This window comes from Micromonospora sp. NPDC023644 (assembly GCF_040640115.1).
GTDB lineage: Bacteria > Actinomycetota > Actinomycetes > Mycobacteriales > Micromonosporaceae > Micromonospora.
Genome location: NZ_JBFABA010000030.1, coordinates 1 through 53,850, shown reverse-complemented (window position 1 = coordinate 53,850; position 53,850 = coordinate 1). Strand labels below are relative to the sequence as shown.

The following is a 53,850-nucleotide window of genomic DNA, read 5'->3' as shown; positions in this document are numbered from 1 at the left end:
GAGCGCAGCGGAGCCCCGCAGTCGCGAACGAAAGGCAGGCCCCGGTGAGCGCGAGGAGTGCAGCGCAGCGGAGCCCCGCAGTCGCGAACGAAAGGCAGGCCCCGGTGAGCGCGAGGAGTGCAGCGCAGCGGAGCCCCGCAGTCGCGAACGAAAGGCGGCAGAGCCAGTGATCCGCCACCTGCTCTCCGGCGCCGACCTGGACGCCGCCACCGCCACCGAGATCCTGGACACGGCCGCCGAGATGGCCACCGTCGCCGGCCGGGAGGTCAAGAAGCTGCCCGCGCTGCGCGGACGCACGGTGGTCAACCTCTTCTACGAGGACTCCACGCGGACCCGGATCTCCTTCGAGGCGGCCGCGAAGCGGCTCAGCGCCGATGTGATCAACTTTTCGGCCAAGGGCTCCAGCGTGACCAAGGGCGAGAGCCTGAAGGACACCGCGCTGACCCTGCAGGCGATGGGGGCCGACGCGGTGGTCGTCCGGCACCCGGCCTCCGGCGCCCCGCACCGGCTCGCCGACTGGGTCGACGGCTCGGTGGTCAACGCCGGTGACGGCACCCACGAGCACCCCACCCAGGCGCTGCTCGACGCGTACACGATGCGCTCCCGGCTGGGGCGGCTGGCCGGCCTGTCGGTCGCGGTGGTCGGGGACGTCCTGCACAGCCGGGTGGCCCGCTCCAACGTCCTGCTGCTGTCCACGCTCGGCGCCAAGGTGACCCTGGTCGGGCCGCCGACGCTGATCCCCGTCCACATCGCGCAGGCGCTCGCGCCCGGCACCGACGTCTCCTACGACCTCGACGCGGTGCTGCCGCAGTCGGACGTGGTGATGATGCTGCGGGTGCAGCGGGAGCGGATGAACGCCTCCTACTTCCCGTCCGCCCGCGAGTACGCCCGCCGCTACGGCCTGGACGGCCCGCGGATGCGCCGGCTGCCCGAACACGCGATCGTCATGCACCCCGGCCCGATGAACCGGGGGATGGAGATCACGCCCGAGGTCGCCGACTCGCCCCGCTCCACCATCGTCGAACAGGTCGCCAACGGGGTCTCCGTGCGGATGGCCGTCCTCTACCTGCTGCTCGGGGGGAACAACCGGTGAGCTCGTACCTGATCTCCAACGTCAGCGTCGTCGGCGCCGCGCCGACCGACGTGCTGATCCGCGACGGCGTCGTCGCGGCCGTCGGCGCCGGGCTCAGCGCGCCGGAGGCGACGGTCGTCGACGGCACCGGGCTGGTCGCCCTGCCCGGCCTGGTCGACCTGCACACCCACCTGCGCGAGCCGGGCCGGGAGGACGCCGAGACCGTCGAGTCGGGGTCCCGGGCGGCGGCGCTCGGCGGCTACACGGCGGTCTGCGCGATGGCCAACACCTCGCCGGTGGCCGACACCGCCGGCGTGGTCGAGCAGGTCTGGCGGCTGGGCCGGGAGGCCGGGCTGGTGGACGTGCAGCCGATCGGGGCGGTCACCGTCGGCCTGGCCGGCGAGCACCTCGCCGAGCTGGGCGCGATGGCCGACTCGGCGGCCCGGGTGCGGATCTTCTCCGACGACGGGCACTGCGTCGCCGACCCGAGGCTGATGCGCCGGGCGCTGGAGTACGTGAAGGCGTTCGACGGGATCATCGCCCAGCACGCCGAGGAGCCCCGGCTCACCGAGGGCGCGCAGATGCACGAGGGCGAGGTCTCGACCCGGCTCGGCCTGACCGGTTGGCCGGCGGTCGCCGAGGAGGCGATCATCGCCCGGGACGTGCTGCTCGCCGAGCACGTCGGCAGCCGCCTGCACGTGTGCCACGTCTCCACCGCCGGCAGCGTCGAGGTGCTGCGCCAGGCCAAGGCCCGGGGCGTCCGGGTCACCGCCGAGGTCACCCCGCACCACCTGCTGCTCACCGACTCCCGGGCCGAGACCTACGACCCGGTCTACAAGGTCAACCCGCCGCTGCGTACCGCGACCGACGTCGCCGCGCTGCGGGCGGCCCTGGTCGAGGGCGTGATCGACATCGTCGCCACCGACCACGCCCCGCACGCGGTGGAGGACAAGGAGTGCGAGTGGGCGTACGCCCGGCCGGGCATGCTCGGCCTGGAGACGGCGCTGTCGATCGCCCTCGACGTGCTCGGCCCGCAGTGGGACCTGATCGCCGAGCGGATGTCGCGCACCCCGGCCCGGATCGCCGGGCTGGAGGGGCACGGCCTCGACCCGGCGCCCGGCGTGCCGGCGAACCTGACCCTGGTCGACCCGGCCGCCCGCCGCACCATCGAGCCGGCGGAGCTGGCCAGCCGTAGCCGCAACACCCCGTACGCCCGCATGACGCTGCCGGGTCGCATCGTGGCGACCTTCCTGCGCGGCGAGCCGACGGTCCTGGACGGAAAGGCCCTCAAGTGATCCGAGCGAGGAGTGCAGCGGAGCGGAGCCCCGCAGTCCGGATCGAAGGAGACGCAGCATGACCCGCAGACAATCGGCGATCCTCGTCCTGGAGGACGGGCGGACGTTCCACGGCGAGGCGTACGGCAGCGTCGGGGAGACCTTCGGCGAGGCGGTCTTCAACACCGGCATGACCGGCTACCAGGAGACGCTGACCGACCCGTCCTACCACCGTCAGGTGGTGGTGCAGACCGCCCCGCACATCGGCAACACCGGCGTCAACGGCGAGGACGACGAGTCCGGCCGGATCTGGGTCGCCGGCTACGTGGTCCGCGACCCGGCCCGCATCGGCTCGAACTGGCGGGCCACCGGCGGGCTGGAGGAGCGGCTGGCCGCCGAGGGCGTCGTCGGCGTCAGCGGCGTCGACACCCGGGCGCTGACCCGGCACCTGCGCGAGCGCGGCGCGATGCGGGTCGGCATCTCCAGCGTCGAGACCGACCCCCGGGCGCTGCTGGCCCGGGTGCGGCAGGCCCCGGAGATGGCCGGCGCGGACCTGTCCGCCGAGGTCACCACGGCGAAGCCGTACGTGGTGGCGGCTTCCGGCGAGCACCGCTTCACGGTCGCCGCGCTGGACCTGGGCATCAAGCGCAACGTCCCGCGCCGGCTCGCCGCCCGCGGGGTCACCACCCACGTGCTGCCGGCCGGCTCCACCATCGACGACCTGCTCGCCACCGGCGCGGACGCGGTCTTCCTCTCGCCCGGCCCGGGCGACCCGGCCACCGCCGACGGGCCGGTGGCCCTGGCGCGGGAGGTGCTGCGCCGGCGGGTGCCGCTGTTCGGCATCTGCTTCGGCAGCCAGATCCTCGGCCGGGCGCTGGGCTTCGGCACCTACAAGCTCGGCTACGGCCACCGGGGGATCAACCAGCCGGTGCTCGACCGGGTCACCGGCAAGGTCGAGGTGACCAGCCACAACCACGGCTTCGCGGTCGAGGTCCCCGGCGCGGGCCACGGCGCGGTCGTACCCGATGCGGTGATCGAGACCGAGTTCGGTGGCGTTCAGGTCAGTCATGTCTGCCTCAATGACAACGTGGTCGAGGGGCTGCGGGCGAAGGACGTGCCCGCCTTCACCGTCCAGTACCACCCGGAGGCGGCGGCCGGTCCGCACGACGCGGACTACCTCTTCGACCGCTTCGCCGAGCTCATCGAGGGCCGGACCCAGAGCGAGGGGCGCACACATGCCTAAGCGGACCGATCTGAAGCACATCCTGGTGATCGGCTCCGGGCCGATCGTGATCGGGCAGGCCTGCGAGTTCGACTACTCCGGCACCCAGGCCTGCCGGGTGCTGCGCAGCGAGGGGATCCGGGTCAGCCTGGTCAACTCGAACCCGGCGACGATCATGACGGACCCCGAGTTCGCCGACGCCACGTACGTCGAGCCGATCACCCCGGAGTTCGTCGAGCTGGTGATCGCCAAGGAGCGTCCCGACGCGATCCTGCCCACCCTCGGCGGGCAGACCGCGCTGAACACGGCCGTCGCCCTGCACGAGGCGGGCGTGCTGGAGAAGTACGGCGTGGAGCTGATCGGCGCCAACATCGAGGCGATCAACCGCGGCGAGGACCGGCAGCTGTTCAAGGAGATCGTCGCCAAGGCCGGCGTACGCCTGGGTCTCGACGACCCGGCGGGCCTGGTGCCCCGCTCCCGGGTCTGCCACTCGATGGCGGAGGTCGAGGCCACGGTCGACGAGCTGGGCCTGCCGGTGGTGATCCGGCCGTCGTTCACCATGGGCGGCCTCGGCTCCGGCATGGCGCACACCCCGGAGGACCTGGCCCGCATCGCCGGCGACGGGCTGGCCGCCAGCCCCGTGCACGAGGTGCTCATCGAGGAGAGCGTGCTCGGCTGGAAGGAGTACGAGCTCGAACTGATGCGCGACCGGCACGACAACGTCGTGGTGGTCTGCTCGATCGAGAACGTCGACCCGATGGGCGTGCACACCGGCGACAGCGTCACCGTCGCCCCGGCCATGACGCTCACCGACCGCGAGTACCAGCAGCTGCGCGACCTGGGCATCGCGGTGCTGCGCGAGGTCGGGGTGGACACCGGCGGCTGCAACATCCAGTTCGCCGTCAACCCGGCCGACGGCCGGATCGTGGTGATCGAGATGAACCCCCGGGTGTCCCGGTCGTCGGCGCTGGCCTCCAAGGCCACCGGCTTCCCGATCGCGAAGATCGCCGCGAAGCTGGCCATCGGCTACACCCTCGACGAGATCCCCAACGACATCACCCTGAAGACCCCGGCGGCGTTCGAGCCGACCCTGGACTACGTGGTGGTGAAGATCCCCCGGTTCGCGTTCGAGAAGTTCCCGGGCGCGGACCCGGAGCTGACCACCACGATGAAGTCCGTCGGCGAGGCGATGAGCCTCGGCCGCAACTTCAGCGAGGCGCTGAACAAGGCGATGCGCTCGCTGGAGACGAAGGCGACCGGCTTCTGGACGCTGCCCGACCCGGCCGGCGCGACGAAGGAGAACACCCTCGCCGCGCTGCGGATGCCGCACGACGGCCGGCTCTACACCGTCGAGCGGGCGCTGCGCCTCGGCGCGTCCATCGCCGAGGTCGCCGCCGCGTCCGGCGGGATCGACCCCTGGTTCCTGGACCAGATCGCCGCCCTCGTCGAGCTGCGCGCGGAGATCGTGGACGCCCCGGTGCTCGACGCCGAGCTGCTGCGCCGGGCGAAGCGGGCCGGCCTGTCGGACCGGCAGCTGGCCGCGCTGCGCCCGGAGCTGGCCGCCGAGGACGGCGTACGGACGCTGCGGCACCGCCTCGACGTCCGCCCGGTCTACAAGACGGTGGACACCTGTGCCGCCGAGTTCGAGGCGACCACGCCCTACCACTACTCGACGTACGACCAGGAGACGGAGGTCGTGCCGTCGGCCCGGCCGAAGGTGATGATCCTGGGCTCCGGGCCGAACCGGATCGGCCAGGGCATCGAGTTCGACTACTCCTGCGTGCACGCGGTACAAGCGCTGCGCAGCGCGCCGCTCGGCGGGGCGGCGGGCTCCGGCTACGAGACCGTGATGGTCAACTGCAACCCGGAGACGGTCTCCACCGACTACGACACCGCCGACCGGCTCTACTTCGAGCCGCTCACCTTCGAGGACGTGCTGGAGGTCTGGCACGCCGAGGACTCCTCCGGCAGGGCGGCCGGCGGGCCGGGCGTGGTCGGGGTGATCGTGCAGCTCGGCGGGCAGACGCCGCTGGGCCTGGCGCAGCGGCTGAAGGACGCGGGCGTGCCGGTCGTCGGCACCTCCCCGGAGTCGATCCACCTGGCCGAGGAGCGGGGCGCGTTCGGGGCGGTGCTGGCCCGGGCCGGGCTGCGCGCCCCGGCGCACGGCATGGCGACCTCGTACGACGAGGCGAAGGCGATCGCCGACGAGATCGGCTACCCGGTGCTGGTCCGGCCGTCGTACGTGCTGGGCGGGCGGGGCATGGAGATCGTCTACGACGACGCCACGCTGCGTGGCTACATCGGGCGGGCCACCGAGATCTCCCCGGACCACCCGGTGCTGGTCGACCGCTTCCTCGACGACGCCATCGAGATCGACGTGGACGCGCTCTGCGACGCCGACGGCGAGGTCTACCTCGGCGGGGTGATGGAGCACATCGAGGAGGCCGGCATCCACTCCGGTGACTCGTCCTGCGCGCTGCCGCCGATCACCCTGGCGGGCTCGCACGTGGCCCAGGTGCGCCGCTACACCGAGGCGATCGCCCGGGGCGTCGGCGTGCGCGGCCTGCTCAACGTGCAGTACGCGCTGAAGGACGACATGCTCTACGTGCTGGAGGCGAACCCGCGCGCGTCCCGGACGGTGCCCTTCGTCTCCAAGGCGACGGCGGTGCCGCTGGCGAAGGCGGCGGCCCGGATCGCGCTGGGCGCCACCATCGCCGAGCTGCGCGCCGAGGGGCTGCTCCCGGCGACCGGGGACGGCGGCTCGCTGCCGGCCGGCGCCCCGATCGCGGTCAAGGAGGCGGTGCTGCCGTTCAAGCGGTTCCGCACCCCCACCGGCAAGGGCGTGGACTCGCTGCTCGGCCCTGAGATGAAGTCCACGGGCGAGGTGATGGGCATCGACGTCGCCTTCGGGCACGCCTTCGCCAAGTCGCAGTCGGCCGCGTACGGCTCGCTGCCGACCGCCGGGAAGATCTTCGTCTCGGTCGCCAACCGGGACAAGCGCGGCATGATCTTCCCGATCAAGCGCCTGGCCGATTTGGGTTTCGAGATCGTCGCCACCACCGGCACGGCGGAGGTGCTGCGCCGGCACGGCATCGCCTGCGAGCAGATCCGCAAGCACTACGAGTCCGACGGGGGCGAGGACGCGGTGTCGCTGATCCTCGGCGGCGCCGTGGCGCTGGTGATCAACACTCCGCAGGGCTCGGGCGCGAGCGCACGTTCCGACGGCTACGAGATCCGCAGCGCCGCCGTCACGGCGGACATCCCGTGCATCACCACGGTGCCGGGCGCGGCGGCGGCGGTGATGGGCATCGAGGCGCGGATCCGGGGCGACATGCAGGTCCGCCCGCTGCAGGAGCTGCACGCCGCCCTGCGGGCCGCCGAGTGACCGCCCCGGCGAGCGCGCGGTGATGTTCGAACGGGTCGTGCGGCCCGGGCTGTTCCGGATCGGGGGCGGGGACGCCGAGGCCGCGCACGAGTGGACGCTGCGCCGGCTGGCGGGGCTCTCCCGCCGGCCGGCGGCCCTGGCCGTGCTGCGGGCCCGCTACGCCGTCCGCGCGCCGCGCACCGTGTTCGGCGTCGAGTTCCCCAACCCGGTCGGGCTCGCCGCCGGCATGGACAAGGACGGCGCGGCGCTGCCCGCCTGGCCCGCGCTGGGCTTCGGCTTCGTCGAGGTCGGCACGGTCACCGCCCACCCGCAGCCGGGCAACCCCCGGCCCCGGCTGTTCCGGCTGCGCGACAGCGAGGCCGTGGTGAACCGGATGGGCTTCAACAACGCCGGCGCCGGGGCCCTCGCGGCCCGGCTCGCCGCGCTGCCCCGCCCGATCGGGGTGCCGCTGGGCATCTCGCTGGGCAAGTCCAAGGTGACCCCGCTGGACGAGGCGGTGGCGGACTACCTGGCCTCGTACCGCGCGCTGCGCGAGCACGGCGACTACTTCGCGGTCAACGTCTCCTCGCCGAACACCCCGGGCCTGCGCTCCCTGCAGGACAGGGCGCACCTGGACGCCATCCTGGCGGCGCTGGTGGGGGAGAAGCCGGTGCTGGTGAAGATCGCGCCGGACCTCACCGAGCCGGCGATCGCCGAGCTGCTGGAGGTCTGCCTGGCCCGGGGCGCCGCCGGGGTGATCGCCACCAACACCACGCTCGCCCGCGACGGCATCGCCCCCGCCGACCGGGCACGCGGCGCGGAGACCGGCGGCCTCTCGGGCCGCCCGCTCGCCGACCGCGCCCGCGAGGTGGTCGCCTTCGTGCACCGGGAGGCCGGCGGCCGGCTGCCGGTGATCGGCGTCGGGGGCATCGTGGACCCGGACGCCGCGGCCCGCATGTTCGACGCCGGCGCCGCTTTGGTCCAGCTCTACACCGGCTTCATCTACCGCGGGCCGGCCCTGGTCCGCGCCGCCGCCCGCGCCGCGAGGACGGGCGGGTGACCCCCGAGGAGATCCTGGCCGCCGACCGGGCGCACGTCTGGCACCCGTACGCGGCCCTGCCGCCCGCCAGCGCGCCCCACGTGGTGCAGAGCGCGGCGGGCGTACGGCTGCGGCTGGCCGACGGCCGGGAGCTGGTCGACGGGATGTCGTCGTGGTGGGCGGCGATCCACGGCTACCGGCACCCGGTGCTCGACGCGGCGGTGACCGACCAGCTCGGCCGGATGAGCCACGTGATGTTCGGCGGGCTCACCCACGCCCCGGCGGTCCGCCTGACCACCACCCTGGTCGAGCTGGCCCCGGACGGGCTGGAGCACGTCTTCCTGGCCGACTCCGGCTCGGTCGGCGTCGAGGTCGCGGTCAAGATGTGCCTGCAGTACCAGCGGGCCACCGGCCGGCCGCAGCGCCGCCGGCTGGGCACCTGGCGGGGCGGCTACCACGGCGACACGTTCCACCCGATGAGCGTCTGCGACCCCGAGGGCGGCATGCACCACCTCTGGGGCGACGTGCTGCCCCGGCAGGTCTTCGCCCCGGTGCCGCCCGGCGGTTTCGACACCCCGCCCGAGCCGGCCTACGAGGCGGCCCTGGTCGAGGCGGTCGAGCGGCACGCCCACGAGCTGGCCGCGGTCGTCGTGGAGCCGGTGGTCCAGGGCGCGGGCGGGATGCGCTTCCACCATCCGCACTACCTGCGGGTGCTGCGCGAGGTGACCCGGGCGCACGGGGTGCTGCTGATCTTCGACGAGATCGCCACCGGCTTCGGCCGGACGGGCGCCATGTTCGCCGCCGAGCACGCCGGGGTGGCGCCCGACGTGATGTGCGTGGGCAAGGCGCTCACCGGCGGGTACCTCACCCTGGCCGCCACGCTCTGCACGGCGGAGGTCGCCCGGGGCATCTCCGCCGGCGGGGTGCTGGCGCACGGGCCGACGTTCATGGGCAACCCGCTGGCGTGCGCGGTCGCCAACGCCTCCCTCGGCCTGCTGAAAGCCGGGAACTGGGCGGGGCAGGTGGCGAGGGTGCAGGCGGGCCTGCGGGCCGGCCTGGAGCCGTTGCGCGGCGCGCCGGGGGTGACGGACGTGCGGGTGCTCGGCGCGATCGGCGTGGTCCAGCTCGACCGCGAGGTGGACCTGCCCGCCGCCACCGCCGCCGCGGTCGCCGAGGGGGTCTGGCTGCGGCCGTTCCGCGACCTGGTCTACACCATGCCGCCGTACGTCACCGACGACGCCGACCTGGCCCGGATCGCCGCCGGGGTCGCCGCCGCCGTGCGGGCGGGCTGAGCCCGCCGGTCACGCTCCGGCGGGAGTACGCGGGCGGCGCGCGCCGCCCGCGACAGGAGCGCGCCCGGCGGTGGACGCCCCGGGGCGCCGAGGAGAGGGAGAGAACCGGATGGAGAGCTTCGGCGCCCGCCTGCACCGGGCCGTCACCGAGCGGGGGCCGCTCTGCGTCGGCATCGACCCGCACCCGGGGCTGCTGGCCCGCTGGGGGCTCGACGACGACGTCCGCGGGCTTGACCGGTTCGCCCGGACAGTCGCGGAAGCCCTCGGTGACCGGGTCGCGGTGGTCAAGCCCCAGTCGGCCTTTTTCGAGCGGTTCGGCTCGAAAGGTATGGCGATTCTAGAGTCAACTATCCGACAGTTGCGCGAAGCCGGCTCGCTCGTTCTGTTGGACGTCAAGCGTGGCGACATCGGCTCGACCGTCGCCGCGTACGCCTCGGCGTACCTCGACCCATCCAGCCCGGTCCATGTGGACGCGGTGACGGCGAGCCCGTACCTCGGCGTCGGCGCGCTCGCGCCGATGTTCGAACTGGCCGCCGAGCACGGCGGCGGGGTCTTCGTGCTGGCGCTCACCTCCAACCCCGAGGGCGCCGCCGTGCAGCGCGCCCGCACCGCCGACGGGCGCACCGTGGCGCAGGTCGTCATCGACGAGATTTCCCAGCTCAACGCGGGTGCGCAGCCGCTCGGAAGCGTCGGGCTGGTGGTCGGCGCGACCATCGGTGACACCGGCCACGACCTGTCCGCGGTGAACGGTCCGCTGCTCGCCCCGGGCCTCGGGGCGCAGGGTGGCACCGCGGCGGATCTGCGCGTCGTCTTCGGCTCCGCCCTGCCCGCGGTGCTGCCCTCGTACTCCCGCGAGGTGCTGGGCGCGGGCCCTGATCCGGACGCGCTGCGGGCCGCCGCCGACCGGGCCCTGACCGACTGCCGGGCCGCCCTCGTCGCTGGAGCCTGACTGACGGCTCGGTCACCTTTTGCGAAGATCATCGCGCGCCCACGTTGCCGAATGCGCCGTCTACCGCTAGTTTTCCCCGCGCTGGGAACCACGGACCCCTTGGTTCACAGCGACACCACGTTTCACAGATGCGGCGGTGCGTCCCGCCCGTCGCGATAGGGACCTGAGGAGAACTGGTGCCGCTCCCGTCACTGACCCCCGAACAGCGCGCTGCCGCGCTGGAGAAGGCCGCGGAGATCCGCAAGGCCCGTGCTGAGCTGAAGGAGCAGCTCAAGCAGGGCAAGACCACCCTCGGAGCCGTCCTCGAGCGTGCCGAGTCCGACGACGTCGTCGGCAAGCTCAAGGTCTCCGCCGTGCTGCAGGCGATGCCGGGTATCGGCAAGATCCGGGCCACCCAGATCATGGAGAAGCTCAAGATCGCCGACAGCCGTCGCCTGCGTGGCCTCGGCGAGCAGCAGCGCAAGGCACTGCTTGGAGAGTTCGCCGCCAACTGAGGCTGGCTGCGTGTAGAAACAAGCAGTGAGCACGGATGACGAGGCGCGCCCGGCGGCTCGGCTCACTGTCCTGACGGGGCCTTCGGGCTCCGGCACGGAGAGTGTCGTCGAGCGCGTCCGGGCGCGTTCTCCGTCCGTCTGGGTCCCGGTGCCGGCCACCACGCGCCCGCGCCGGGAGCGCGAGCTGGACGGCGTCGACCGGCTCTTCCTGACCCCCGCCGAGTTCGACCGGATGGTCGCCGCCGGGGAGCTGCTGGAGTGGAGCCGGGCCGGGCCCCACCGGCGCGGTACCCCCCTCGAACCGCTGCGGTCCCGGCTCGCCGCCGGTCAGCCGGTGCTGATCGGCCTCGACCTCGCCGGCGCGCTGCTGGTCCGGGCGGTGCTGCCCGACGCCCGGCTGGTGCTGCTGCACCCGCCGGGGACGGTCCCCCCGCAGGTCACGCCGGCCGCCTTCGCACACACCCTCGCGCACGACCTCACCGGGCGGGTCGTCGACGAGCTGGTAGGCTTGTCCGGTTCTTCTTTCCTGGCTCCGGCGCCACCGCACGTGCGTGGTGGACCGCCAGCACCGCCGCGCGCGGTGCGATAGACGCAGAGGTTAATTCGTGGGATCCATCGCAAACCCCGAAGGCATCACCAACCCGCCGATCGACGAGCTTCTCGAGAAGACGACCTCGAAGTACGCGCTGGTGATCTTCGCCGCCAAGCGCGCACGCCAGGTCAACGCCTACTACAGCCAGCTCGGTGAGGGTCTGCTGGAATACGTCGGCCCCCTGGTCGAGACCACGCCCCAGGAGAAGCCGCTCTCCATCGCCATGCGCGAGATCAACGCGGGCCTGCTCACCGCCGAGCCGACCGACCAGCCGTAACCCGCCGCGCGTCGATGTCCCCCCGGATCGTCCTCGGGGTCGGCGGTGGCATCGCCGCCTACAAGGCGTGCGAGCTGCTGCGACTCTTCACCGAGTCGGGCCACCAGGTCCGGGTCGTGCCGACCGCGTCGGCGTTGCGCTTCGTCGGGGCCCCTACCTGGGCCGCGCTCTCCGGCCAGCCCGTCGCCGACGACGTCTGGTCGGACGTGCACGAGGTGCCGCACGTCCGGCTCGGCCAGCAGGCCGACCTGGTGGTGGTCGCGCCGGCCACCGCCGACCTGCTGGCCAAGGCCGCCCACGGCCTCGCCGACGACCTGCTCACCAACACGCTGCTGACCGCCCGCTGCCCGGTGGTGCTGGCCCCGGCCATGCACACCGAGATGTGGGAGCACCCGGCCACCGTCGCCAACGTCGCGACGCTGCGCTCCCGGGGCGTGCGCGTCGTCGAGCCCGCCGTCGGCCGGCTCACCGGGGCGGACACCGGCAAGGGCCGGCTGCCCGACCCGGCGGAGATCTTCGCGGTCGCCCGCCGGGCGCTGGCCCGGGGCGTCGGGGCCCCCGCCGACCTGGCCGGGCGGCACGTGGTGGTGACCGCCGGCGGCACCCGCGAGCCCCTCGACCCGGTCCGCTTCCTGGGCAACCGCTCCTCGGGCAAGCAGGGCTACGCCTTCGCCCGCTGCGCGGTGGCCCGGGGCGCCCGGGTCACCCTGATCTCGGCCAACGTCTCGCTGCCCGATCCCGCCGGCGTCGACCTGGTCCGGGTCGGCACCACGGGCGAGCTGCGCGACGCCACGCTTGCGGCGGCCGCCGAGGCCGACGCGGTGGTGATGGCGGCGGCTCCGGCCGATTTCCGTCCCGCGACCTACGCGCCTGGCAAAATCAAGAAGTCGGACGACGGCAGCGCGCCCACCATCGAGCTCGTCACCAACCCGGACATCGCGGCCGAGCTGGGCCGGCGTCGTCGCCCGGAGCAGGTGCTGGTGGTGTTCGCCGCGGAGACGGGCGACGCCGAGGCCAACGGCCGGGCCAAGCTCGCCCGCAAGCGGGCGGACCTCGTCGTGATCAACGAGGTCGGGCCCGACAAGGTCTTCGGCGCCGAGACCAACGCGGCGACGGTCATCGGCGCGGACGGTTCGGTCAGCCGGATGCCCGAACGGTCCAAGGAGGACCTCGCCGACGGCGTCTGGGATCTCGTGGTTGCCCGGTTGCCCGGCCGTTCCTGACGGCTGGAACGGGGCACGACCGAAGGGGCCAGGCTCTGCCGCGGATGACTACACTGCCGCGGAACGACTTCCACAATTTAGGAGTGCCGTGACACGCCGCCTCTTCACTTCCGAATCGGTCACGGAAGGCCACCCGGACAAGATCGCCGACCAGATCAGCGATGGGATTCTCGACGCCCTGCTCGCCGAGGACCCACGCAGCCGCGTCGCCGTGGAGACCCTGATCACCACCGGTCAGGTGCACATCGCGGGCGAGGTGACCACCAAGGCGTACGCCGACATCCCGACCATCGTCCGCCGGACCATCCTCGACATCGGCTACGACTCGTCCAAGAAGGGCTTCGACGGCGCCTCCTGCGGCGTCAGCGTCTCCATCGGCGCCCAGTCCGAGGACATCGCGCAGGGCGTCGACAACGCCTTCGAGCTGCGTACCGGGGCGTCGGAGAGCGCGCTGGACGCGCAGGGCGCCGGCGACCAGGGCATGATGTTCGGCTTCGCCTGCTCCGAGACGCCGGAGCTGATGCCGCTGCCCATCGCCCTGGCGCACCGGCTGGCCCGGCGGCTCTCCCAGGTCCGCAAGGACGGCACGATCCCGTACCTGCGGCCCGACGGCAAGACCCAGGTCACCATCGAGTACGAGGGGCTGCGCCCCGTCCGGCTCAACACGGTGGTCGTCTCCAGCCAGCACGCCGCGGACATCTCGCTGGACTCGCTGCTCACCCCCGACGTGCGCGAGCACGTCATCGCGCCGGAGCTGGAGAGCCTCGGGCTGGACACCGACGGCTACCGGCTGCTGGTCAACCCGACCGGCCGGTTCGAGATCGGCGGGCCGATGGGCGACGCCGGCCTGACCGGACGCAAGATCATCGTCGACACGTACGGCGGCTACGCCCGCCACGGCGGCGGCGCGTTCTCCGGCAAGGACCCGTCGAAGGTGGACCGCTCGGCGGCGTACGCGACGCGCTGGGTGGCCAAGAACGTGGTCGCCGCCGGCCTGGCCGAGCGGTGCGAGGTCCAGGTCGCCTACGCGATCGGCAAGGCCCACCCGGTCAGCCTCTTCGTCGAGACGTTCGGCACCGAGACCGTGCCGGTCGCCTCGATCGAGAAGGCCGTCTCCGAGGTCTTCGACCTGCGCCCGGCCGCCATCATCCGGGACCTGAACCTGCTCCGCCCGATCTACCAGCAGACCGCCGCCTACGGCCACTTCGGCCGGGAGCTGCCGGACCTGACCTGGGAGAGCACCGACCGGGCCGCCGACCTCAAGTCGGCCGCGGGAGCCTGACCGGCACCAGGCGCAGCGACCGGCGACCCGCGGACGGGTCGCCGGTCGCTCGCGTCTGCGTCGACGTCCCCCTGGCCCACCTGGACCGGCCGTTCGACTACCTCGTCCCGGCCGAGCTGGACGCCGACGCCGTCCCCGGCGTGCGCGTGAAGGTCCGCTTCGCGGGGCAGCTCGTCGACGGCTGGCTGCTGGAGCGGGCCGACGATTCGGGGCACACCGGCCGGCTGGCGTACCTGGAGAAGGTCGTCTCGCCCGAGCCGGTGCTCGCGCCGGAGGTCGCCCGGCTGGCCCGGGCGGTCGCGGACCGCTACGCCGGCAGCCTCGCCGACGTGCTCCGCCTCGCCGTTCCGCCCCGGCACGCCCGGGTCGAGAAGGACGTCCGCGCCCGCGCCGCCGCTCCCGCCGAAGAATCCGCCGCGCCGGACGATTCCACCGCCGTGCCGGACGCGGACTCCGCCGTGCCGGACGCGGACTCCGCCGTGCCGGACGGAGACTCCGCCGGGGTGGGCGTCGCCGTACCGGCGGGGGCCCCGGGCGCCCCGCCGGCCGGGCCCGGTCCCGACGCGTGGCGGGACTACCCGGCCGGGCCGGCCATGCTCCGGGCGCTCGCCGACGGGCGGCCCCCCCGGGCGGTCTGGTCCGCGCTGCCCGGGGAGGACTGGCCCGCCCGCTACGCCGAGGCCGTCGCCGCCACCGTGGCCGGCGGCCGGGGCGCGGTGGTGGTCGTCGCCGACAACCGCGACCTGGACCGCCTCGACGCCGCCCTGCACGCCGCCCTGGGCCCGGGGCGGCACGTCTGCCTCTCCGCGGCGCTCGGCCCCGCCCGGCGCTACCGGGCGTTCCTCGCGGCCCGGCGCGGCGACGTGGCGGTGGTGGTCGGCACCAGGGCCGCGATGTTCGCCCCGGTCGCCCGCCTCGGGTTGGTGGCGATCTGGGACGACGGCGACGACCTGCACGCCGAGCCCCGGGCCCCCTATCCGCACGCTCGGGATGTGCTGCTCACCCGCGCCCAGCTCGGTGACGCCGCAGCCCTGGTGGGCGGGTACACCCGCACCGCCGAGGCGCAGCTGCTGGTGGAGACCGGGTGGGCCCGCGAGGTGGTGGCCGACCGGGCCACCGTCCGGGCCCGGATGCCGGCGATCGCGCCCACCGGCGACGACCCGCAGCTGGCCCGGGACCCCGGGGCGGCCACCGCCCGGCTGCCCAGCCTCGCCTGGACCACCGCCCGGGAGGCGCTCCGGGCCGACCTGCCGGTGCTGGTCCAGGTGCCCCGCCGCGGCTACCTGCCCTCGGTGGCCTGCGCCGAGTGCCGCACCCCGGCCCGGTGCGCGCACTGCGCCGGGCCGCTCGCGCTGCCCTCCGCCGAGGGCACCCCCGCCTGCCGCTGGTGCGGCCGGGTCGCCGCCGCGTACGCCTGCCCGGAGTGCGGCGGACGGCGGCTGCGCGCCTCCGTCACCGGCGCCCGCCGCACCGCCGAGGAGCTGGGCCGGGCCTTCCCCGGCGTGCCGGTGCGCACCTCCGGGCGGGAGGAGGTGCTGGCCGCGGTCCCGGGCGGCGCCGGCCTGGTCATCGCCACCCCCGGCGCCGAGCCGGTCGCCGAGGGCGGCTTCGGGGCCGTGCTGCTGCTCGACTCGTGGGCCCTGCTCACCCGGGCCGACCTGCGGGCGGGGGAGGAGGCGCTGCGCCGCTGGCTGGCGGCCGCCGCGCTGGCCCGGCCCGCCTCCGCCGGCGGTCGGGTGGTGGTGGTCGCCGACGGGGCCCTCGCCCCCGTGCAGGCCCTGCTGCGCTGGGACGCCGGCTGGTTCGCCGCCCGGGAGCTGGCCGAGCGGCGGGAGCTGGGCTTTCCGCCGGCGGTGCGGATGGCCAGCGTCACCGGCGCGCCGGCCGCGGTCGCCGACCTGCTGGCCGAGGCCCGGCTGCCGGCGGAGGCCGAGCTGCTCGGGCCGGTGCCGGCCGACGGGGAGCGGGAGCGGATGCTGGTCCGGGTCCCCCGGGCCCGGGCCGCCGCGCTGGCCGGCGCGCTGCACTCGGCGGCCGGGGTGCGCACCGCCCGCAAGGCCGCCGACCCGGTCCGCCTCCAGGTCGACCCGCTGGCTCTCTTCTGACCGGCGGCCCGGGTGCTCCGGGGCCGGTCCCACCGCCCGGCCCGGCCCGTCGTCACACGCCGTGTCCGCCGGTGCGTCGCCAGGCGGGTGATAGCATCGCCCGTCATGCCGGGGCGTACGACGGCTCCAGGTCACAGCGCGGCGCCAGACGCGCCGGGCTGGAGGCGCAGGATCGCGCGACGATGGCGGGAGCGCGTCGGTTCGGCGCGATGTCGATGATGTCAAACAGCCGGTGATCAGGGGTGGACCAGTCGTGACCGTTCGTCAGTCGATCGTCTTCAATGGTGACCTCGGCAGCGGCAAGAGCACCGTCTCCGTGGAGATCGCCGAGCGGCTCGGCCTGCGCCGGGTCAGCGTCGGTGACCTCTACCGCCAGATGGCGCAGGAGCGGCAGATGACCGCGCTCCAGCTCAACCTGCACGCCGAGCTGGACCAGGCCGTCGACGGCTACGTCGACCAGCTCCAGCGGGACATCGCCGCCTCGGGCGAGAGCCTGGTCATGGACTCCCGGCTGGCCTGGCACTTCTTCACCGACGCGCTCAAGGTGCACATGATCACCGAGCCGGGCGAGGCCGCCCGACGGGTGCTCGCCCGCCCCTCCGGCCCGGCCGAGAGCTATGCCTCCATGGAGGAGGCCAAGGCCAAGCTGCGGGAGCGCAGCGAGAGCGAGCGGGGCCGGTTCATCGTCCGCTACGGGGTGGACAAGGCCCGGCTGCGCAACTACGACCTGGTCTGCGACACCACCCGCGCCCCGGCCGCCGAGGTCATCGAGCACATCATCGACGCGTACGAGGGCCGGCTCTGCGCGGACGTGCTGCGCGACGCGCCCCCGCTGCTGCTGCTCGACCCGGCCCGGGTCTACCCGACCGAGGACATCGCCCACCTGCGCGACCTGTGGGACTCGGAGTTCGTCGGCGAGGTCGCCGCGACCGGCGACGAGGCGCTGGAGCCCCTGCGGATCGGCTACACCGGCGAGTACTTCTTCGTCGTCGACGGGCACCGCCGCCTCAGCGCCGCCCTGCAGAACGGCTTCCGCCTGGTGCCGGCCCGGCTCGTCGCCGAGGTGGACGAGCCGGTGGTCGGCGGGATGAGCGCGGTGGACTACTTCGCCGCCCAGGCCCGGCCCGGCCTGATCCACGACTGGGAGGCCGCGCACTCCATCGAGCTGCCGCTGCCCGAGCACGCCCTGCTCGGCGGCGACGCGGTCCTGGCCGGGGAGCCGGGCACCGGCGTCTGAGCCGCCCGCCCCGTACCGCGGCGGCGCCGCCGCCCGGCCCGGCCCCGGCCGCCCCGCCGCGGCACCGGGCCCGGCCGGTCCTGCGCGGCTACGGGAGCCTTCCGTGACCATCGACACGGAACCGCCGGCGTCGCGTCGCGGTACGCCGGCCGGGGCGGCCGGCGGCACTCCGTAGACTGGTACGGCACCAGTCCGCCCGCCGAAGGAGCCATGCCGAGTGACCGTCCAGCCCATCCGTCTGTTCGGGGATCCGGTGCTGCGCACGCCGGCCGATCCGGTGGTCGACTTCGACGTCGAGCTGCGCAAGCTCATCGCCGACCTGACCGACACGATGCGTGAGCAGAACGGCGCCGGCCTCGCCGCGCCGCAGCTCGGTGTGGGCCTGCGGGTGTTCACCTTCGACGTCGACGACGTGGTCGGCCATCTGGTCAACCCGGTGCTGGAGTTCCCCGACGAGGAGGAACAGGACGGCCCCGAGGGGTGCCTGTCGATCCCGGGCCTCTACTTCGACACCAAGCGCCGGCAGAACGTGATCGCCAAGGGCTTCAACGGCTACGGCGACCCGATGCAGATCGTCGGCACCGGGCTGATGGCGCGCTGCGTGCAGCACGAGACCGACCACCTCGACGGGGTGCTCTTCCTGGACCGGCTGGACCCGGCCGGGCGCAAGGAGGCGATGAAGGCGATCCGCCAGGCGGAGTGGTACGACCCGGCCGCCCCGCCGACGGTCAAGGTCAACCCGCACGTATCCGGCAGCCCTTTCGGTCTGGGTCGGTGAGCCCGTGCGCGTGATCTTCGCCGGCACGCCGGCCGTCGCCGTTCCCGCCCTGGCCGCCGTGGCGGCCTCCCGCCACGAGCTGGTCGCCGTGGTCACCCGGCCGGACGCCCCCGCGGGGCGCGGTCGCGGGCTGGTCCGCTCCCCGGTGGGGGCGTGGGCCGACGAGCACGGGATCGAGGTGCTCACCCCCGCCCGACCGCGTGAGCCGGAGTTCCAGGACCGGCTGCGCGAGCTGGCCCCCGACTGCGTCCCCGTGGTCGCCTACGGCGCGCTGGTGCCGCCGGCCGCCCTGGAGATCCCCCGCCACGGGTGGGTCAACCTGCACTTCTCACTGCTGCCCGCCTGGCGCGGCGCCGCGCCCGTGCAGCACGCCGTGCTGCACGGCGACGAGCTGACCGGAGCGAGCGTGTTCCAACTGGAGGAGGGGCTGGACACCGGCCCGGTCTACGGCACGCTGACCGACGAGATCCGGCCGGCCGACACGTCCGGCGACCTGTTGGAGCGGCTGGCCCACTCCGGCGCCGGCCTGCTGGTGGCCGTCCTCGACGCGATCGACGACAACACCGCCCGCGCCGAGCCGCAGCCCGCCGACGGGGTGTCGCTGGCGCCGAAGCTGACCGTGGAGGACGCCCGGGTGCGCTGGTCCGATCCCGCCTTCGCCGTGGACCGGCGGATCCGGGCGTGCACCCCGGCGCCCGGCCCCTGGACGACGTTGCGGGGGGAGCGCGTCAAGCTGGGCCCGGTCACCCCGGTGCCCGACGGCCCGGAGTTGAAGCCGGGCGAGCTGCTGGTGGAGAAGTCCCGGGTGCTGGCCGGCACGGCCACCACCCCGGTCCGGCTCGGCGAGGTCCGGGCGGCGGGCAAGCGGGCGATGCCCGCGACCGACTGGGCGCGGGGCGTCCGGGTCGCCGCAGGGGAGGAACTCGCGTGACCGGCCCTTCGGAACGACCCTCGGGCGACCGCTTCTCCACCGAACGCGACGACCGGTCCGGCGGCGACCGGTTCGGCAGCGACCGGCCCGGCGGTGACCGTTCCGGCGGCGACCGGCCCGGCGGTGACCGGTTCGGCGGGCGCGGCGAGCGTCCCTCGGGCGGTCAGCGCGGCGAGCGCCCGGCGCGGGGCGGCCAGTGGGGTGCACGGGGCGGCGGTGACCGCCGCGACGGCGGCCGGCGCCCGGCCCGTCCGGCGGTGGACCTGCCCCGCCAGGCGGCCTACGAGGCGGTCGCGGCGGTGCACCGCGACGACGCGTACGCGAACCTGGTGCTCCCGTCACTGCTGCGCGACGCGGGGCTGGTCGGCCGGGACGCCGCCTTCGCCACCGAGCTGACCTACGGCACGCTGCGCCACCTCGGCACCCTCGACGCGATCCTCAGCGACGCCGCCGGGCGGGACGTGCAGCGCATCGATCCGCCGGTGCGCGACGCGCTGCGGCTCGGGGCGTACCAGCTCCTGCACACGCGGGTGCCGGCGCACGCCGCGGTCTCCTCGACGGTCGACCTGGTCCGCGCGGTGGGCCCCGGCGCGACGGGCTTCGCCAACGCGGTGCTGCGCGAGGTCGCCGGCCGGGACGCCGACGCCTGGGTCGCCAAGCTGGCCCCGTCGGCGGAGAGCGACCCGATCGGGCACCTCGCCCTGGCGTACAGCCATCCGCAGTGGATCGTGCGGGCCTTCGCCGAGGCGCTCGGCGGCGACCTCGGCGAGACCACCCGGCTGCTCATCGAGGACAACGAGCGCCCGCCGGTGCACCTGTGCGCCCGGCCGGGGCTGGCCGACGCGGCGGAGCTGGCCGACCAGGTCGGCGGCGCGCCGGGGGCCTTCTCCCCGTACGCGGTCTATCTCTCCGGCGGGGCGCCCGGCGACCTGCCGGCGCTCGCCCAGGGGCGGGCCCACGTGCAGGACGAGGGCTCCCAGCTGGTGGCCAACGCCCTGGCGGTGGCTCCGCTCGACGGCCCGGACGGGCGCTGGCTGGACCTGTGCGCCGGCCCGGGCGGCAAGTCCGGCCTGCTCGGCGCCCTCGCCGCCCAGCGGGACGCGCGGCTGACCGCGGTCGAGGTCTCCGAGCACCGGGCGCGGCTGGTCGAGCAGGCCACCCGGGGCCTGCCGGTGACCGTGCTGAACATCGACGGCCGGACCGTCGGCGCGGACCCGAAGCTGCCGGAGGCGCACTTCGACCGGGTGCTCGTCGACGCGCCCTGCACGGGGCTGGGGTCGCTGCGCCGCCGGCCGGAGTCCCGCTGGCGGCGCCAGCCCTCGGACCTGCCGCCGCTGACCCGGTTGCAGCGCGAGCTGCTCGCCGCGGCGCTGCGCGCGACCCGTCCGGGCGGGCTGGTCGCCTACGTGACGTGCTCCCCGCACACGGTGGAGACGCACGTGACGGTCACCGAGGCGGCCCGCCGCTCCGGGGTGCCGGTCGACTTCGTCGACGCCCGGCCGCTGCTGCCGGCGGGCATGCCCGGTCTCGGTGACGGGCCGACGGTGCAGCTCTGGCCGCACCGGCACGGCACCGACGCGATGTTCCTCGCGATGCTCCGCCGCACCTGAGCGGGGCACCGGACGCACCGGCCGGCCCCGATCGGGGTCCGGTCCGGCGACGCCCGGGTCTGCCCCGGCGCACGACGCGCCGGGGCCGGCCCGGGCGCGCGTCTTTCCGCTGTCCCCACAACCCGCTCCGAGGTGGCATCATGTCGTCACCTATCGAGGAGCGTCCATGAAACGAAGAATCCTGACCGCTGGTCTCGCGCTCGCCGTCCTCGCCGGCGGCGTGGCGACGCTGACCGTCGCGCCCGCGTCGGCGGCGCCGGCCGCCGGAGTGCTCGCGCCCGCCGCGCAGTCCCTGGCCGCGCCGGACGTCGCCGTGGCCAACGTCCAGGGCCACCTCACGCAGTTCCAGACCATCGCCACCCAGAACGGCGGCAACCGGCGCGCCGGCACCGCCGGCTACACGGCCTCCCTCACGTACGTCAAGACGAGGCTCCAGGCCGCCGGGTACACGGTGACCGAGCAGGTCTGCACCGACTGCACGTACCGGTCGAACAACCTGATCGCCGAGTGGCCGGGCGGCCCTGCCGACCAGGTCGTCATGTTCGGCGCGCACCTCGACGGCGTCTCCGCCGGCCCGGGCATCAACGACAACGCCTCCGGCTCGTCGGTGCTGCTGGAGAACGCGCTGGTGCTGGCCCAGCAGAACCCGACGATGACCAAGCGGGTCCGGTTCGCCTGGTGGACCGACGAGGAGCAGGGCCTCAACGGCTCGGACTTCTACGTCCGCTCCCTCAGCGCCACCCAGCGGGGCTACATCAAGGGCTACTACAACTTCGACATGGTGGGCTCCACCAACGGCGGCTACTTCATCAACCGGATCACCTCCACCACCGCCGCGCCGCTGAAGGCGTACTGGGACTCGCTGAACATCCAGCCCGAGGAGAACGTCGAGGGCCAGGGCCGCTCCGACGACTACTCGTTCCAGCAGGCCGGCATCCAGACCTCCGGGTACGCCTCGGGCGCCAGCGCCCGCAAGACCTCGGCGCAGGCAGCGAAGTGGGGCGGCACGTCCGGCTCGGCGTACGACCCGTGCTACCACCGCTCCTGCGACACCACCTCGAACGTCAGCGCCACGGTGCTCAACCGCAGCGCCGACGGGGTCGCGTACGCCATCTGGCAGCTCGCCGTGGGCACGGCGACCAACGACTTCTCCCTCGCGGTGGCCCCGACCTCGGGTTCGGTGCAGCGCGGCGCGTCGACCACGGCGACGGTCTCCACGGCCACCACCGCCGGCACCGCCCAGACGGTCGGCCTCTCGGCGACCGGCGCCCCGGCGGGCGTCACCGTGTCGTTCAGCCCGTCGTCGGTCACCTCCGGCGGCTCCGCCACCATGACGCTCAGCGCGTCGGCCTCGGCCCCGGTGGGCACGTACACCGTCACGGTGACCGGCGCGGGATCGGGCGGCGTCTCGCGCTCCGCCAGCTACACCCTGACCGTCGGTGGGGGTGGTGGTTGTGCCGGTGGGCAGGTGGTCGGCAACGGCGGCTTCGAGAGCGGGACGGCGCCGTGGACGGCGTCGTCGGGCGTGATCACCAACGACGCCGGCCAGCCGGCGCGCTCGGGTTCGTACAAGGCGTGGCTGCTGGGGTACGGCTCGACGCGCACGGACACGCTGTCGCAGTCGGTGACGATCCCGGCGGGCTGTGCCAGCTACACGCTGTCGTTCTGGCTGCACGTCGACACGGCGGAGACGTCGTCGAGCACCGCGTACGACCGGTTGGTGGTGCAGGTGGGAACCGCGACGCTGGCGACGTACTCGAACCTGAACGCGGCGGCCGGTTACGTGCAGCGGTCGTTCAACGTGGCCGGGTACGCGGGGCAGACGGTGACGCTGAAGTTCACCGGCACGGAGGACTCCTCGTTGCAGACCAGCTTCGTCGTCGACGACGTGACGCTCCAGGCCAGCTAGGCCGCCAGGGGCGGGGCGGCCACCGCGGTGGCCGCCCCGCTCAGGTGACCGGCAGGCCCTTCGTGCCGGCGCCCTTCATCGACCTGGTGAGACTGCGGTCGCTGACCCACAGGAAGCACTGCACGCCCCGGTTGCCGTTGCGCCACTCCTGCTCGAAGGGGTGGTAGTAGATCGAGCCGGCCCGGTACTGCAGGTCGCCGTTGTCCGGCACCCTGGCGAACTTCGCGATCAGCGTCCGGCACGCCCGGTGCACCTTCAGGTTGTCCCGCCGGAAGGCGTCGTAGGTGGTGTCGGGGGCCTGCCAGACGCCGACGAACTCGGCGCGGTGCCGACTGGTGCAGGGCACCGGCACCATCTCCCGCACGTCGTCGGCCCGCACCTTCGGGTTGAAGCAGCGGTGGGCGAGCGGGGCGGCGCCGGTCAGCGCTCCCTTGAGGCTGCCCGTCCGGGCCTTCGGGCTGGCCTCGTCGAGGCTGGTCTGCTCGCTCAGGTCGCAGCGGAACCAGCGGGCCCCGCCGCCCCACGCCTGCGGCGACGGCAGCACGACGCTCAGCCCGAGCCGGCCGGAACGCCAGTCGCCGCCGACCACCTCGCCGACCTTCGTGTCGCACTCGGCGCGGGCGACACGCATGCCGGCCGAGCCGGCCGGCGGGGGCGTCGCGCGGTCGGCCGCCGCCCCGGTCAGCGTGCCGACGTGCACCGTCTCGGTGCGGTGCGACAGGGCGCAGTCGAGGGGGTGGTAGGCGGTGAGGTAGCCGACGTCCTGCACGGCGGCGTGGCACACCCCGGCGGCGGGGACGAACGCCTGCGGCGCGGCGGGCGCCGGCCAGTCGTCGGTCAGGTCACGGTCGGTGCCGGCCGGGGCGCCGCAACCGGCGAGTGCCAGGGCCGCCACCGCGCCCACCGTGGCCGCCGTCCACCACCGTCGCATCCCGACCTCCCGCCGTTCGTGGGCCGCACCCGGCGGCGGCCAGCGCGGCGGTCCCGCCGGCACGGGGGCGGGCCGGACGACGCCACGGTGCGGCAGCATACGGCACCCGCGCTCGGCTCGCGGGGGCGTGCGGCTGACGTCACCGTCCCTGATGGAGTCTCGCCGCGTCGCCGCCGTCCGGCGGGTCACAAATGGCCCTTCGTCCGGTTCCGCCGCGCCGGGAGGACCAGTTCCGCACCACTGGTCACCGCCGGGTCACCGGGTGTCCCGGTGGGTGGCGCGCTGCGGGCGGCGATCGGCCACGTTCGTACACTGGCCCGGTGACCGTACCGCCGCCGATCGTCGCGCCCAGCATCCTCGCCGCCGATTTCGCCCGCCTCGCCGAGGAGGTCCGCGCCGTCGAGAACGCCGCGGACTGGCTGCACGTGGATGTCATGGACAACCACTTCGTGCCCAACCTGACCATCGGGCTGCCCGTGGTGCAGAGCCTGCGGGCCGCCACCGAGCTGCCCTTCGACGTGCACCTGATGATCGAGGACCCGCGCCGGTGGGCGCCCGGTTACGCCGACGCCGGGGCGTACAACGTCACCTTCCACGCCGAGGCGTGCGACGACCCGGTGGCCCTGGCCAAGGACCTGCGCTCGGCGGGGGCCAAGGCCGGGCTGGCGATCGACCGGGACACCCCGATCGAGCCGTACCTCGAGCTGCTGCCGAGCTTCGACACGCTGCTGATCATGACCATCAAGGCCGGCTTCGGCGGGCAGCGGTTCATCCCGCAGCTGCTCGACAAGGTGCGCACGGCCCGCCGGCACGTCGACGCCGGGCACCTCGAACTGCGCATCGAGGTCGACGGGGGCATCGCCGCCGACACCATCGCCCAGGCGTCCGAGGCGGGGGCCGACGCGTTCGTCGCCGGCACCGCCGTCTACGGCGCCGACGACCCCGCCGAGGCCGTGCGGAAGCTGCGGGCACTCGCGGAGCGCGCCGCCCCCGGGGCCTGACGTGGAACCGGGCGGCGACCACCAGGACGTCATCCTCGTCGTCGACGACGACGAGGACATCGCACGCTTCGTCGAGTTCAACCTCCGGCTGCACGGCTTCGAGGTGATCCACGCCAGCGACGGGCAGGAGGCGCTCGAGGTCATCGAGCGCCAGCGCCCCGACCTGGCCGTGGTCGACCTGATGATGCCGCGGATCGACGGGCTGGAGCTGACCCGGCGGCTGCGCGCCGACCCGATGACCTCGGCCCTGCCGGTGATCATGCTGACCGCCAAGGGCATGACGGTGGACAAGGTGCACGGGCTCAGCGCCGGCGCCGACGACTACCTCGTCAAGCCCTTCGACACCGCCGAGCTGGTCGCCCGGGTCAGCTCCACGCTGCGCCGCAACAAGGAGTTCCGCGAGGTCTCGCCGCTGACCGGGCTGCCCGGCAACAGCCGGATCCGCCGAGAGATCTCCGACCGCGTCCGCAGCGGGGTCGACTACGCCGTCGGCTACATCGACATCGACCGGTTCAAGAGCGTCAACGACCGGTACGGCTTCGTCCGCGGCGACGACTTCATCTCCGCCCTGGCCCGCAGCCTGCACCGGGCGGTGGTCTCGGTGGGGCTGCCGCCGGCCTTCCTGGGCCACGTCGGCGGGGACGACTTCGTCATCGTCTGCGCCCCGGAGCAGGTCCGACCGCTCACCTCCCGGGTCTCCGCCGACTTCGAGAAGGCCGCCGACTCGCTCTACGACCCGGTCGACGCCGCGCGCGGCTACGTGGAGCTGAAGGACCGCCGGGGCAACATCCGGCGCGCCGCCCTGGTCACCCTCTCGATCGGCGTCTCCCTCTCCGACTCGGGCAAGCGGTTCACCGACCCGCTGGAGGCGATCGCGGTCGCCTCCGAGATGAAGACGGTGGCCAAGAGCCAGCCCGGCTCGTACGTGGCGGTGGACCGGCGGCGCGGGGTTACCTGATTCGTGCGCTGTTGCTGTGAACTACCACGCCCGGGTGGCGCGACCCCCCGTCCGGCGTGTAACACTTCCCGTGTACCCACCACGCGCTGGCGGGACTCGGTGTAATTCCGAACCGGCGGTGATCCACGGCGTGACCGTGGTAAGCCCGCGACCCGGTCGGCCTCGTGCCGCCCGGTGGACCTGGTGAGAATCCGGGGCCGACGGTTGGGAGCGGGCAGACCCCGCCCCCAGACAGTCCGGATGGGAGACAGCGCGCGGGACGGACGGGCCCTGCCCGGCCGCTGACTTCAGCGTGCCGTGCGCGCCCCCCCGGGGCGGCTCCGCCGTACCCGGACCTCCGCCGCCGCACGCTCGCGGCCCCATGCCGTTGCCTCCCGTCACCGCCCGCGCGTCGACCGGCGAGTGAGAGGGCAGGGCATGGCCGGCGTCTCCGTAGACGAGGCGATGCGTCGCGCGGTGGAACTCGCCGCGCGCGGCCTCGGCACGACCAGCCCCAACCCGGTGGTCGGCTGCGTGCTGCTCGACGCCGACGGGCAGGTGGTCGGCGAGGGGTTCCACGCCTACGCCGGAGGGCCGCACGCCGAGATCGTCGCGCTCGCCCAGGCGGGGGAGCGGGCCCGCGGCGGCACCGCCGTGGTCACCCTGGAACCCTGCGACCACACCGGCCGCACCGGCCCCTGCAGCACCGCGCTGGTGCGCGCCGGCGTCGCCCGGGTCGTCATCGCGGTGCCCGACCCCAACCCGCTCGCCACCGGGGGCGCCGCCACGCTGCGAGCCGCCGGGATCCAGGTGGACACGGGGGTACGCGCGTACGAGGCGGAGGCCGGCAACGTCGCCTGGCTGACCTCGATGCGCCGGGGCTGGCCGTACGTCATCTGGAAGTTCGCCGCGACGCTGGACGGCCGGTCGGCGGCGGCCGACGGCACCAGCATGTGGATCACCTCCGAGGCCGCCCGGATGGACGTGCACGCGCTGCGCGGCACCGTCGACGCGGTCCTCGCCGGGGTGGGCACGGTCCTCGCCGACGACCCCCGCCTCACCGCCCGCAACCTGCGCGACGGCACGCTCGCCATCCGGCAGCCGCTGCGGGTGGTCGTGGACACCGACGGGCGTACGCCGGCCGACGCCCGGGTCCGCGACGGCGCGGCCCGCACGTGGATCGCCACCGCGGCGGAGGTCGGCGCCGGTCCCGACGGCCGGGTCGACCTGCCGGCGCTGCTCGCCGCGCTGCACGGGCGCGGGGTCCGCGCCGCGCTGCTGGAGGGCGGCCCGAAGCTGGCCGGCGCCTTCCTGGCCGCCGGCCTGGTCGACAAGATCGTCGGCTACGTCGCGCCCCGGCTGCTCGGCGCCGGACCGACCGCCCTGGTCGACGCCGGTGTGAACACCATCGCCGAGGCCATCGACCTGGAGTACGTCGACGTTACGCAGATCGGACCCGACCTGCGGATCACCGCGCTGCCCCGGAAGAGGGAGGGCTGACATGTTCACCGGCATCGTCGAGGAGTTGGGTGAGGTCGTCCGGATCACCGAGACGGCGGGTGACTCGGCGCTGGTCGCGCTCCGCGGCCCGCTGGTCACCTCGGACGCCCGGCACGGCGACTCGATCGCGGTCAACGGCGTCTGCCTGACCGTGGTCGACGTCTCCGACGGGACCTTCACCGCGGACGTGATGGGGGAGACACTGCGCCGCTCCGCGCTCGGCGCGCTGCGGGCCGGCGACCCGGTCAACCTGGAGCGGGCCGCCACGCTGGGCAGCCGCCTCGGCGGGCACCTCGTGCAGGGGCACGTCGACGGCGTCGGCGAGGTGGTCGCCCGCGAGCCGGCCGCGCAGTGGGAGACCGTCCGGTTCCGGCTGCCCGCCGCCCTGACCCGGTACGTGGTGGAGAAGGGCTCGATCACGGTCGACGGCGTCTCGCTGACCGTCGCCGGGGTCGGCCCGGACTGGTTCGCGGTCGGGCTGATCCCCACCACGCTGAAGCTGACCACGCTCGGCGCCCGCCGCGTCGGCGACCCGGTCAACCTCGAGGTGGACGTGCTCGCCAAGTACGTCGAGCGGCTGCTCGACGCCCGGCTGGCCGATCCCGCCCTCCCGGACGCCGGCCCGCCGGTCGCCGGCCTGCCGGGGGTCGCCGCGCCGGGCGGAGTGGCCTGATGGGCCCGCTCGGGTGGCTGCTCGACGCGCAGGTCGACATCGCCGGCTCGCCGGTGCTGGTCCGGGAGATCGTCGGCAACGGCTTCGGGCTGGCGTCCGCGCTGTTCGGCCTGCGCCGGCTGGTCTGGGCCTGGCCCGTCGGCATGATCGGCAACGCGTTGCTCTTCACCGTCTTCCTGGGCGGGGTCTTCGCCACCCCGCAGGCGCACGACCTCTACGGGCAGGCCGGCCGGCAGGTCTTCTTCTTCTCGGTCAGCGTCTACGGCTGGTGGCGTTGGTCGCGCCACCGCCGCCGGGGCGGCGACGGCGACGGGGCCGCGGTGGCGCCCCGCTGGGCCACCGGCCGGGAGCGGCTGGGCCTGCTGCTCGCGGCCGTGATCGGCACCGCCGCGGCGTACCCGGTGCTCGCCGCCCTCGGCTCCTGGGGGCCGCTGCCGGACGCCTGGATCCTCACCGGCAGCCTGCTCGCCACCTACGGCATGGCCCGCGGCTGGGTGGACTTCTGGCTCATCTGGATCGCCGTCGACGCGGTCGGCGTGCCGCTGCTGCTACGTGGCGGGTTCTATCCCTCGGCCGCCATGTACCTCGTCTACGGCGCCTTCTGCGCCTGGGGCCTGGTGGCCTGGTGGCGCACCTCGCGGGCCGCCCGCCCGGCGCCCGCCCCGATCCCGTCGACCTACTCGGAGGCCGTGGCATGACCACTTTCGCCAGCATCGAGCAGGCGGTGGCGGACATCGCCGCCGGCCGGCCCGTCGTCGTGGTCGACGACGCCGACCGGGAGAACGAGGGCGACCTGATCTTCGCCGCCGAGTTGGCGACGCCGGAGCTGCTCGCGTTCATGGTGCGCCACACGTCCGGCTACATCTGCGCGCCGCTCACCGAGAGCGAGTGCGACCGGCTGGACCTGCCGCCGCAGCACCACACCAACCAGGACCGGCGCGGCACCGCCTACACGGTGACCGTGGACGCCCGGGAGGGCGTCAGCACCGGCATCTCCGCCGCCGACCGGGCGCACACCATCCGGCTGCTCGCCGACCCCGACACCGGCCCGGCCGACCTGGCCCGCCCCGGGCACGTGGTGCCGCTGCGGGCCCGCGAGGGCGGCGTGCTGCGCCGGCCCGGCCACACCGAGGCCGCCGTCGACCTGACCCGGCTGGCCGGGCTGCGTCCCGCCGGCGTGCTCTGCGAGCTGGTCAACGACGACGGCACCATGATGCGGGTGCCGGACCTGGAGAAGTTCTGCGCCGAGCACTCCCTGACCCTGATCACCATCGCCGACCTGGTCGCGTACCGGCGGCGGACGGAGAAGCAGGTCGAGCGGGTCGCCGACGCCCGGATGCCCACCCGGCACGGCGTGTTCCGGGCCCTGGGCTACCGCAGCGAGCACGACTCGGCCGAGCACGTCGCCCTGGTCATGGGTGAGATCGGCGACGGGCGGGACGTGCTGGTGCGGGTGCACTCCGAGTGCCTCACCGGGGACGTGTTCGGCTCGGTGCGCTGCGACTGCGGCCCGCAGCTCGACGCCGCGCTGGACCGGGTCGCCCGGGAGGGGCGGGGCGTGGTGCTCTACGTGCGCGGGCACGAGGGGCGCGGCATCGGGCTGCTGCACAAGCTCCAGGCGTACCAGCTCCAGGACGAGGGCCGGGACACGGTGGACGCCAACCTCGACCTGGGCCTGCCGGCCGACGCCCGCGACTACGGCACCGGCGCGCAGATCCTCTACGACATCGGGGTGCGCTCGATGCGGCTGCTCACCAACAACCCGGCCAAGCGCGCCGGCCTGGAGGGCTACGGGCTGACCGTCACCGGCCGCGAGGGGCTGCCGGTGCGGCCGCACCCGGAGAACGTGCGCTACCTGCGCACCAAGCGGGACCGGATGGGGCACCTGCTGGACGAGCTGGACGAGGTGACCGAGGCCCCGATGGGCCGCCCCGTCCTCGGCGACGAGATCGGAGCGTAGGCATGGCGGGTTTCGGTGAACCGGGCGTGACGGCGGTGGACGCCGCCGGGATGACCGTCGGCGTGGTCGCCGCGCGGTGGCACGGCGAGCTGACCGACCACATGCTCGACCGGGCGGTCGCGGCGGCCGAGGCGTGCGGGGCCAGGGCGGTCACCGCCCGGGTGGCCGGCTCGGTCGAGCTGCCCGTGGTGGCCCAGGCCCTCGCGCGGCGTTGCGACGTGGTGGTCGCGCTCGGCGTGGTGGTCCGCGGCGCCACCGCCCACTTCGACTACGTCTGCCGCTCCGTCACCGACGGGCTGACCCGGGTGGCGCTGGACGAGGGCAAGCCCGTCGCGCACGGCGTCCTCACCGTCGACACCCTCGCGCAGGCCCGGGACCGGGCCGGGCTGCCCGGCTCCGCGGAGGACAAGGGCTGGTCGGCCACCGTCGCCGCCCTCGACGCGGCCCTGGCCATCCGTACCCTCGCCAGCAACGGGCAGCGGGTCGGCTTCGGCGGCTGACCCGCCGCCCGGTGCCGCGTCCGCACCGCGGCGGGCGCCCCGGCCGGTCCCGGTCGGTGAGCGGGGCCTGACCCGGCGCGCCGGGGCGGTCGGGCCGGCTGGAAGAATCGCGGCGTGAAGACGTTCGAGGAGTTGTTCGCCGAGCTGCAGGCCAAGGCCGCCGCGGGCACCCCCGGCTCGGGCACGGTCGCCGCGCTCGAGAAGGGCGTGCACTTCATCGGCAAGAAGGTCGTCGAGGAGGCGGCCGAGTCGTGGATGGCCGCCGAGCACGAGGGGCCCGAGCGCACCGCCGAGGAGATCTCCCAACTGCTCTACCAGGTCCAGGTGCTGATGCTGGCCAGCGGTCTCGACCTGAAGGACGTCTACCGACATCTGTGAGTGCGCCCCGTCGTTGATCAGTTTCGATCGAAGGAGCACTCCGTCATGCTGCGTGTCGCCATTCCCAACAAGGGCACCCTGGCCGAGCCGGCCGCCCAGATGCTGCGCGAGGCGGGCTACCGCCAGCGCACCGACCCGAAGGACCTCGTCTGCCGGGACGAGGCCAACGACGTCGAATTCTTCTACCTGCGCCCGAAGGACATCGCCACCTACGTCGGCTCCGGTGACCTGGACCTGGGCATCACCGGCCGGGACCTGCTGATCGACTCCGGCGCCCCCGCCGAGGAGGTCGTCGACCTCGCCTTCGGCCGGGCCACCTTCCGCTTCGCCGCCCGCCCCGACGACATCGCCTCCGTGCAGGAGCTGGGCGGGCACCGGATCGCCACCGCGTACCCGGGGCTCGTCGAGCGGCACCTCGGGGAGCTGGGCGTCAAGGCCGAGGTGATCCGCCTCGACGGCGCCGTGGAGAACGCCGTACGGCTCGGCGTCGCCGACGTGGTCGCCGACGTGGTGGAGACCGGCGCCACGCTGCGCCAGGCCGGCCTGGTCGTCTTCGGCGAGCCGCTGCTGCGCTCGTCGGCGGTGCTGGTCCGCCGCGCCGCCGCCCCGACCCACCCGCAGTCCGCGCAGCTGCTGCGCCGGCTGCACGGGGTGCTGGTCGCCCGCCGCTACGTGATGCTCGCCTACGACGTGCCGGCCGGCCTGCTCGACCGGGCCAGCTCGCTGACCCCGGGCATCGAGTCGCCGACCGTCTCCCCGCTGCACCGCGAGGGCTGGGTGGCGGTGCAGGCGATGGTGCTCCGCGACGACGTGCACCGGATCATGGACGAGCTGTACGAGCTCGGCGCCCGCGCGATCCTGGTGACCAACATCCACGCCTGCCGGCTGTGACACGCCCGCCCACGGCGGCGGACGCCCCGGCACCGTCCCCGGCGTCGCGCGCCCTGCCGCCGTGGGCGGCGCTGACCCTGGTCGCCCTGGCCGGTGTCGCCTCGGCGGCCCAGGGCGCGGTCAACGCCGAGTTGGGCGTGCGGGCCGGCAACCCCACCCTGGGCGCGGTGGTCAACAACCTCGGCGGGGCGTTGCTGGTCGGCCTCGGGGTCCTGGCGCTGCCGTCGGCGCGGACCGGCCTGGTCGCGCTGCGCCGGGCCCGGCTGCCCTGGTGGGCGTACCTGGGCGGGCTCGGCGGCGCGGGCATCGTGCTGGCCGGCGCGTACATCGTGCCGGTGCTCGGGGTGGCGATCTTCACCATCGCCCAGGTCGCCGGTGGCAGCCTCGGCGGGCTGGCCGTCGACCGGGCCGGGCTGGCGCCGGTGGGGCGGCTGGCGCTCACTTGGCCACGGGTCGCCGGGGCGCTGCTCGGCGTGGCCGCCGTGACGCTTGCCCAGCTCGGCCAGCCCGTCGGCGACCTCGCCCTCGGTCTGGTCCTGCTCGCCGTGGCCGGCGGGCTGGGGGTCGCGCTCCAGTCCGCGCTGAACGCGCGGGTCTCCGCCGCCAGCTCGGCCGCCGCCGGGATGGTGGTCAACTTCGCCACGGCCACGCCCGTCGTGCTGCTGGTCGCGGCGCTGGCCGGCGCCCTCACCGGGCCGGGCCCGACCTGGCCGGGCGACTGGTACCTCTACACCGGCGGCCTGCTCGGCGTCGTCATCGTGGCAGCCCTGCTGGTCGGGGTCCCGGCGGTCGGCGTGCTGCGGACCGGGCTGGCCCTGGTCGCCGGCCAGCTGGGCGGCGCGCTGCTGCTGGACGCGCTGCTGCCGGGCGGTCCCGGCCTGCGGCTGCCGGTGCTCGCCGGGGCGCTGCTCACCCTGCTGGCCGCCCTGGTCGCCGGCCGGGGGACCGCCCGGCGGGGCTCCGGGAAGGTCGTCTGGCCCCCGGGGCGTGTGGCGACGCGGGAGCGGCCGGGGTCGGGTGGCAAACTGGTGGGGTGAGCGAAACCGAGTCCGTCCAGCTCCGCCCGCGCCGCATCCGACTGGTCTGCTGGACCTCCGCGGCCGTGCTGCTCGTGGTGTTCAGCCTGGTGGCCACCTCGCTGAGCGGCGCGACCGGCAACGGCTACGGCAGCTTCCAGCGGGGCGACCAGATCGCGATGGTCGGCCTCGGCGTCCTCGGCGCGCTCGCCCTCCTGATCTTCACCCGCCCCCGGGTCGACGCGAACGCGTCGGGGGTGCGCGTGCGCAACGTCGTCGGCTCGTACGAGCTGCCGTGGGAGGTCGTCCGGGGGATCCGCTTCGACCGGGGCGCGCCCTGGGCCAGCCTGGAGCTGCACGACGACGACCTGCTGCCGATGGTCGCCCTGCAGGCCGCCGACAAGGAGCGGGCCGTCGAGGGGGTCCGCGCCCTGCGCCGGCTGCACCAGGCGCACCAGGCCCGGCTCGCCGAGGGCGCCGCCGGCCGCTGACCCGGGCGCCCGGTTGGAACGACGCCCGGGCGAGGGTGTAGTGTGGTCGAGTCGACCAGGCTGTCTCCGCGTGTGCGCATTCGCGCCCATGCACGCAGCCTTGAAAGAGGAGCGCCTGCTCCCACCCGAGTCGCCACCACGGCGGCCGGGTCCGGTCACCGGTTCCGGGCACGTCCCGGCGCCGGATGCGCGATCATGTGATCGTGCCGACCGGTCGAGCGGGCCCTGGCATGCGCCGGGGCCTTCTGCTTTCCAGGTCGGCTCCCACCCGGGAGCCGCGGGGTCGGCCACGCAGAGATCTTGACTCGAGGAGGCCCCATCAGCGTCGAACCACGCGTGAACGAGCAGATCCGGGCACGTGAGGTCCGACTGGTCGGCCCCGAGGGTGAGCAGGTGGGCATCGTCCCGCTGGAGCGCGCCCTTCAGCTGGCCGCGGACGTCGACCTGGACCTGGTCGAGGTTGCGCCGATGGCGCGCCCGCCGGTGTGCAAGCTCATGGACTTCGGCAAGTTCAAGTACGAGAGCGCACTGAAGGCGCGCGAAGCGCGGCGTAACCAGCAACAGACCGTCATCAAGGAGATGAAGCTCCGGCCGAAGATCGACCCGCACGACTACGAGACCAAGAAGGGTCACGTGGTGCGGTTCCTCAAGGCGGGCGACAAGGTCAAGGTGACGATCATGTTCCGCGGTCGCGAGCAGAGCCGTCCGGAGCTGGGCTACCGGCTCCTGCGCCGGCTCGAGTCGGAGATCTCGGAGCTGGGGTACGTCGAGGCCGCTCCCAAGCAGGACGGTCGAAACATGATCATGGTGCTCGCGCCGCACCGCGCCACCAAGGCCGCCGCGGTCGCCGCCACGGCCACCCGGGGCGGGCCCAGGGAGCGGGACGCCGAGGGCGCCCCGGCCGACGAGCCCGCAGCGGCCGGTGACACCGGCACAGTCGCCGACAACAGCGGCGAGTAACAGGGGAGAGACGTTCCACATGCCGAAGATGAAGAGCCACACGGGGATGGGCAAGCGGGTCAAGGTGACCGGCAAGGGCAAGATCGTTGCCCAGCAGGCCGGCCTCCGGCACAACCTGGAGAAGAAGCCCTCCACCCAGACCCGTCGGCTGACCGGCACCGTGGTGCTGGCCAAGGCCGATGTCAAGCGCATCAAGAAGCTGCTCGGCCGCTGACGCGCGCCACCTTACGTAACTAGGAGTTGAGATGGCACGCGTCAAGCGGGCTGTGAACGCCCAGAAGAAGCGCCGTACCCTGCTGGAGACCGCGAGCGGCTACCGCGGTCAGCGCTCCCGCCTGTACCGCAAGGCCAAGGAGCAGGTGCTGCACTCGATGCAGTACGCCTACCGGGACCGTCGCGACCGCAAGGGCGACTTCCGGCAGCTGTGGATCCAGCGGATCAACGCGGGCGCCCGCGCCAACGGGATGACCTACAACCGCCTGATCCAGGGCCTGCGCCTGGCCGGCATCGAGGTCGACCGCAAGATCCTGGCCGACCTGGCCGTCAACGACGCCGCCGCCTTCGCGGCGATCGTCGAGCTGGCCCGGGCCGCGGTCGCGGCCGAGGGCACCGGTGGCGCGGCGGCCCAGGCCGCCTGATCCCCACGCACCAGCAGATCGAGGCGTCTCCCATGCAGTCACCATCGCGCGGGAGACGCCTCGACGCTGTCTCCGGCCCGTTCACCCCGCGTACGCCCCGGGTCGCCGCCGCCCGCCGGTTGCAGCGCCGCCGGGACCGCGAAGCCGCCGGGCGCTTCCTGGCCGAGGGGCCGCAGGCGGTCCGCGAGGCCCTGGCCCGCCCGGGGGTGGTCACCGAACTCTTCGGTACGCCCGCCGCCCTGGACCGGCACACCGACCTGGCCGCCGTCGCGGCCCGCGCCGACGTGCCCGTCTCCGAGGCGACCGACGAGGCGCTCGCCGCGCTGGCCGAGACCGTGGCCCCGCAGGGCCTCGTCGCCGTCTGCCGCCACCTCGACGTGCCTCTGGAGCAGGCCCTGGCCGGCGGGCCCCGCCTGGTGGCCGTGCTCGCCGAGATCCGCGACCCGGGCAACGCCGGCACCGTGCTGCGCACCGCCGACGCGGCGGGCGCCGGCGCGGTGGTCTTCGCGGGCGAGGCCGTCGACCCGTACAACGGCAAGTGCGTGCGGGCGTCGGCCGGCAGCCTCTTCCACGTCGACGTGGTCCGCGCGCCCGATCCGGTGGACGTGGTCGCGGCGCTGCGCGCCGCCGGGCTCGCCGTGCTCGCCACCACCGGCTACGGCGAGGACGACCTCGACGACCTCGCCGACGCCGGGCGGCTCGCCGCCCCCACCGCCTGGCTCTTCGGCTCCGAGGCGCACGGCCTGCCCGAGGCGCTCACCGCCGCCGCCGACGCCCGGGTCCGGGTGCCCCTGCACGGGCGTGCCGAGAGCCTGAACCTGGCTGCGGCCGCCGCCGTCTGCCTGTACGCTTCAGCGAGAGCACAGCGGCGGCCGTGACCCGGCCGCCTGAAGGCACGGACCACAGGGGAGAGCCTCCGCCCATGAACGCGCCACGGCGTTCGTTTAGCCAGCCCGCCGGTGTCGGCGGGCGGCGGGCCTGACCTGCTCTCCGCACAACTCCCACCGGCGGGCTGCGGCACAGCCGCGCGTCCGTAGACTCGCTTCGCCGCCCGTGAGGGCTGGCGCCGCCGTGAGGGAGTGCCCGTACGCCATGAGCTACCGCAACGATCCGTACGACCCGAAGCAGGTCGCCCTGCTCGACCCGACCGCCCTGGCCGAGGCCGTCGCCGCCGCCGAGAAGGCGTTCGCCGAGGCCGGTGACCCGGACGCGCTGACCGCGCTGCGCCCGGCGCACCTCGGCGACCGGTCCCCGGTCTCGCTGGCCCGCCGCGAGATCGGCGCGCTGCCGCCGGCCGCGAAGTCCGACGCCGGCAAGCGGGTCAACGAGGCCCGCCGCGCCATCGAGGCCGCGTACGCCGCCCGCCAGGAGGTCCTGGAGCGGGAGCAGGCGCAACGGGTGCTGGTGGAGGAGCGCGTCGACGTGACGCTGCCCCACGACCGGCGGCCCCGGGGCGCCCGGCACCCGATCAGCACCCTGATGGAGCAGATCAGCGACCTCTTCGTCGGCATGGGCTACGAGGTGGCCGAGGGGCCCGAGGTCGAGCTGGAGTGGACCAACTTCGACGCGCTCAACATCCCCGCCGACCACCCGGCGCGCGGCCTGATGGACACCTTCCACGTCGCCCCCGCCGACGGCTCCGCCGAAGCGGCGGGCTCCGGGCTCGTCCTGCGGACCCACACCTCGCCGGTGCAGGCGCGCACCATGCTGACCCGCACGCCGCCGATCTACGTGATCGTGCCCGGCCGGGTCTACCGCACCGACGAGCTGGACGCCACCCACGCGCCGGTCTTCCACCAGGTGGAGGGCCTCGTCGTGGACAGGGGCATCACCATGGCGCACCTGCGCGGCACCCTGGACCACTTCGCGCGGGCGATGTTCGGCGAGGGCGCGAAGACCCGCTTCCGGCCGCACTACTTCCCGTTCACCGAGCCGTCCGCCGAGTTCGACGTCTGGTTCCCGGAGCACCGCGACGGCCCGCGCTGGGTCGAGTGGGGCGGTTGCGGCATGGTCAACCCGCGGGTGCTGCGCGCCTGCGGCATCGACCCCGAGGTCTACTCCGGATTCGCGTTCGGCATGGGCATCGACCGGACGGTGATGTTCCGGCACGGGGTCAGCGACATGCGGGACATGGCCGAGGGCGACGTGCGGTTCACCCGCGCGTTCGGGACCGGGGCGTAGGCGATGCGGGTACGAGTCACGGAGACGGTGGTCTGAGTCATGCGAGTTTCTGTCAGTTGGCTGCGGGAGTACGTCGACCTCCCCGCCGACCTGCCCACCGGGGACCTGGAGCAGGCCCTGGTCGACCTCGGCATCGAGGTCGAGTCCGTGGTGGACCTGCGGGAGACCGTCACCGGTGCGCTGGTGGTCGGCGAGGTCCTCCAGATCGAGGAGCTGACCGGCTTCAAGAAGCCGATCCGGTTCTGCCGCGTCGACGTCGGCGACGCCAACGGCACCGGCGAGCCGCAGGAGATCGTCTGCGGGGCGCGCAACTTCGTCCCCGGCGACCGGGTCGTGGTGATCCTCCCCGGCGGCGTGCTGCCCGGCGGCTTCGCCATCGGCGCGCGCAAGACGTACGGGCGCAACTCCAACGGCATGATCTGCTCGGCCAAGGAGCTGGGTCTGGGCGACGACCACGACGGCATCATCGTGCTGCCCGGGGACACCCCGGCCAAGCCGGGCGACGACGCGCGGCCCGTCGTCGGGCTCGACGACGTCGTGGTCGAGATGGAGATCACCCCCGACCGGGGGTACGCGATGAGCGTCCGCGGCCTGGCCCGGGAGCTGTCGCACGCCCTGGGCGTGCCGTTCCGCGACCCGGGCCTGGCGCCCGCGCCCGGCGGCACCGACTCGCCGGCGTACCCGGTCGAGGTGCGCGACACGGTCGGCTGCGACCGGTTCGCCGCCCGCCTCGTGCGCGGCGTCGACCCGACGGCGCCGACCCCCGGCTGGATGCAGCGGCGGCTCACCGTCGCCGGCATCCGCAGCATCTCGCTGCCGGTCGACATCACCAACTACGTGATGCTCGAGCTGGGCCAGCCGATGCACGCCTTCGACGCCGACCGGATCGCCGGGCCGCTGGTGGTCCGCCGGGCCGAGACGGGGGAGAAGCTCACCACGCTGGACGGGGTCACCCGCGCCCTCGCGCCCGAGGACATGGTGATCTGCGACGACACGGGCCCGATCTCGCTGGCCGCCGTGATGGGTGGCGAGACCAGCGAGGTCGTCGCCGGCACGACGAACGTGCTCTTCGAGGCCGCCCACTGGGACCCGGTGATGGTCGGGCGCACCGCCCGCCGGCACAAGCTGTTCAGCGAGGCGGCGAAGCGGTGGGAGCGGGGCGTCGACCCGGCCCTGCCGCTGGTCGCCGTCGCGCGGGCGGTCCGGCTGCTCACCGAGCACGCCGGTGGCGCGGCCGGGGACGAGATCCTCGACATCGACCACGTCCGGCCGCGTACCCCGGTCGTGCTGCCGGCCGACCTGCCGACCCGGCGGGTCGGCGTGAGCTACCCGCCGGCGCGGGTGGTCGCCCTGCTGGAGCAGGTCGGCTGCACGGTCGCCCGGGGCGCCGACCGGCTGGCCGAGGACCCGGGCGAGGTCGGCGTGGCCGCCGGCACCGGCGGCGCGCTCAGCGTCACCCCGCCGACCTGGCGGCCCGACCTGACCGACCCGGCCGACCTGGTCGAGGAGGTGGTCCGCCTCGACGGGTACGACCGGGTGCCGTCCGTGCTGCCCACCGCGCCGCCCGGTCGCGGCCTGACCTGGCAGCAACGGCGCCGCCGGGCCGTGGCCCGGTCGCTCGCCGAGCGGGGGTACGTGGAGGTGCTCGCGCATCCGTTCGTCGGCCCCGGGCTGGCCGACCAGCTCGGCCTGCCCGCCGACGACCCGCGTCGGCGGGCGGTGCGGCTGGCCAACCCGCTGTCGGAGGAGGAGCCGCTGCTGCGCACCACGCTGCTCGGCCCGCTGCTCGGCATCGTGAAGCGCAACCTCGGCCGGGGCCAGCGCGACCTCGCCCTCTACGAGATCGGCGCGGTGTTCCACCCGCGCCCCGGCGCCGGCCGCCCGCCGGCGATGGGCGTGGACCGGCGACCCACCGACGAGGAGTTCGCCGCCGCCGACGCGGTGGTGCCCGACCAGCCCCGGCACGTCGCCGTCGTCCTGACCGGCGACGTCGAGCCGGCCGGCTGGTGGGGCGCGGGCCGCCCGGCCAGCTGGGCGGACGCCGTGGAGGCCGGCCGGGACGTGCTGGCCGCCGCCGACGTGCCCGCGGACCGGATCGAGGTCCGGGCCGCCGAGTACGCCCCCTGGCACCCCGGCCGGTGCGCCGAGCTGCTGGTCGACGGCACGGTGGTCGGGCACGCCGGCGAGCTGCACCCGACGGTCGTGGCGGCGCTGGAGCTGCCCCGGCGCACCAGCGCCATGGAACTCGACCTGGACGCGCTGCCGGCCGCCCCGGTGGCGTCCGCGCCGGTCGTCTCGGGCTTCCCCCCGGCGCTGATCGACGTGGCGCTGGTCGTCGACTCCTCGGTGCCCGCGGCCCAGGTGCAGCAGGCCCTCGTCGAGGGCGCCGGCGGGCTGCTGGAGGGGGTGCGCCTGTTCGACGTGTACGCCTCGGAGCAGCTGGGGGCGGGCCGCAGGTCGCTGGCGTACAAGCTCACCTTCCGGGCCCCGGACCGGACGCTGACCGTGGAGGAGGCGGTGGCCGCCCGGGACGCGGCCGTCGCCCGTGCCGCGGAGCGCTTCGGCGCCACCCTGCGAGGCGCCTGAGCGACGACGAGGGCCCCTTTCCGCCGGTGCGGGAGGGGGCCCTCGTCGCTGCCCGGCTGGCGTCAGCCGGGCGACCGGTGCCGCATCCGATTCTCATGCAGTGGAGCGTATGAACTTGCAGGGCTGGATCGCCGGCTGCTAGCCTTCGCTGTATAGTCATGCGGAGGTGAGAATGGGTATCCGAGTCGCGGTCGCCGGGGCGAGCGGTTACGCCGGGGGCGAGCTGATCCGCCTGGTCGCCGGGCACCCCGAGTTCGACCTGGTCGCCGCCACGGCGCACAGCCAGGCCGGGCACCGGCTCGACGTCGTACACCCGCAGCTCGCCGGCCTCGACATGGTCCTCGGCGAGACGGACGCGGCGACGCTGGCCGACGCGGACCTGGTCTTCCTGGCCCTGCCGCACGGCCAGTCGGCGGCCCTGGCGGCCCAGCTGCCGCCCGAGGTCCGCGTCGTCGACCTGGGCGCCGACCACCGTCTCGCCGACCCGTACGCCTGGGCGAACTACTACGGCGGCACACACGCCGGGCCGTGGACCTACGGCCTGCCGGAGCTGCCCGGCCAGCGGGAGCTGATCGCCGGCGCCACCCGGGTCGCCAGCACCGGCTGCTACGCCGCCGCGATCATCCTGGCCCTGGCCCCGCTGGTCGCCGCGGGCGCCGCCTCCCCGGCCGACGTGGTGGTCGTGGCCGCCTCCGGCACCTCCGGCGCCGGCAAGGCGGCCAAGCCGCACCTGCTCGGCAGCGAGGTGATGGGCGACCTGTCGCCCTACCGCGTGGGCACCCACCAGCACGTTCCCGAGATCAAGCAGGCCACCGGCGCGACCGGCCTGTCGTTCACGCCGGTGCTCGCGCCGATGCCCCGGGGCATCCTCGCCACCGTGACCGCCGTGCCGGCCCGGGGCGTCGACCCGCGGGCGGTGCTCGCCGAGGCGTACGCCGACGCGCCGTTCGTGCACGTCCTGCCGGAGGGGGCCTGGCCGCACACCGCCGCCACCCTCGGCTCCAACTCCTGCCACCTGCAGGCCACGGTCGACGTCGACTCCCGCCGGATGATCGTGCTGAGCGCGCTGGACAACCTCGGCAAGGGCGCCGCCGGCCAGGCCGTGCAGAACGCCAACCTCATGTGCGGCCTGCCGGAGACGACGGGCCTGTCCGTCTGGGGGATCGCACCGTGAGCGCGGCGCGGCGGAGCCCCGCAGTCGCGAACGAAGGAGTAGCACCGGTGAGCGCGAGGAGTGCAGCGCAGCGGAGCCCCGCAGTCGCGAACGAAGGAGTAGCACCGTGAGTGTCACGACCCCGCGGGGGTTCCGGGCGGCCGGGGTGGCCGCCGGGTTGAAGGCCAGCGGCGCGAGCGACGTCGCGCTGGTCGTCAACGACGGCCCGGACGCCGGCGTCGCCGGCGTGTTCACCGCCAACCGGGTCAAGGCCGCGCCGGTGCTCTGGACCCAGCAGGTGGTGCGCGGCGGCGTCGCCCGCGTCGTGGTGCTCAACTCCGGTGGCGCCAACGCCTGCACGGGCCCGGCCGGCTTCCAGGACACCCACGCCACCGCCGAGCACACCGCCGCCGCGATCACCTCGGCCAGCCCGCGGCTGATGCTGGGCGCCGCCGACGTGGCGGTCTGCTCGACCGGCCTGATCGGCGAGCGGCTGCCGATGCAGAAGCTGCTCCCCGGCGTACGCTCGGCGATTCGCCGGCTGTCCCGCGACGGCGGCCCGGCGGCCGCCGAGGCCATCATGACCACGGACACCCGCCCCAAGACCACGGTGGCCCGGGGCAGCGGCTGGACCGTCGGCGGCATGGCCAAGGGCGCCGGCATGCTCGCCCCGGCGATGGCCACCATGCTCTGCGTGCTGACCACCGACGCGGTGGCCGGGCCCGAGGAGCTCGACGCCGCCCTGCGGGAGGCGTGCCGGGTCACCTTCGACCGGATCGACTCCGACGGCTGCATGTCGACCAACGACACGGTCCTGCTGCTGTCCAGCGGCGCGAGCGGCATCGCGCCGACCCCGGCCGAGCTGACGGCCGCGGTCACCGCCGCGGCCCACGACCTGGCCCAGCAGCTCATCGCCGACGCCGAGGGCGCCACCAAGCAGATCGCCATCGACGTGGTCGGCGCGGCGAGCGAGGACGACGCCGTCGAGGTGGGGCGGTCGGTGGCGCGCAACAACCTGGTCAAGACCGCGCTGTTCGGCAACGACCCGAACTGGGGTCGGATCCTCGCCGCCGTCGGCACCACCGCCGCCGCGTTCGAGCCCGACGGGGTCGACGTCGCCGTCAACGGCGTCTGGGTGTGCCGCTCCGGCGCCGCCGCCGAGGACCGGTCGAAGGTCGACCTGACCGGGCGGGACGTCACCATCCGGATCGACCTGCACGCCGGTGCCGCCGCCGCCACGATCTGGACCAACGACCTGTCCCACGCGTACGTGCACGAGAACTCGGCCTACTCGACATGAGCCTCTCCACCGATCTCGCCCGCGCCCAGGTCAAGGCGGCCACGCTGATCGAGGCGCTGCCCTGGCTGGCCCGCTTCTCCGGCTCGACCGTCGTGGTCAAGTACGGCGGCAACGCCATGGTCGACCCCGAACTGCAGCGGGCCTTCGCCGCCGACATGGTCTTCCTGCGCTACGCCGGCCTCCGGCCGGTCGTGGTGCACGGCGGCGGCCCGCAGATCTCCGCCATGCTCGGCCGGCTGGGCATCGCCAGCGAGTTCCGGGGCGGCCTGCGGGTCACCACCCCCGAGGCGATGGACGTGGTCCGGATGGTGCTGGTCGGCCAGGTGGGCCGCGAACTGGTGGGCCTGATCAACGCCCACGGCCCGTTCGCGGTGGGCCTCTCCGGCGAGGACGCCGGGCTGTTCACCGCCGTGCGGCGGCCCGCGTACGTGGACGGGGAACCGGTCGACGTCGGGCAGGTCGGCGACGTCGAGTCGGTCGACGCCTCGGCGGTCACCGACCTGATCGCGGCCGGCCGCATCCCGGTGATCTCCACCGTGGCGCCCGACGCCGACGGGGTGCTGCACAACCTGAACGCCGACACCGCCGCCGCCGCGCTCGCCGTCGCCCTGGACGCCCGCAAGCTGGTCGTCCTCACCGACGTGCCGGGCCTCTACGCCGACTGGCCCGACACCGACAGCCTGGTCAGCGAGATCACCGTCGACGAGTTGGCGGCGCTGCTGCCGTCCCTGTCCAGCGGCATGGTCCCCAAGATGGAGGCGTGCCTGCGGGCGGTGCGGCAGGGGGTGCCCGCCGCGCACGTCGTCGACGGCCGGGTCGCCCACTCCACGCTGCTGGAGGTCTTCACCTCCGAAGGGTTCGGCACCATGGTCGTCGGCGCCAGGACCGAACCCGCCACCCAGGCAGTCGCCGACAAGGAAGGCACGGTTCCGGCATGAGCACGCTCGTCGAGCGTTGGGCGCAGTCCATGATGGACAACTACGGCACGCCGCCGCTCGCCCTCGTCTCCGGCTCCGGCGCCGTCGTGGTCGACGACGCCGGCCGGGAGTACGTCGACCTCGTCGGCGGCATCGCGGTCAACGCCCTCGGCCACGCCCACCCGGCCGTGGTGGCCGCCGTGTCGAAGCAGGTCGCCACCCTCGGGCACGTCTCCAACCTCTACGTCGCCGAACCGCCGGTGGCCCTCGCCGAGCTGCTGCTGGCCCTGGCCGGCCGGCCCGGGCGCGTCTTCTTCGCCAACTCGGGCGCGGAGGCCAACGAGGCGGCGTTCAAGCTCTCCCGGCTCACCGGCCGCTCGCACGTGGTCGCCACCCGGGGCGGCTTCCACGGGCGGACCATGGGCGCCCTCGCCCTCACCGGCCAGCCGGCCAAGGCCGACCCGTTCCGCCCGCTGCCCGGCGAGGTGACCCACGTCGACTACGGCGACGTGGCGGCCCTGGAGGAGGCGGTCACCGACGCCACCGCCATGGTGATCCTGGAGCCGGTCCAGGGGGAGAACGGCGTGGTCGTCCCGCCGGCCGGCTACCTGGCCGCCGCGCGCCGGATCACCGCCCGGCACGGCGCGCTGCTGGTGCTCGACGAGGTGCAGACCGGCGTCGGCCGCACCGGGCACTGGTTCGCGCACCAGGCCGAGGGGGTCGAGCCCGACGTGGTGACCCTGGCCAAGGGGCTCGGCGGCGGGCTGCCCATCGGCGCCTGCCTGGCCTTCGGCCGCGCCGCCGAGCTGCTCGCCCCCGGTTCGCACGGCACCACCTTCGGCGGCAACCCGGTGAGCTGCGCCGCCGCCCTCGCGGTGGTGTCGACCATCGCCAGCGAGGGGCTGCTCGACCACGTCAAGCGGGTCGGCGAGCGGCTGCGCCGGGGGATCGAGGCGCTCGGCCACCCGCTGGTCGACGGCGTACGCGGCGCGGGCCTGCTGCTCGGGGTGGTGCTCGCCGCGCCGGTCGCGAAGGTGCTCACCGAGGCGCTGCGGGAGGCCGGTTTCCTGGTCAATCCGGTGCAGCCCGGCGTCGTACGGCTCGCCCCGCCGCTGATCCTCACCGCCGCCCAGGTCGACGACTTCCTGGCCGCCCTTTCGGCCGCCCTCGACGCGGCGTCCCCGGCCGCCGCCGGCTCCGCTCCGACTGCTGCCGGCACGTCCCCGGCCGCCGCCACCCGCGCCCCCGGCTCCGGCTCAGCGCCGGATCTTGGTGGGAAACGGCCCCTGGAGGGGCCGGAACCTACCAAGATCTCGACGCCGTCCACCGTGCCCACGCCGTCCACCGCGCCCACGCCCACGGTGGCGATGCCGAGCGCGACGGAGGCGGGCGCGTGATCCGGCACTTCCTGCGGGACGACGACCTGACCCCCGCCGAGCAGTCGGCCGTGCTCGACCTCGCGGCGCGGATGAAGGCCGACCGGTTCGGCCACCGGCCGTTGGCCGGGCCCCGGTCGGTGGCGGTGCTGTTCGACAAGCAGAGCCTGCGTACCCGGTTCTCGTTCGACGTCGGCATCGCCGAGCTGGGTGGGCACCCCCTCGTGGTGGACACCCAGGTCACCCACTTCGGGCGGGGCGAGACCCTCGCCGACGCCGGCCGGGTGCTCTCCCGCTACGTCGCGGCGATCGTGCTGCGCACCCACGGCGACGACCGGATCGCCGAGGTCGCCGACGGCGCCTCCGTGCCGGTGGTCAACGCGCTCACCGACGGCTTCCACCCCTGCCAGCTCCTGGCCGACCTGCTCACGGTCCGCGAGCACTGCGGGGGCACCGCCGGGCGGACGCTGGCCTACGTCGGCGACGCCGCGAACAACCTGGCCCACTCGTACCTGCTCGCCGGGGCGAGCGCCGGCATGCACGTCCGGGTCGCCGGGCCGGCCGGCTTCGGCCCCGACCCCGAGGTGGTCGCCCGGGCCGCGAAGATCGCCGCCGGCACCGGGGGTTCGGTGCAGGCGCTGACCGATCCGGTCGCGGCGGTGGCCGGGGCCGACGTGGTCGCCACGGACACCTGGACCTCGATGGGCCAGGAGGACGACGGGCTGGACCGGATCACCCCGTTCCTGCCGTACCAGGTCAACGCCGCGCTGCTCGGGCACGCCGCGCCCGGCGCCGTCGTGCTGCACTGCCTGCCCGCGCACCGGGGCGAGGAGATCACCGACGAGGTGCTCGACGGCCCGCAGAGCGTCGTGTTCGACCAGGCGGAGAATCGGCTGCACGCCCAGAAGGCGCTGCTGACGTTCCTCCTCGGGGCCGCGCCCGCCGCCCCGGACGCGGCGGCGCCGGGCGCCACCGCGACCAGGGAGACACCATGACCGCCCCGCTGAACCGCGCCGCCCGGCACGCCCGCATCGTCGAGCTGATCCGCGACAAGGCGATCCACTCGCAGACCGAGCTGGCCGACCTGCTCTCCGGCGACGGCATCCAGGTCACCCAGGCCACCCTCTCCCGGGACCTCAAGGAACTGGGCGCGGTGACCGCGCGCGGCGGCGACGGGCGGGCCGTCTACCTGATCCCCGAGGACGGCCACCGGCCGCTGCGCGACGCCGAGGCGGCCCCGGCCCGGCTGGTCCGGCTGCTGCGCGAACTGCTCAACGGGGTCGACGCGAGCGGCAACATCGCCGTACTGCGCACCCCGCCGGGCGCAGCCCACTACCTGGCCAGCGCGTTGGACCGAGCGGGCCTGCCCGAGGTCGTCGGCACCATCGCCGGCGACGACACCATCCTCGTCGTGGCCCGCGAGGCCGTCGGCGGGGCCGCGCTCGGCGACAAGCTCGCCGGCTGGGCCCGCCGCGAAGAGAACATCGAAGGGAGCACCACACCGTGACCGAGCGGGTCGTACTTGCCTACTCCGGAGGGCTCGACACCTCCGTCGCCATCCCGTACCTGGCCGACCGGACCGGCGCCGAGGTGATCGCGGTGGCCGTCGACGTCGGGCAGGGCGGCGAGGACCTCGACGCCATCCGGCAGCGCGCCCTGGACTGCGGCGCGGTGGAGTCGGAGGTGGTCGACGCGCGCGACGAGTTCGCCGCTGGGTACTGCCTGCCGGCCATCCGCGCGAACGCGCTCTACATGGACCGCTACCCGCTGGTCTCCGCGCTGTCCCGGCCGCTGATCGTCAAGCACCTGGTGGCCGCGGCCCGCAAGCACGGCGGCACCATCGTGTCGCACGGCTGCACCGGCAAGGGCAACGACCAGGTCCGCTTCGAGGTCGGCCTCGGCGCGCTCGCGCCCGACCTGAAGATCGTCGCGCCGGCCCGGGACTACGCCTGGACCCGGGACAAGGCCATCGCCTTCGCCGAGGAGAAGGGGCTGCCGATCGACGTGTCGGCGAAGTCGCCGTACTCCATCGACCAGAACCTGTGGGGCCGGGCCGTCGAGACGGGCTTCCTGGAGGACATCTGGAACGGCCCCGTCGAGGACCTGTACTCGTACACCTCCGACCCGACGCAGGAACGCGACCCCGACGAGGTCGTGATCACCTTCGACGCCGGTGTGCCGGTGGCGATCGACGGGGAGACCGTCACTCCGTACCAGGCGATCCTGGAGCTCAACCGGCGCGCGGGCGCCCAGGGCGTGGGCCGGCTCGACATGGTCGAGGACCGCCTCGTGGGCATCAAGAGCCGCGAGGTGTACGAGGCGCCCGGCGCGATCGCGCTGATCACCGCCCACCAGGAGCTGGAGGCGGTGACCGTGGAGCGGGACCTGGCCCGGTTCAAGCGCGGCGTCGACCAGCGCTGGGGCGAGCTGGTCTACGACGGCCTGTGGTTCTCCCCGCTGAAGTCCTCGCTCGACGCGTTCATCGACGACGCGCAGCGGCACGTCACCGGCGAGGTGCGGCTGACCCTGCACGGCGGCCGGGCCACCGTCACCGGGCGCCGCTCCGAGGCCAGCCTCTACGACTTCGGCATGGCCACCTACGACACCGGGGACACCTTCGACCAGTCCCTCGCGAAGGGCTTCGTGCAGCTCTGGGGCCTGCCCAGCAAGATGGCCGCCGCGCGGGACGCCCGGCTGGGCGGCTGCTGAGCATGGGCACCACAATGGGCGGCGTGGACGACAAGAGCCTGACCGAGAACAGCGCCGCCACCAACCGCACCAGCCTCTGGGGCGGCCGGTTCGCCGGCGGTCCCGCCGAGGCCCTGGCCCGCCTGTCGGTGAGCGTGCAGTTCGACTGGCGGCTGGCCCCGTACGACATCGCGGCGTCCCGGGCGCACGCCCGGGTGCTCGCCGGGGCCGGCCTGCTCGACCCGGAGGAACTGGGCCGGATCCTCGCCGCGCTGGACGACCTGGAGGCCGCCTGCGCCTCCGGGCAGTTCCGCCCGACGATCGACGACGAGGACGTGCACACCGCCCTGGAGCGCGGCCTGCTGGAGCGGCTCGGCAGCCTCGGCGGCAAGCTGCGCGCCGGCCGGTCCCGCAACGACCAGGTCGCCACCGACCTGCGGCTCTACCTGCGCGACCACGCCCGGGGCGTGGCCGGCCGGCTGGTCGAGCTGGCCGAGGCCCTGGTCGAGCAGGCCGAACGGCACGTGGAGACCGCCGCGCCCGGCATGACGCACCTTCAGCACGCCCAGCCGGTCACCTTCGGGCACTGGCTGCTGGCCCACGTGCAGCCGCTGCTGCGCGACTTGGAGCGGCTCAGCGACTGGGACCACCGCACAGCGGTCAGCCCGCTCGGCGCGGGCGCGCTCGCCGGCTCCGGCCTGCCGCTGGACCCGGTGGCCGTCTCCAAGGAGCTGGGCTTCCGCACGTCCTTCGCCAACTCGATGGACGCCGTCGCCGACCGGGACTTCGTCGCCGAGTTCCTCTTCGTCACCGCGATGATCGGGGTGCACCTGTCCCGCCTCGGCGAGGAGGTGGTGCTCTGGACCTCGCAGGAGTTCGGCTGGGTGGAGCTGGACGACGCGTTCGCCACCGGTTCGTCGATCATGCCGCAGAAGAAGAACGCGGACATCGCCGAGCTGGCCCGGGGCAAGTCCGGCCGGCTCGTCGGCGGCCTGATGAGCGTGCTCACCATGCTCAAGGGCCTGCCGATGACCTACGACCGGGACATGCAGGAGGACAAGGAGCCGGCCTTCGACGCGGTCGACACCCTGGAGCTGCTGCTGCCGGCGCTCGCCGGGATGATCTCCACGATGACCGTGCGCGCCGACCGCCTCGTCGCCGCCGCGCCGGTCGGCTTCTCCCTCGCCACCGAGGTCGCCGACTGGCTGGTCCGCCGGAACGTGCCGTTCCGCGACGCGCACGAGATCACCGGCCGGTTGGTGGCGCTCTGCGTGGCCCGCGACTGCGCGCTGGACGAGGTCTCCGACGCCGACCTGGCAGCCGTGAGCGAGCACCTCGACCCGTCGGTGCGCGACGTGCTCTCGGTCCGCTCGGCGCTCGCCGCCCGGATCACGCCCGGCTCGACCGGTCCTGGGCCGGTCGCCGACCAGCTCGCCACCGCCGCCGACAAGCTCGCCGGCTGGCGGGAGTGGGCCGCCGAGCGGGTCGTGCCCCGCTGAGCCGTCGACCCCGCGCGACGCCGCCGGCGTCGCGCGGGGTCAGCCCGCCGGACGTTCCCGCTTCGGCAGCTTCGCCACCACCGCGTCGTACGAGGCGTCGACCGCCTCGATCAGCTCCTCCTCGTCGATCCCGCCGGCCAGGCGCAGCGTGTTCCAGCCGGAGCGCCCGATGTACGGCGACGGCCGCGCGTCGCCCGGGTGCCGGTGCAGCCACTCGTCGGCCACGTCCCGGCTCGGGCCGCACTTCACCCCGACGGTCGGGTCGTCGGCGCCGGCGGAGCCGAGGAAGGCGAAGATCCGGCTGCCGACCTTGACCACCTCGTCGCCCTCCCACGGCTGGTCCAGGCGGGCCCCCGGCTTCGCCAGGCAGTACGCCAGCATCTCCTCGCGCGTCATCGCGTCCTCCTCGACACCGATCCCGCGCCCAGTCTCGCCCATCAGCGGGGTCAGTCGGTGGCGGCGGTGCGGGCGGAGAGCCGTTCGAAGCGCTGTTTGGCGGCCTGCGCGCTGCCCAGCCCGAGCCCGAACGCGATCTGCTGCCAGGTCAGCCCGCGGCCCCGGGCCAGCGTCAGCAGCCCCGCCTCCATCGCGTCGATCTCGGCGCGCAGGTGCGGGACGAGGGTGAGCGCCGCGACGAGGTCCGCGTCGTCGACCGGCTCCTCGTCGGGCTCGACCTCGGCCCCGCCGGCGGCCAGAGCGGTGACCAGCGCGACCGCCTCGTAGGCGTCCGGCACGTAGGGGTTGGTGTGCCGGCGCCGCCGCGTCTCGGTGCCGGCGTGCCGCTCGGTGATGCGGTGCAGCGCCGAGTAGGTGCGGTGCGCCCGGGACGCGCCGGCGTCGGGGGCGGTGAAGGAATCGGTCATGCCAGCACCCCATCACGTAAACAATATGTTGTCAACGGACTGTTGATAACCCGCGCCGCCGGAGTCGGGCGGCCGGCCGGCCGGGCGGATAGGGTCGGTGCCGTGGTGGCGTACTCCGACAGCCGCCCCGCCGACCTCGCGGGGCTGGCCGACCTGCTCGCCGGCCCGGTGGTGCCGGCCGCCCGGGGCCTGCTCGGCTGCCGGCTCACCGCCGGCGGCGTCACCGTCCGGATCACCGAGGTCGAGGCGTACGCCGGGACGGCCGGCGACCCGGCGTCGCACGCGCACCGGGGGCGCACGCCGCGCAACGCGGTCATGTTCGGGCCGGCGGGGCACGCCTACGTCTACTTCACCTACGGCATGCACTGGTGCATGAACGTGGTGACCGGGCCCGACGGGGAGGCCTCGGCGGTGCTGCTGCGCGCCGGCGAGGTGGTCGACGGCGTCGAGGCGGCCCGGGCCAGGCGCCCCGCCGTACGCCGGGACGTCGACCTCGCGCGCGGGCCCGCCCGGCTCTGCGCGGCGCTGGGCATCGACCGGAGCGCCTACGGCTCCTGGCTGCTCGGCGACGGCCCCGTCCGCCTGCGCCCGGCCGACGCCCCGGTGCCCGCCGACGCGGTCGCCGCCGGGCCGCGGGTGGGCGTGACCGGGGCGCACGACGTGCCGTGGCGGTTCTGGATCGCCGGCGACCCGACCGTGAGCGCCTACCGCCGGCACGTGCCGCGCAGCCGCTGACCTGCGGTCTGGCCCGGCGCGCGGCCCCGCGCGGCGGTCCGGCCGGTCGGCGCGGACGGCGTGACGGCGGCCACCGGCGCCGCCGCCCGCCGCGGAATAGTTGACTCGTCAAATAGTGTTGTGCCGTGCGTCCGGGAGCCGCAGCGGCCCCGGCCGGGACAACGCGAGGAGCTGGTCATGCAGTTCGGAGTCTTCACCGTCGGCGACGTCACGGTCGACCCGACCACCGGTCGCGAGCCGACCGAGCATGAGCGGATCAAGGCGATGGTCGCCATCGCGCTCAAGGCCGAGGAGGTCGGCCTGGACGTCTTCGCCACCGGCGAACACCACAACCCGCCGTTCGTGCCGTCGTCGCCGACCACCATGCTCGGCTTCATCGCGGCCCGCACCGAGCGCCTGCTGCTTTCCACCTCCACCACGCTGATCACCACCAACGACCCGGTGAAGATCGCCGAGGACTACGCGATGCTTCAGCACCTCGCCGACGGCCGGGTGGACCTGATGATGGGGCGCGGCAACACCGGGCCGGTCTACCCGTGGTTCGGCCAGGACATCCGCAACGGCATTCCCCTCGCCATCGAGAACTACGACCTGCTGCACCGGCTCTGGCGCGAGGACGTGGTCGACTGGAAGGGCCGCTTCCGCACCCCGTTGCAGTCGTTCACGTCGACGCCGCGTCCGCTCGACGGCGTGCCGCCGTTCGTCTGGCACGGCTCGATCCGCAGCCCCGAGATCGCCGAGCAGGCCGCCTACTACGGTGACGGCTTCTTCGCCAACCACATCTTCTGGCCCAAGGAGCACACCCAGCGGATGGTCGGGCTCTACCGGCAGCGGTACGCGCACTACGGCCACGGCTCCGCCGACCAGGCCATCGTGGGGCTGGGCGGGCAGGTGTTCATGCGGCGCAACTCGCAGGACGCGGTGCGGGAGTTCCGGCCGTACTTCGACAACGCGCCGGTCTACGGGCACGGCCCGTCGCTGGAGGAGTTCACCGCCCAGACCCCGCTGACCGTGGGCAGCCCGCAGCAGGTCATCGACCGCACGCTGGGCTTCCGCGACTACGTCGGCGACTACCAGCGCCAGCTGTTCCTCATGGACCACGCCGGCCTGCCGCTCAAGACGGTGCTGGAGCAGCTCGACCTGCTCGGCGAGGAGGTCGTCCCGGTGCTGCGCAAGGAGTTCGAGTCGCTGCGCCCGGCGCACGTGCCCGCCGCGCCCACCCACGCGTCGCTGCGGGACGCCGCCCGGGACGCCGCGGACCGTGCCGGGGCGGAGGCGGGCCGATGACCCGCCGCACCCTCGCCGTGGTCTCGGCCGGGCTGGGGCAGCCCTCGTCGACCCGGCTGCTCGCCGACCAGCTCGCCGCGGCCACCCGCGACGAGCTGGCCCGGCGCGGCGACGACGTCGACGTGCGCCCCGTCGAGCTGCGCGAGCACGCCCACGACATCGTCAACCACCTGCTGACCGGCTTCCCGTCGCCCGCGCTGCGGGAGGTGCTCGACACGGTCACCGGCGCGGACGGGCTGATCGCCGTCACGCCGATCTTCCACGCCTCGTACAGCGGGCTGTTCAAGTCGTTCTTCGACCTGGTCGAATCCGGCGCGCTCGCGGACCGGCCGGTGCTGGCCGGCGCCACCGGCGGAACGGCCCGGCACTCGCTGGCGCTGGAGCACGCCGTCCGGCCGATGTTCGCCCACCTGCGGTCGGTCGTGGTCCCCACCGCGGTCTTCGCCGCCGGTGAGGACTGGTCCGCCGGGGCCGCCGACGGCGCGCTGCGGGCGCGGATCGTCCGCGCCGGCGGCGAGCTGGCCGAGCAGGTCCACCGGCGGCCGCCGTCCACCGGCCCCGCCGACCCGTTCGCCCTCACCACGAGCTTCGACGAGCTCCTCGGCGGTCGGGACCGCTGAGGCCGCCGACCCGCCGACCCCGCCCGGGGCCGGCGGGTCGGCGGCCCGTCAGTGGGCGTGACCGTACGGGCGGGCCACCAGCACCGGGCAGTGCGCGTGCTGCACGAGGGCCTGGCTGACCGAGCCGAGCAGCAGCCCGGCGAAGCCGCCCCGGCCCCGGGAGCCGACCACCACCAGCGCCGCGTCCCCGCTGGCCTCGACGAGCGCCTGCTCGGCCTTCGGCGCCCGGAGCAGCCGCCCCTCGACGGCCAGCGCCGGGTGGCTGCCGCGGACGGCCGCCGCGGCGGTGGCCAGCAGCTCGGCGGAGCCCGCGTGCGCGGCGGCCGGCGACTGGGTCACCTCGTCCGGCGCCGGGCGGTCCCCGTCCGGCGGCTGGACGTGCACCAGCACCAGCCCGTCGCCGCGGCGCGCCGCCTCGTCGGCCGCGTACCCGACGGCCAGCTCGGCGGGCTCCGACCCGTCCACCCCGACCAGCACCGGCCCGGCGACCGGGATGGGCTCCTCGGCGGGGCGCACCACCAGCACCGGGCAGTGCGCGTGGGCGGCCACCTGCGTGCCGACCGAGCCGAGCAGCAGCCCGGCGAAGCCGCCCAGCCCCCGGCTGCCGACCACCACCAGCTCGGCCCGCCGGGACTCCTCGACCAGCGTCGCCCCCGGCCCGCCCGCCACCTGGCGCACCTCGACGGTCAGCCCCGGACAGCGTCCGGCGAGGTCGGCGGCAGTGCGTTCCAACATCTTCTGCGCCTCCTCGGTCGGCGCCGGCAACCCCACGTCGTACGGGTTGAGCGGCACGCCGTAACCGAGCGGATGCAGGTAGCCGTGCACCAGGTGCAGGGGGCGGGACCGCAGCACGGCGGCCCGCGCGGCGTGCTCCGCCGCCAGCAGGCTCGCCGGCGATCCGTCCACACCCACCACCACGGGTCGGTTCATCAGCCCTCCCAGAGATCGATCAGGTCATTGTCGACGCGGCGCCGCCGACCCGCCCGCATTTGCGCCGACGCCGCCGCGCCGGCCGGGGGAGCGGCCGACGCGACGGCGTCGCGGTGTGGTGACCGGGTCAGGACGCGTCGGCCCGCTTCGGGTGCCGCACGATCACCAGCGGGCAGTGCGCGTGGTGCAGCACCGCGTGGCTGACCGAACCGAGCAGCAGCCCGCCCAGCGCGCCCCGGCCGCGCGCCCCCACGACCACCAGCTGAGCCGTCTTCGACTCCTCGACCAGCACGCCGCCGGGGGAGCCGCGGACCAGCCGGTGCCGCGCCGGCACGTCGGGGTAGCGCTCGGCGAAGCCGGTGAGGGACTCCGCGAGGGCGCGCTCCTCGTCCGCGGCGAAGCCGTCCAGGTCGTAGACCAGGGGCAGGACGTCGCCCGGGCCGACCGGCGTGGGATAGAGCCAGGCCTGCACCGCGACCAGCGGGGCGCCCCGGCGGCTCGCCTCCTCGTAGGCGAACGCGACGGCCTCGAGGGAACACTCGGAGCCGTCGACGCCCACCACGACCGGGCCGTCGGCGCGCTGCTCGCCGCGCACCACGAGGACGGGGACCTGCGCGTGGGCGGCGACCTGCACGGTGACCGAGCCGAGCAGCAGCCCCGCGAACCCGCCCAGGCCCCGGTGGCCCAGCACCAGCAGGGCGGCGTCGCGGGACTGCTCGAGCAGGACGGGGGTCGCCGCGCCGTCGACCACCACGCCGGTCACGGGCACGTCCGGGGCGGTCTTGGTGGCCTCGGCGATCGCCTCGGCGACGTACCGCTCGGCCTGGTTGCGTAGCCCGGCGCCGGCCGGCGCGCCCTCCGCGGCGCCGAGCGGGGCGCGCGTCAGGGGCCAGATGAAGGCGTGCACGACCCGCAGCGGGCGCTGCCGGTCGGCCGCCTCCCGCGCCGCCGCCCGGACCGCGTCCAGTGCGGCGGCCGAACCGTCCACACCCGCCACGACGGGGGCACCAGTATTGGTGGTCATCGACTCCTCCTTCGTCCGTCTCCAGCCTGCTCCATCCGCACGCTACCGGTCAGAGGCGCTCGTCCCGGATTGTGGGACCTTGGTCCCGAACCGCAGGTCGCCGGTCGCCGGCCGGGCCGTCCGACCGCGGCGCGCGCCGCCCGCTCCGGCCGACCCCGGCCGCAG

The 53,850-nt window shown here is 74.7% G+C and carries 51 protein-coding genes; 46 read left to right on the top strand and 5 right to left on the bottom strand.

What is annotated here, in order from left to right:
• The first annotated feature begins 166 nt into the window (after nucleotides 1–166).
• From AB0G08_RS20485 to AB0G08_RS20400, 18 genes are all read left to right on the top strand, one after another.
• Nucleotides 167–1,093 carry an aspartate carbamoyltransferase catalytic subunit gene (locus AB0G08_RS20485; RefSeq protein WP_121395245.1) on the top strand — a complete coding sequence of 309 codons (927 nt, stop codon included), beginning with the start codon at nucleotides 167–169 and terminating at the stop codon, nucleotides 1,091–1,093.
• Nucleotides 1,090–2,367 carry a dihydroorotase gene (locus tag AB0G08_RS20480; protein WP_358090169.1) on the top strand — a complete coding sequence of 426 codons (1,278 nt, stop codon included), beginning with the start codon at nucleotides 1,090–1,092 and terminating at the stop codon, nucleotides 2,365–2,367. Before AB0G08_RS20485 ends, AB0G08_RS20480 begins: the two co-directional genes overlap by 4 nt.
• A gap of 58 nt (nucleotides 2,368–2,425) precedes the next feature.
• Nucleotides 2,426–3,589 (top strand): glutamine-hydrolyzing carbamoyl-phosphate synthase small subunit, encoded by a 1,164-nt coding sequence (carA, locus tag AB0G08_RS20475; RefSeq protein WP_358090166.1) that lies wholly within the window; start codon nucleotides 2,426–2,428, stop codon nucleotides 3,587–3,589.
• Nucleotides 3,582–6,953 (top strand): carbamoyl-phosphate synthase large subunit, encoded by a 3,372-nt coding sequence (gene carB, locus AB0G08_RS20470; RefSeq protein ID WP_358090162.1) that lies wholly within the window; start codon nucleotides 3,582–3,584, stop codon nucleotides 6,951–6,953. The genes carA and carB overlap by 8 nt, the downstream gene beginning before the upstream one ends.
• 19 nt (nucleotides 6,954–6,972) lie before the next feature.
• Nucleotides 6,973–7,992 (top strand): quinone-dependent dihydroorotate dehydrogenase, encoded by a 1,020-nt coding sequence (locus AB0G08_RS20465; protein WP_358090159.1) that lies wholly within the window; start codon nucleotides 6,973–6,975, stop codon nucleotides 7,990–7,992.
• Nucleotides 7,989–9,263 carry an adenosylmethionine--8-amino-7-oxononanoate transaminase gene (locus tag AB0G08_RS20460; protein WP_358090156.1) on the top strand — a complete coding sequence of 425 codons (1,275 nt, stop codon included), beginning with the start codon at nucleotides 7,989–7,991 and terminating at the stop codon, nucleotides 9,261–9,263. Before AB0G08_RS20465 ends, AB0G08_RS20460 begins: the two co-directional genes overlap by 4 nt.
• Before the next feature lie 109 nt (nucleotides 9,264–9,372).
• Entirely contained in the window at nucleotides 9,373–10,212 is an 840-nt protein-coding gene (gene pyrF / locus AB0G08_RS20455) for an orotidine-5'-phosphate decarboxylase (RefSeq protein ID WP_358090153.1), read from the top strand.
• Between the two features lie 176 nt (nucleotides 10,213–10,388).
• A complete protein-coding gene (mihF, locus tag AB0G08_RS20450) occupies nucleotides 10,389–10,706 on the top strand; it encodes an integration host factor, actinobacterial type (protein WP_007458370.1) in 318 nt (105 codons plus the stop codon).
• Nucleotides 10,707–10,731: 25 nt separating this feature from the next.
• Nucleotides 10,732–11,295, top strand: coding sequence for a guanylate kinase (locus AB0G08_RS20445; RefSeq protein WP_358090150.1), 564 nt, complete (start codon nucleotides 10,732–10,734; stop codon nucleotides 11,293–11,295).
• 16 nt (nucleotides 11,296–11,311) lie between these two features.
• Nucleotides 11,312–11,575 (top strand): DNA-directed RNA polymerase subunit omega, encoded by a 264-nt coding sequence (gene rpoZ, locus AB0G08_RS20440; protein WP_007075826.1) that lies wholly within the window; start codon nucleotides 11,312–11,314, stop codon nucleotides 11,573–11,575.
• Nucleotides 11,576–11,589: 14 nt separating this feature from the next.
• Nucleotides 11,590–12,798, top strand: a complete 1,209-nt coding sequence (gene coaBC, locus AB0G08_RS20435; RefSeq protein WP_358090148.1) for a bifunctional phosphopantothenoylcysteine decarboxylase/phosphopantothenate--cysteine ligase CoaBC — start codon at nucleotides 11,590–11,592, stop codon at nucleotides 12,796–12,798.
• An 88-nt stretch (nucleotides 12,799–12,886) separates the two neighbouring features.
• Complete coding sequence (metK, locus tag AB0G08_RS20430; protein WP_358090145.1) at nucleotides 12,887–14,080, top strand: methionine adenosyltransferase; 1,194 nt, start codon at nucleotides 12,887–12,889, stop codon at nucleotides 14,078–14,080.
• Nucleotides 14,081–14,151: 71 nt separating this feature from the next.
• A complete protein-coding gene (locus AB0G08_RS20425; RefSeq protein WP_358090199.1) occupies nucleotides 14,152–16,185 on the top strand; it encodes a primosomal protein N' in 2,034 nt (677 codons plus the stop codon).
• A 253-nt stretch (nucleotides 16,186–16,438) separates the two neighbouring features.
• Nucleotides 16,439–17,422 (top strand): AAA family ATPase, encoded by a 984-nt coding sequence (locus AB0G08_RS20420; RefSeq protein ID WP_358090142.1) that lies wholly within the window; start codon nucleotides 16,439–16,441, stop codon nucleotides 17,420–17,422.
• Between the two features lie 217 nt (nucleotides 17,423–17,639).
• A complete protein-coding gene (gene def, locus AB0G08_RS20415; RefSeq protein ID WP_358090139.1) occupies nucleotides 17,640–18,200 on the top strand; it encodes a peptide deformylase in 561 nt (186 codons plus the stop codon).
• 4 nt (nucleotides 18,201–18,204) lie between these two features.
• Complete coding sequence (fmt, locus tag AB0G08_RS20410) at nucleotides 18,205–19,131, top strand: methionyl-tRNA formyltransferase (protein ID WP_358090136.1); 927 nt, start codon at nucleotides 18,205–18,207, stop codon at nucleotides 19,129–19,131.
• Nucleotides 19,128–20,741, top strand: coding sequence for a transcription antitermination factor NusB (locus tag AB0G08_RS20405; RefSeq protein ID WP_358090133.1), 1,614 nt, complete (start codon nucleotides 19,128–19,130; stop codon nucleotides 20,739–20,741). Before fmt ends, AB0G08_RS20405 begins: the two co-directional genes overlap by 4 nt.
• A gap of 166 nt (nucleotides 20,742–20,907) precedes the next feature.
• A complete protein-coding gene (locus AB0G08_RS20400) occupies nucleotides 20,908–22,650 on the top strand; it encodes a M28 family peptidase (protein ID WP_358090130.1) in 1,743 nt (580 codons plus the stop codon).
• 40 nt (nucleotides 22,651–22,690) lie between these two features.
• Here AB0G08_RS20400 and AB0G08_RS20395 read toward each other — a convergent pair whose 3' ends face one another.
• Nucleotides 22,691–23,581 carry a septum formation family protein gene (locus tag AB0G08_RS20395; RefSeq protein ID WP_358090127.1) on the bottom strand — a complete coding sequence of 297 codons (891 nt, stop codon included), beginning with the start codon at nucleotides 23,579–23,581 and terminating at the stop codon, nucleotides 22,691–22,693.
• A gap of 320 nt (nucleotides 23,582–23,901) precedes the next feature.
• On the opposite strand from AB0G08_RS20395, the gene rpe reads away from it, so the two are divergent.
• From rpe to argH, 25 genes are all read left to right on the top strand, one after another.
• Nucleotides 23,902–24,582, top strand: a complete 681-nt coding sequence (rpe, locus tag AB0G08_RS20390) for a ribulose-phosphate 3-epimerase (protein WP_121395207.1) — start codon at nucleotides 23,902–23,904, stop codon at nucleotides 24,580–24,582.
• Between the two features lies 1 nt (nucleotide 24,583).
• The gene (locus AB0G08_RS20385) at nucleotides 24,584–25,540 is read left to right on the top strand and encodes a response regulator (protein ID WP_358090124.1); all 957 of its coding nucleotides are present in this window, start codon (nucleotides 24,584–24,586) and stop codon (nucleotides 25,538–25,540) included.
• Nucleotides 25,541–25,957: 417 nt separating this feature from the next.
• Nucleotides 25,958–27,019, top strand: a complete 1,062-nt coding sequence (gene ribD / locus AB0G08_RS20380) for a bifunctional diaminohydroxyphosphoribosylaminopyrimidine deaminase/5-amino-6-(5-phosphoribosylamino)uracil reductase RibD (RefSeq protein ID WP_358090121.1) — start codon at nucleotides 25,958–25,960, stop codon at nucleotides 27,017–27,019.
• 1 nt (nucleotide 27,020) lies between these two features.
• Complete coding sequence (locus AB0G08_RS20375; protein WP_358090118.1) at nucleotides 27,021–27,692, top strand: riboflavin synthase; 672 nt, start codon at nucleotides 27,021–27,023, stop codon at nucleotides 27,690–27,692.
• The gene (gene pnuC / locus AB0G08_RS20370; RefSeq protein ID WP_358090115.1) at nucleotides 27,692–28,390 is read left to right on the top strand and encodes a nicotinamide riboside transporter PnuC; all 699 of its coding nucleotides are present in this window, start codon (nucleotides 27,692–27,694) and stop codon (nucleotides 28,388–28,390) included. Before AB0G08_RS20375 ends, pnuC begins: the two co-directional genes overlap by 1 nt.
• Nucleotides 28,387–29,652, top strand: coding sequence for a bifunctional 3,4-dihydroxy-2-butanone-4-phosphate synthase/GTP cyclohydrolase II (locus AB0G08_RS20365; RefSeq protein ID WP_358090112.1), 1,266 nt, complete (start codon nucleotides 28,387–28,389; stop codon nucleotides 29,650–29,652). Before pnuC ends, AB0G08_RS20365 begins: the two co-directional genes overlap by 4 nt.
• Nucleotides 29,653–29,654: 2 nt before the next feature.
• Entirely contained in the window at nucleotides 29,655–30,152 is a 498-nt protein-coding gene (gene ribH / locus AB0G08_RS20360) for a 6,7-dimethyl-8-ribityllumazine synthase (RefSeq protein ID WP_358090109.1), read from the top strand.
• Between the two features lie 114 nt (nucleotides 30,153–30,266).
• On the top strand, nucleotides 30,267–30,530 hold the full coding sequence (locus AB0G08_RS20355; RefSeq protein ID WP_088947482.1) for a phosphoribosyl-ATP diphosphatase: 264 nt from the start codon (nucleotides 30,267–30,269) through the stop codon (nucleotides 30,528–30,530).
• A 45-nt stretch (nucleotides 30,531–30,575) separates the two neighbouring features.
• Nucleotides 30,576–31,421 (top strand): ATP phosphoribosyltransferase, encoded by an 846-nt coding sequence (hisG, locus tag AB0G08_RS20350; protein WP_357872539.1) that lies wholly within the window; start codon nucleotides 30,576–30,578, stop codon nucleotides 31,419–31,421.
• Entirely contained in the window at nucleotides 31,418–32,458 is a 1,041-nt protein-coding gene (locus AB0G08_RS20345) for a DMT family transporter (protein ID WP_358090107.1), read from the top strand. The genes hisG and AB0G08_RS20345 overlap by 4 nt, the downstream gene beginning before the upstream one ends.
• Nucleotides 32,455–32,928: a PH domain-containing protein gene (locus AB0G08_RS20340; protein WP_358090104.1), complete on the top strand. Its 474-nt coding sequence runs from the start codon at nucleotides 32,455–32,457 to the stop codon at nucleotides 32,926–32,928. The genes AB0G08_RS20345 and AB0G08_RS20340 overlap by 4 nt, the downstream gene beginning before the upstream one ends.
• Before the next feature lie 336 nt (nucleotides 32,929–33,264).
• Nucleotides 33,265–33,888 carry a translation initiation factor IF-3 gene (gene infC, locus AB0G08_RS20335; RefSeq protein WP_121395190.1) on the top strand — a complete coding sequence of 208 codons (624 nt, stop codon included), beginning with the start codon at nucleotides 33,265–33,267 and terminating at the stop codon, nucleotides 33,886–33,888.
• Between the two features lie 19 nt (nucleotides 33,889–33,907).
• Nucleotides 33,908–34,102 (top strand): 50S ribosomal protein L35, encoded by a 195-nt coding sequence (rpmI, locus tag AB0G08_RS20330; protein ID WP_007458415.1) that lies wholly within the window; start codon nucleotides 33,908–33,910, stop codon nucleotides 34,100–34,102.
• A 31-nt stretch (nucleotides 34,103–34,133) separates the two neighbouring features.
• Nucleotides 34,134–34,526: a 50S ribosomal protein L20 gene (gene rplT, locus AB0G08_RS20325; protein ID WP_030335718.1), complete on the top strand. Its 393-nt coding sequence runs from the start codon at nucleotides 34,134–34,136 to the stop codon at nucleotides 34,524–34,526.
• Between the two features lie 32 nt (nucleotides 34,527–34,558).
• Entirely contained in the window at nucleotides 34,559–35,404 is an 846-nt protein-coding gene (locus tag AB0G08_RS20320; protein ID WP_358090100.1) for an RNA methyltransferase, read from the top strand.
• A gap of 214 nt (nucleotides 35,405–35,618) precedes the next feature.
• A complete protein-coding gene (gene pheS, locus AB0G08_RS20315; RefSeq protein WP_358090098.1) occupies nucleotides 35,619–36,707 on the top strand; it encodes a phenylalanine--tRNA ligase subunit alpha in 1,089 nt (362 codons plus the stop codon).
• Nucleotides 36,708–36,746: 39 nt separating this feature from the next.
• Nucleotides 36,747–39,293: a phenylalanine--tRNA ligase subunit beta gene (pheT, locus tag AB0G08_RS20310; protein WP_358090095.1), complete on the top strand. Its 2,547-nt coding sequence runs from the start codon at nucleotides 36,747–36,749 to the stop codon at nucleotides 39,291–39,293.
• 172 nt (nucleotides 39,294–39,465) lie between these two features.
• A complete protein-coding gene (argC, locus tag AB0G08_RS20305; protein ID WP_358090092.1) occupies nucleotides 39,466–40,467 on the top strand; it encodes an N-acetyl-gamma-glutamyl-phosphate reductase in 1,002 nt (333 codons plus the stop codon).
• Nucleotides 40,468–40,573: 106 nt separating this feature from the next.
• The gene (gene argJ, locus AB0G08_RS20300) at nucleotides 40,574–41,746 is read left to right on the top strand and encodes a bifunctional glutamate N-acetyltransferase/amino-acid acetyltransferase ArgJ (protein ID WP_358090089.1); all 1,173 of its coding nucleotides are present in this window, start codon (nucleotides 40,574–40,576) and stop codon (nucleotides 41,744–41,746) included.
• Complete coding sequence (argB, locus tag AB0G08_RS20295; protein ID WP_358090086.1) at nucleotides 41,743–42,684, top strand: acetylglutamate kinase; 942 nt, start codon at nucleotides 41,743–41,745, stop codon at nucleotides 42,682–42,684. Before argJ ends, argB begins: the two co-directional genes overlap by 4 nt.
• Nucleotides 42,681–44,060, top strand: a complete 1,380-nt coding sequence (locus tag AB0G08_RS20290) for an acetylornithine transaminase (RefSeq protein WP_358090083.1) — start codon at nucleotides 42,681–42,683, stop codon at nucleotides 44,058–44,060. Before argB ends, AB0G08_RS20290 begins: the two co-directional genes overlap by 4 nt.
• Entirely contained in the window at nucleotides 44,057–45,034 is a 978-nt protein-coding gene (argF, locus tag AB0G08_RS20285; RefSeq protein ID WP_358090080.1) for an ornithine carbamoyltransferase, read from the top strand. The genes AB0G08_RS20290 and argF overlap by 4 nt, the downstream gene beginning before the upstream one ends.
• The gene (locus tag AB0G08_RS20280; protein ID WP_358090077.1) at nucleotides 45,031–45,546 is read left to right on the top strand and encodes an arginine repressor; all 516 of its coding nucleotides are present in this window, start codon (nucleotides 45,031–45,033) and stop codon (nucleotides 45,544–45,546) included. Before argF ends, AB0G08_RS20280 begins: the two co-directional genes overlap by 4 nt.
• Complete coding sequence (locus AB0G08_RS20275) at nucleotides 45,543–46,748, top strand: argininosuccinate synthase (protein WP_358090074.1); 1,206 nt, start codon at nucleotides 45,543–45,545, stop codon at nucleotides 46,746–46,748. Before AB0G08_RS20280 ends, AB0G08_RS20275 begins: the two co-directional genes overlap by 4 nt.
• Nucleotides 46,749–46,762: 14 nt before the next feature.
• Complete coding sequence (gene argH, locus AB0G08_RS20270; RefSeq protein ID WP_358090196.1) at nucleotides 46,763–48,226, top strand: argininosuccinate lyase; 1,464 nt, start codon at nucleotides 46,763–46,765, stop codon at nucleotides 48,224–48,226.
• Nucleotides 48,227–48,265: 39 nt separating this feature from the next.
• Here the strand turns inward: argH and AB0G08_RS20265 are convergent, their stop codons facing one another.
• Together AB0G08_RS20265 and AB0G08_RS20260 are read right to left on the bottom strand one after the other, a co-directional pair.
• A complete protein-coding gene (locus tag AB0G08_RS20265; protein WP_357872506.1) occupies nucleotides 48,266–48,622 on the bottom strand; it encodes an MmcQ/YjbR family DNA-binding protein in 357 nt (118 codons plus the stop codon).
• Between the two features lie 50 nt (nucleotides 48,623–48,672).
• A complete protein-coding gene (locus AB0G08_RS20260) occupies nucleotides 48,673–49,089 on the bottom strand; it encodes a DNA-binding protein (protein WP_358090071.1) in 417 nt (138 codons plus the stop codon).
• A gap of 102 nt (nucleotides 49,090–49,191) precedes the next feature.
• Here AB0G08_RS20260 and AB0G08_RS20255 point away from each other — a divergent pair, with 102 nt between their 5' ends.
• The 3 genes from AB0G08_RS20255 to AB0G08_RS20245 all read left to right on the top strand — a co-directional run bounded on the left by AB0G08_RS20255 (nucleotide 49,192) and on the right by AB0G08_RS20245 (nucleotide 51,731).
• Nucleotides 49,192–49,824, top strand: a complete 633-nt coding sequence (locus tag AB0G08_RS20255; RefSeq protein WP_358090068.1) for a DNA-3-methyladenine glycosylase — start codon at nucleotides 49,192–49,194, stop codon at nucleotides 49,822–49,824.
• Between the two features lie 177 nt (nucleotides 49,825–50,001).
• On the top strand, nucleotides 50,002–51,111 hold the full coding sequence (locus tag AB0G08_RS20250; RefSeq protein ID WP_358090065.1) for an LLM class flavin-dependent oxidoreductase: 1,110 nt from the start codon (nucleotides 50,002–50,004) through the stop codon (nucleotides 51,109–51,111).
• Nucleotides 51,108–51,731: an FMN reductase gene (locus AB0G08_RS20245; protein WP_358090062.1), complete on the top strand. Its 624-nt coding sequence runs from the start codon at nucleotides 51,108–51,110 to the stop codon at nucleotides 51,729–51,731. Before AB0G08_RS20250 ends, AB0G08_RS20245 begins: the two co-directional genes overlap by 4 nt.
• 48 nt (nucleotides 51,732–51,779) lie before the next feature.
• On the opposite strand, the gene AB0G08_RS20240 is transcribed toward AB0G08_RS20245, so the two are convergent.
• Together AB0G08_RS20240 and AB0G08_RS20235 are read right to left on the bottom strand one after the other, a co-directional pair.
• Nucleotides 51,780–52,661 carry a universal stress protein gene (locus AB0G08_RS20240; RefSeq protein WP_358090059.1) on the bottom strand — a complete coding sequence of 294 codons (882 nt, stop codon included), beginning with the start codon at nucleotides 52,659–52,661 and terminating at the stop codon, nucleotides 51,780–51,782.
• A gap of 127 nt (nucleotides 52,662–52,788) precedes the next feature.
• Nucleotides 52,789–53,685 (bottom strand): universal stress protein, encoded by an 897-nt coding sequence (locus AB0G08_RS20235; RefSeq protein WP_358090056.1) that lies wholly within the window; start codon nucleotides 53,683–53,685, stop codon nucleotides 52,789–52,791.
• Between the last annotated feature and the right edge of the window lie 165 nt (nucleotides 53,686–53,850).

Coding starts and splice junctions, on each gene's coding strand:
- AB0G08_RS20265 (WP_357872506.1), bottom strand. CDS start 48,622: ATGACGCGCGAGGAGATGCTGGCGTACTGCCTGGCGAAGCCGGGGGCC.
- AB0G08_RS20320 (WP_358090100.1), top strand. CDS start 34,559: ATGCAGTCACCATCGCGCGGGAGACGCCTCGACGCTGTCTCCGGCCCG.
- ribH (WP_358090109.1), top strand. CDS start 29,655: ATGGCGGGTTTCGGTGAACCGGGCGTGACGGCGGTGGACGCCGCCGGG.
- pheS (WP_358090098.1), top strand. CDS start 35,619: ATGAGCTACCGCAACGATCCGTACGACCCGAAGCAGGTCGCCCTGCTC.
- AB0G08_RS20260 (WP_358090071.1), bottom strand. CDS start 49,089: ATGACCGATTCCTTCACCGCCCCCGACGCCGGCGCGTCCCGGGCGCAC.
- AB0G08_RS20250 (WP_358090065.1), top strand. CDS start 50,002: ATGCAGTTCGGAGTCTTCACCGTCGGCGACGTCACGGTCGACCCGACC.
- AB0G08_RS20395 (WP_358090127.1), bottom strand. CDS start 23,581: ATGCGACGGTGGTGGACGGCGGCCACGGTGGGCGCGGTGGCGGCCCTG.
- pyrF (WP_358090153.1), top strand. CDS start 9,373: ATGGAGAGCTTCGGCGCCCGCCTGCACCGGGCCGTCACCGAGCGGGGG.
- carB (WP_358090162.1), top strand. CDS start 3,582: ATGCCTAAGCGGACCGATCTGAAGCACATCCTGGTGATCGGCTCCGGG.
- AB0G08_RS20365 (WP_358090112.1), top strand. CDS start 28,387: ATGACCACTTTCGCCAGCATCGAGCAGGCGGTGGCGGACATCGCCGCC.
- AB0G08_RS20240 (WP_358090059.1), bottom strand. CDS start 52,661: ATGAACCGACCCGTGGTGGTGGGTGTGGACGGATCGCCGGCGAGCCTG.
- rpmI (WP_007458415.1), top strand. CDS start 33,908: ATGCCGAAGATGAAGAGCCACACGGGGATGGGCAAGCGGGTCAAGGTG.
- coaBC (WP_358090148.1), top strand. CDS start 11,590: ATGTCCCCCCGGATCGTCCTCGGGGTCGGCGGTGGCATCGCCGCCTAC.
- AB0G08_RS20400 (WP_358090130.1), top strand. CDS start 20,908: ATGAAACGAAGAATCCTGACCGCTGGTCTCGCGCTCGCCGTCCTCGCC.
- AB0G08_RS20375 (WP_358090118.1), top strand. CDS start 27,021: ATGTTCACCGGCATCGTCGAGGAGTTGGGTGAGGTCGTCCGGATCACC.
- carA (WP_358090166.1), top strand. CDS start 2,426: ATGACCCGCAGACAATCGGCGATCCTCGTCCTGGAGGACGGGCGGACG.
- ribD (WP_358090121.1), top strand. CDS start 25,958: ATGGCCGGCGTCTCCGTAGACGAGGCGATGCGTCGCGCGGTGGAACTC.
- AB0G08_RS20235 (WP_358090056.1), bottom strand. CDS start 53,685: ATGACCACCAATACTGGTGCCCCCGTCGTGGCGGGTGTGGACGGTTCG.
- rplT (WP_030335718.1), top strand. CDS start 34,134: ATGGCACGCGTCAAGCGGGCTGTGAACGCCCAGAAGAAGCGCCGTACC.
- pnuC (WP_358090115.1), top strand. CDS start 27,692: ATGGGCCCGCTCGGGTGGCTGCTCGACGCGCAGGTCGACATCGCCGGC.
- AB0G08_RS20280 (WP_358090077.1), top strand. CDS start 45,031: ATGACCGCCCCGCTGAACCGCGCCGCCCGGCACGCCCGCATCGTCGAG.
- pheT (WP_358090095.1), top strand. CDS start 36,747: ATGCGAGTTTCTGTCAGTTGGCTGCGGGAGTACGTCGACCTCCCCGCC.
- AB0G08_RS20245 (WP_358090062.1), top strand. CDS start 51,108: ATGACCCGCCGCACCCTCGCCGTGGTCTCGGCCGGGCTGGGGCAGCCC.
- argC (WP_358090092.1), top strand. CDS start 39,466: ATGGGTATCCGAGTCGCGGTCGCCGGGGCGAGCGGTTACGCCGGGGGC.
- argB (WP_358090086.1), top strand. CDS start 41,743: ATGAGCCTCTCCACCGATCTCGCCCGCGCCCAGGTCAAGGCGGCCACG.
- AB0G08_RS20290 (WP_358090083.1), top strand. CDS start 42,681: ATGAGCACGCTCGTCGAGCGTTGGGCGCAGTCCATGATGGACAACTAC.
- hisG (WP_357872539.1), top strand. CDS start 30,576: ATGCTGCGTGTCGCCATTCCCAACAAGGGCACCCTGGCCGAGCCGGCC.
- argH (WP_358090196.1), top strand. CDS start 46,763: ATGGGCGGCGTGGACGACAAGAGCCTGACCGAGAACAGCGCCGCCACC.